This is a genomic window from Pseudonocardia nigra (assembly GCF_019396355.1).
GTDB classification, from domain to species: domain Bacteria; phylum Actinomycetota; class Actinomycetes; order Mycobacteriales; family Pseudonocardiaceae; genus Pseudonocardia; species Pseudonocardia nigra.
Window position 1 is genome coordinate 1 of sequence record NZ_JAHKRK010000003.1, and the last position, 55,037, is coordinate 55,037.

58 protein-coding genes, 1 tRNA gene and 4 pseudogenes (1 of these 63 running past the window's edge) are annotated in these 55,037 nt (G+C 74.1%); 28 read left to right on the forward strand and 35 right to left on the reverse strand.

Annotated elements, in window-relative coordinates; translation table 11 throughout:
- The first annotated feature begins 150 nt into the window (after positions 1 to 150).
- The 4 genes from selA to KME75_RS01320 all read left to right on the forward strand — a co-directional run bounded on the left by selA (position 151) and on the right by KME75_RS01320 (position 4,387).
- A complete protein-coding gene (gene selA, locus KME75_RS01305; RefSeq protein WP_308282489.1) occupies positions 151 to 1,506 on the forward strand; it encodes an L-seryl-tRNA(Sec) selenium transferase in 1,356 nt (451 codons plus the stop codon).
- On the forward strand, positions 1,496 to 3,340 hold the full coding sequence (gene selB / locus KME75_RS01310) for a selenocysteine-specific translation elongation factor (protein ID WP_219412645.1): 1,845 nt from the start codon (positions 1,496 to 1,498) through the stop codon (positions 3,338 to 3,340). The genes selA and selB overlap by 11 nt, the downstream gene beginning before the upstream one ends.
- Positions 3,341 to 3,408: 68 nt before the next feature.
- Positions 3,409 to 3,816, forward strand: a complete 408-nt coding sequence (locus tag KME75_RS01315) for an STAS domain-containing protein (protein ID WP_219412646.1) — start codon at positions 3,409 to 3,411, stop codon at positions 3,814 to 3,816.
- Positions 3,817 to 4,093: 277 nt separating this feature from the next.
- Positions 4,094 to 4,387 carry a WhiB family transcriptional regulator gene (locus tag KME75_RS01320; RefSeq protein ID WP_281424370.1) on the forward strand — a complete coding sequence of 98 codons (294 nt, stop codon included), beginning with the start codon at positions 4,094 to 4,096 and terminating at the stop codon, positions 4,385 to 4,387.
- Positions 4,388 to 4,463: 76 nt separating this feature from the next.
- Here KME75_RS01320 and KME75_RS01325 read toward each other — a convergent pair whose 3' ends face one another.
- Positions 4,464 to 4,967, reverse strand: coding sequence for a hypothetical protein (locus KME75_RS01325; protein WP_219412647.1), 504 nt, complete (start codon positions 4,965 to 4,967; stop codon positions 4,464 to 4,466).
- 285 nt (positions 4,968 to 5,252) lie between these two features.
- Positions 5,253 to 7,379, reverse strand: a complete 2,127-nt coding sequence (locus KME75_RS01330) for a SpoIIE family protein phosphatase (protein ID WP_219412648.1) — start codon at positions 7,377 to 7,379, stop codon at positions 5,253 to 5,255.
- A gap of 328 nt (positions 7,380 to 7,707) precedes the next feature.
- Here KME75_RS01330 and KME75_RS01335 point away from each other — a divergent pair, with 328 nt between their 5' ends.
- From KME75_RS01335 to KME75_RS01350, 4 genes are all read left to right on the forward strand, one after another.
- Positions 7,708 to 8,097 carry an STAS domain-containing protein gene (locus tag KME75_RS01335; RefSeq protein WP_219412649.1) on the forward strand — a complete coding sequence of 130 codons (390 nt, stop codon included), beginning with the start codon at positions 7,708 to 7,710 and terminating at the stop codon, positions 8,095 to 8,097.
- 99 nt (positions 8,098 to 8,196) lie between these two features.
- On the forward strand, positions 8,197 to 8,634 hold the full coding sequence (locus KME75_RS01340; RefSeq protein ID WP_308282490.1) for an ATP-binding protein: 438 nt from the start codon (positions 8,197 to 8,199) through the stop codon (positions 8,632 to 8,634).
- A complete protein-coding gene (locus tag KME75_RS01345; protein WP_219412651.1) occupies positions 8,631 to 9,410 on the forward strand; it encodes a SigB/SigF/SigG family RNA polymerase sigma factor in 780 nt (259 codons plus the stop codon). Before KME75_RS01340 ends, KME75_RS01345 begins: the two co-directional genes overlap by 4 nt.
- A 19-nt stretch (positions 9,411 to 9,429) precedes the next feature.
- The gene (locus KME75_RS01350; protein WP_219412652.1) at positions 9,430 to 10,662 is read left to right on the forward strand and encodes an NAD(P)/FAD-dependent oxidoreductase; all 1,233 of its coding nucleotides are present in this window, start codon (positions 9,430 to 9,432) and stop codon (positions 10,660 to 10,662) included.
- 134 nt (positions 10,663 to 10,796) lie between these two features.
- Here KME75_RS01350 and KME75_RS01355 read toward each other — a convergent pair whose 3' ends face one another.
- The gene (locus KME75_RS01355; protein ID WP_219412653.1) at positions 10,797 to 11,018 is read right to left on the reverse strand and encodes a DUF3618 domain-containing protein; all 222 of its coding nucleotides are present in this window, start codon (positions 11,016 to 11,018) and stop codon (positions 10,797 to 10,799) included.
- 99 nt (positions 11,019 to 11,117) lie between these two features.
- Here KME75_RS01355 and bcp point away from each other — a divergent pair, with 99 nt between their 5' ends.
- Complete coding sequence (gene bcp / locus KME75_RS01360) at positions 11,118 to 11,585, forward strand: thioredoxin-dependent thiol peroxidase (RefSeq protein ID WP_219412654.1); 468 nt, start codon at positions 11,118 to 11,120, stop codon at positions 11,583 to 11,585.
- Here the strand turns inward: bcp and KME75_RS01365 are convergent.
- The 4 genes from KME75_RS01365 to KME75_RS01380 are packed head-to-tail and all read right to left on the reverse strand — an operon-like array spanning position 11,582 to position 14,355.
- On the reverse strand, positions 11,582 to 11,986 hold the full coding sequence (locus KME75_RS01365; protein WP_219412655.1) for a PIN domain-containing protein: 405 nt from the start codon (positions 11,984 to 11,986) through the stop codon (positions 11,582 to 11,584). The genes bcp and KME75_RS01365 overlap by 4 nt on opposite strands.
- Positions 11,974 to 12,231, reverse strand: coding sequence for a type II toxin-antitoxin system Phd/YefM family antitoxin (locus KME75_RS01370; RefSeq protein ID WP_219412656.1), 258 nt, complete (start codon positions 12,229 to 12,231; stop codon positions 11,974 to 11,976). Before KME75_RS01370 ends, KME75_RS01365 begins: the two co-directional genes overlap by 13 nt.
- Before the next feature lie 13 nt (positions 12,232 to 12,244).
- Complete coding sequence (locus KME75_RS01375) at positions 12,245 to 13,603, reverse strand: 6-phospho-beta-glucosidase (RefSeq protein WP_219412657.1); 1,359 nt, start codon at positions 13,601 to 13,603, stop codon at positions 12,245 to 12,247.
- Positions 13,600 to 14,355, reverse strand: a complete 756-nt coding sequence (locus KME75_RS01380) for a DeoR/GlpR family DNA-binding transcription regulator (protein WP_219412658.1) — start codon at positions 14,353 to 14,355, stop codon at positions 13,600 to 13,602. Before KME75_RS01380 ends, KME75_RS01375 begins: the two co-directional genes overlap by 4 nt.
- Before the next feature lie 156 nt (positions 14,356 to 14,511).
- Between KME75_RS01380 and KME75_RS01385 the strand changes: the two genes are divergently transcribed.
- The 7 genes from KME75_RS01385 (at position 14,512) to KME75_RS01415 (ending at position 22,239) form a co-directional block, all read left to right on the forward strand.
- Positions 14,512 to 15,708, forward strand: a complete 1,197-nt coding sequence (locus tag KME75_RS01385; protein WP_372452544.1) for a carbohydrate kinase family protein — start codon at positions 14,512 to 14,514, stop codon at positions 15,706 to 15,708.
- Between the two features lie 20 nt (positions 15,709 to 15,728).
- Complete coding sequence (locus tag KME75_RS01390; RefSeq protein WP_219412659.1) at positions 15,729 to 17,105, forward strand: extracellular solute-binding protein; 1,377 nt, start codon at positions 15,729 to 15,731, stop codon at positions 17,103 to 17,105.
- Positions 17,098 to 18,048 (forward strand): carbohydrate ABC transporter permease, encoded by a 951-nt coding sequence (locus KME75_RS01395; protein ID WP_219412660.1) that lies wholly within the window; start codon positions 17,098 to 17,100, stop codon positions 18,046 to 18,048. The genes KME75_RS01390 and KME75_RS01395 overlap by 8 nt, the downstream gene beginning before the upstream one ends.
- The gene (locus tag KME75_RS01400; protein ID WP_219412661.1) at positions 18,045 to 18,848 is read left to right on the forward strand and encodes a carbohydrate ABC transporter permease; all 804 of its coding nucleotides are present in this window, start codon (positions 18,045 to 18,047) and stop codon (positions 18,846 to 18,848) included. Before KME75_RS01395 ends, KME75_RS01400 begins: the two co-directional genes overlap by 4 nt.
- Before the next feature lie 21 nt (positions 18,849 to 18,869).
- Positions 18,870 to 21,464, forward strand: a complete 2,595-nt coding sequence (locus KME75_RS01405) for a sugar-binding protein (protein WP_219412662.1) — start codon at positions 18,870 to 18,872, stop codon at positions 21,462 to 21,464.
- 283 nt (positions 21,465 to 21,747) lie between these two features.
- On the forward strand, positions 21,748 to 22,173 hold the full coding sequence (locus tag KME75_RS01410; protein ID WP_219412663.1) for an HNH endonuclease: 426 nt from the start codon (positions 21,748 to 21,750) through the stop codon (positions 22,171 to 22,173).
- Positions 22,164 to 22,239 (forward strand) — tRNA-Leu (locus KME75_RS01415). The genes KME75_RS01410 and KME75_RS01415 overlap by 10 nt, the downstream gene beginning before the upstream one ends.
- Before the next feature lie 8 nt (positions 22,240 to 22,247).
- On the opposite strand, the gene KME75_RS01420 is transcribed toward KME75_RS01415, so the two are convergent.
- The gene (locus KME75_RS01420; protein WP_219412664.1) at positions 22,248 to 22,937 is read right to left on the reverse strand and encodes a TVP38/TMEM64 family protein; all 690 of its coding nucleotides are present in this window, start codon (positions 22,935 to 22,937) and stop codon (positions 22,248 to 22,250) included.
- A gap of 117 nt (positions 22,938 to 23,054) precedes the next feature.
- Here KME75_RS01420 and KME75_RS01425 point away from each other — a divergent pair, with 117 nt between their 5' ends.
- Positions 23,055 to 23,468 carry a carboxymuconolactone decarboxylase family protein gene (locus tag KME75_RS01425; protein WP_219412665.1) on the forward strand — a complete coding sequence of 138 codons (414 nt, stop codon included), beginning with the start codon at positions 23,055 to 23,057 and terminating at the stop codon, positions 23,466 to 23,468.
- Between the two features lie 99 nt (positions 23,469 to 23,567).
- Here the strand turns inward: KME75_RS01425 and rdgB are convergent, their stop codons facing one another.
- Complete coding sequence (rdgB, locus tag KME75_RS01430) at positions 23,568 to 24,161, reverse strand: RdgB/HAM1 family non-canonical purine NTP pyrophosphatase (RefSeq protein ID WP_219412666.1); 594 nt, start codon at positions 24,159 to 24,161, stop codon at positions 23,568 to 23,570.
- Positions 24,158 to 24,910, reverse strand: coding sequence for a ribonuclease PH (gene rph, locus KME75_RS01435; protein WP_219412667.1), 753 nt, complete (start codon positions 24,908 to 24,910; stop codon positions 24,158 to 24,160). The genes rdgB and rph overlap by 4 nt, the downstream gene beginning before the upstream one ends.
- Positions 24,911 to 25,097: 187 nt before the next feature.
- On the opposite strand from rph, the pseudogene KME75_RS46545 reads away from it, so the two are divergent.
- A pseudogene (locus KME75_RS46545) lies at positions 25,098 to 25,325 on the forward strand (DUF2231 domain-containing protein); the annotation flags it as partial.
- 329 nt (positions 25,326 to 25,654) lie between these two features.
- Here the strand turns inward: KME75_RS46545 and KME75_RS01440 are convergent.
- The 4 genes from KME75_RS01440 to KME75_RS01455 are packed head-to-tail and all read right to left on the reverse strand — an operon-like array spanning position 25,655 to position 28,466.
- Positions 25,655 to 26,443, reverse strand: coding sequence for an MBL fold metallo-hydrolase (locus tag KME75_RS01440; RefSeq protein ID WP_219412668.1), 789 nt, complete (start codon positions 26,441 to 26,443; stop codon positions 25,655 to 25,657).
- Between the two features lie 53 nt (positions 26,444 to 26,496).
- Complete coding sequence (locus KME75_RS01445; RefSeq protein WP_219412669.1) at positions 26,497 to 26,916, reverse strand: hypothetical protein; 420 nt, start codon at positions 26,914 to 26,916, stop codon at positions 26,497 to 26,499.
- Entirely contained in the window at positions 26,909 to 27,271 is a 363-nt protein-coding gene (locus KME75_RS01450) for a hypothetical protein (RefSeq protein WP_219412670.1), read from the reverse strand. Before KME75_RS01450 ends, KME75_RS01445 begins: the two co-directional genes overlap by 8 nt.
- Positions 27,272 to 27,287: 16 nt before the next feature.
- Positions 27,288 to 28,466 (reverse strand): MFS transporter, encoded by a 1,179-nt coding sequence (locus tag KME75_RS01455; RefSeq protein WP_219412671.1) that lies wholly within the window; start codon positions 28,464 to 28,466, stop codon positions 27,288 to 27,290.
- A gap of 84 nt (positions 28,467 to 28,550) precedes the next feature.
- Between KME75_RS01455 and KME75_RS01460 the strand changes: the two genes are divergently transcribed.
- On the forward strand, positions 28,551 to 28,886 hold the full coding sequence (locus tag KME75_RS01460) for an ArsR/SmtB family transcription factor (protein WP_219412672.1): 336 nt from the start codon (positions 28,551 to 28,553) through the stop codon (positions 28,884 to 28,886).
- 143 nt (positions 28,887 to 29,029) lie between these two features.
- Here the strand turns inward: KME75_RS01460 and murI are convergent, their stop codons facing one another.
- The 6 genes and pseudogenes from murI to KME75_RS01485 form a co-directional block, all read right to left on the reverse strand.
- Entirely contained in the window at positions 29,030 to 29,845 is an 816-nt protein-coding gene (murI, locus tag KME75_RS01465; protein ID WP_372452545.1) for a glutamate racemase, read from the reverse strand.
- A gap of 10 nt (positions 29,846 to 29,855) precedes the next feature.
- Positions 29,856 to 30,479: a rhomboid family intramembrane serine protease gene (locus KME75_RS01470; RefSeq protein ID WP_219412673.1), complete on the reverse strand. Its 624-nt coding sequence runs from the start codon at positions 30,477 to 30,479 to the stop codon at positions 29,856 to 29,858.
- 41 nt (positions 30,480 to 30,520) lie between these two features.
- Positions 30,521 to 31,759: a hypothetical protein gene (locus tag KME75_RS01475; protein ID WP_219412674.1), complete on the reverse strand. Its 1,239-nt coding sequence runs from the start codon at positions 31,757 to 31,759 to the stop codon at positions 30,521 to 30,523.
- A complete protein-coding gene (locus KME75_RS45545) occupies positions 31,756 to 32,052 on the reverse strand; it encodes an ATP-binding cassette domain-containing protein (protein ID WP_308282491.1) in 297 nt (98 codons plus the stop codon). The genes KME75_RS01475 and KME75_RS45545 overlap by 4 nt, the downstream gene beginning before the upstream one ends.
- A gap of 98 nt (positions 32,053 to 32,150) precedes the next feature.
- Positions 32,151 to 32,438: pseudogene (locus KME75_RS45550) on the reverse strand (ATP-binding cassette domain-containing protein); the annotation flags it as partial.
- Positions 32,435 to 32,992 carry a PadR family transcriptional regulator gene (locus KME75_RS01485; RefSeq protein ID WP_219412675.1) on the reverse strand — a complete coding sequence of 186 codons (558 nt, stop codon included), beginning with the start codon at positions 32,990 to 32,992 and terminating at the stop codon, positions 32,435 to 32,437. The gene KME75_RS01485 and the pseudogene KME75_RS45550, both read right to left, overlap by 4 nt.
- 59 nt (positions 32,993 to 33,051) lie before the next feature.
- Between KME75_RS01485 and KME75_RS01490 the strand changes: the two genes are divergently transcribed.
- Positions 33,052 to 33,498 (forward strand): hypothetical protein, encoded by a 447-nt coding sequence (locus KME75_RS01490; RefSeq protein WP_219412676.1) that lies wholly within the window; start codon positions 33,052 to 33,054, stop codon positions 33,496 to 33,498.
- A gap of 31 nt (positions 33,499 to 33,529) precedes the next feature.
- On the forward strand, positions 33,530 to 34,174 hold the full coding sequence (locus KME75_RS01495; protein WP_219412677.1) for a hypothetical protein: 645 nt from the start codon (positions 33,530 to 33,532) through the stop codon (positions 34,172 to 34,174).
- A 591-nt stretch (positions 34,175 to 34,765) separates the two neighbouring features.
- Here the strand turns inward: KME75_RS01495 and KME75_RS01500 are convergent.
- The 7 genes and pseudogenes from KME75_RS01500 to clpS all read right to left on the reverse strand — a co-directional run bounded on the left by KME75_RS01500 (position 34,766) and on the right by clpS (position 38,278).
- Positions 34,766 to 35,716 carry a PLP-dependent cysteine synthase family protein gene (locus KME75_RS01500; protein ID WP_219412678.1) on the reverse strand — a complete coding sequence of 317 codons (951 nt, stop codon included), beginning with the start codon at positions 35,714 to 35,716 and terminating at the stop codon, positions 34,766 to 34,768.
- 57 nt (positions 35,717 to 35,773) lie between these two features.
- A complete protein-coding gene (locus KME75_RS01505) occupies positions 35,774 to 36,052 on the reverse strand; it encodes a MoaD/ThiS family protein (protein WP_219412679.1) in 279 nt (92 codons plus the stop codon).
- A 43-nt stretch (positions 36,053 to 36,095) separates the two neighbouring features.
- Positions 36,096 to 36,551 carry a M67 family metallopeptidase gene (locus KME75_RS01510; protein ID WP_372452546.1) on the reverse strand — a complete coding sequence of 152 codons (456 nt, stop codon included), beginning with the start codon at positions 36,549 to 36,551 and terminating at the stop codon, positions 36,096 to 36,098.
- A gap of 52 nt (positions 36,552 to 36,603) precedes the next feature.
- Positions 36,604 to 37,065 carry a GNAT family N-acetyltransferase gene (locus KME75_RS01515; protein WP_219412735.1) on the reverse strand — a complete coding sequence of 154 codons (462 nt, stop codon included), beginning with the start codon at positions 37,063 to 37,065 and terminating at the stop codon, positions 36,604 to 36,606.
- A pseudogene (locus KME75_RS01520) lies at positions 37,063 to 37,425 on the reverse strand (ACT domain-containing protein); the annotation flags it as partial. The gene KME75_RS01515 and the pseudogene KME75_RS01520, both read right to left, overlap by 3 nt.
- Positions 37,422 to 37,973: a DUF2017 domain-containing protein gene (locus KME75_RS01525; protein ID WP_219412680.1), complete on the reverse strand. Its 552-nt coding sequence runs from the start codon at positions 37,971 to 37,973 to the stop codon at positions 37,422 to 37,424. The gene KME75_RS01525 and the pseudogene KME75_RS01520, both read right to left, overlap by 4 nt.
- Before the next feature lie 5 nt (positions 37,974 to 37,978).
- Positions 37,979 to 38,278 (reverse strand): ATP-dependent Clp protease adapter ClpS, encoded by a 300-nt coding sequence (gene clpS / locus KME75_RS01530; protein ID WP_219412681.1) that lies wholly within the window; start codon positions 38,276 to 38,278, stop codon positions 37,979 to 37,981.
- 57 nt (positions 38,279 to 38,335) lie between these two features.
- Between clpS and KME75_RS01535 the strand changes: the two genes are divergently transcribed.
- Genes KME75_RS01535 through KME75_RS01545 form a run of 3 tightly spaced genes read left to right on the forward strand, consistent with a single transcriptional unit; the run spans position 38,336 to position 40,386 of the window.
- Positions 38,336 to 39,637, forward strand: coding sequence for a nicotinate phosphoribosyltransferase (locus KME75_RS01535; RefSeq protein ID WP_219412682.1), 1,302 nt, complete (start codon positions 38,336 to 38,338; stop codon positions 39,635 to 39,637).
- A 2-nt stretch (positions 39,638 to 39,639) separates the two neighbouring features.
- Positions 39,640 to 40,188 carry an isochorismatase family protein gene (locus KME75_RS01540; RefSeq protein ID WP_219412683.1) on the forward strand — a complete coding sequence of 183 codons (549 nt, stop codon included), beginning with the start codon at positions 39,640 to 39,642 and terminating at the stop codon, positions 40,186 to 40,188.
- A 9-nt stretch (positions 40,189 to 40,197) separates the two neighbouring features.
- Positions 40,198 to 40,386: a type II toxin-antitoxin system Phd/YefM family antitoxin gene (locus tag KME75_RS01545; RefSeq protein WP_219412684.1), complete on the forward strand. Its 189-nt coding sequence runs from the start codon at positions 40,198 to 40,200 to the stop codon at positions 40,384 to 40,386.
- Positions 40,387 to 40,487: 101 nt separating this feature from the next.
- Here the strand turns inward: KME75_RS01545 and KME75_RS01550 are convergent, their stop codons facing one another.
- Positions 40,488 to 41,360 (reverse strand): thioesterase family protein, encoded by an 873-nt coding sequence (locus tag KME75_RS01550; RefSeq protein ID WP_219412685.1) that lies wholly within the window; start codon positions 41,358 to 41,360, stop codon positions 40,488 to 40,490.
- A 68-nt stretch (positions 41,361 to 41,428) separates the two neighbouring features.
- Positions 41,429 to 42,238, reverse strand: a complete 810-nt coding sequence (locus KME75_RS01555; protein WP_219412686.1) for a hypothetical protein — start codon at positions 42,236 to 42,238, stop codon at positions 41,429 to 41,431.
- A 116-nt stretch (positions 42,239 to 42,354) separates the two neighbouring features.
- Between KME75_RS01555 and KME75_RS01560 the strand changes: the two genes are divergently transcribed.
- The gene (locus KME75_RS01560) at positions 42,355 to 44,370 is read left to right on the forward strand and encodes an ATP-dependent DNA helicase (RefSeq protein WP_308282492.1); all 2,016 of its coding nucleotides are present in this window, start codon (positions 42,355 to 42,357) and stop codon (positions 44,368 to 44,370) included.
- Positions 44,371 to 44,476: 106 nt separating this feature from the next.
- On the opposite strand, the gene KME75_RS01565 is transcribed toward KME75_RS01560, so the two are convergent.
- The 3 genes from KME75_RS01565 to ctaD form a co-directional block, all read right to left on the reverse strand.
- Positions 44,477 to 45,166 (reverse strand): aminoacyl-tRNA hydrolase, encoded by a 690-nt coding sequence (locus KME75_RS01565; RefSeq protein ID WP_219412687.1) that lies wholly within the window; start codon positions 45,164 to 45,166, stop codon positions 44,477 to 44,479.
- Between the two features lie 83 nt (positions 45,167 to 45,249).
- The gene (gene serB / locus KME75_RS01570; protein ID WP_219412688.1) at positions 45,250 to 46,500 is read right to left on the reverse strand and encodes a phosphoserine phosphatase SerB; all 1,251 of its coding nucleotides are present in this window, start codon (positions 46,498 to 46,500) and stop codon (positions 45,250 to 45,252) included.
- 14 nt (positions 46,501 to 46,514) lie between these two features.
- Positions 46,515 to 48,269, reverse strand: a complete 1,755-nt coding sequence (ctaD, locus tag KME75_RS01575) for an aa3-type cytochrome oxidase subunit I (protein ID WP_219412689.1) — start codon at positions 48,267 to 48,269, stop codon at positions 46,515 to 46,517.
- Positions 48,270 to 48,448: 179 nt separating this feature from the next.
- Here ctaD and KME75_RS01580 point away from each other — a divergent pair, with 179 nt between their 5' ends.
- Positions 48,449 to 49,309 carry an ABC transporter permease gene (locus KME75_RS01580; protein WP_246631265.1) on the forward strand — a complete coding sequence of 287 codons (861 nt, stop codon included), beginning with the start codon at positions 48,449 to 48,451 and terminating at the stop codon, positions 49,307 to 49,309.
- Between the two features lie 18 nt (positions 49,310 to 49,327).
- Here the strand turns inward: KME75_RS01580 and KME75_RS01585 are convergent, their stop codons facing one another.
- Complete coding sequence (locus KME75_RS01585; RefSeq protein WP_219412690.1) at positions 49,328 to 50,137, reverse strand: PIG-L family deacetylase; 810 nt, start codon at positions 50,135 to 50,137, stop codon at positions 49,328 to 49,330.
- A 516-nt stretch (positions 50,138 to 50,653) separates the two neighbouring features.
- Between KME75_RS01585 and KME75_RS46550 the strand changes: the two are divergent.
- Positions 50,654 to 51,112 (forward strand): annotated as a pseudogene (locus KME75_RS46550) (NAD(P)-dependent oxidoreductase); the annotation flags it as partial.
- A gap of 176 nt (positions 51,113 to 51,288) precedes the next feature.
- Here the strand turns inward: KME75_RS46550 and KME75_RS01595 are convergent.
- Positions 51,289 to 53,127, reverse strand: coding sequence for an AAA family ATPase (locus KME75_RS01595; protein WP_308282493.1), 1,839 nt, complete (start codon positions 53,125 to 53,127; stop codon positions 51,289 to 51,291).
- Between the two features lie 64 nt (positions 53,128 to 53,191).
- Positions 53,192 to 54,316, reverse strand: coding sequence for an NDMA-dependent alcohol dehydrogenase (locus KME75_RS01600; RefSeq protein ID WP_219412692.1), 1,125 nt, complete (start codon positions 54,314 to 54,316; stop codon positions 53,192 to 53,194).
- Between the two features lie 137 nt (positions 54,317 to 54,453).
- On the opposite strand from KME75_RS01600, the gene KME75_RS01605 reads away from it, so the two are divergent.
- Positions 54,454 to 55,037 carry the beginning of a benzoate-CoA ligase family protein gene (locus KME75_RS01605; RefSeq protein WP_219412693.1) on the forward strand. The gene runs 1,021 nt beyond the window's last position, so 584 of the gene's 1,605 nt are visible here — the first part of the coding sequence; it begins with the start codon at positions 54,454 to 54,456; its stop codon lies beyond the right edge, outside the window.

Sequence of the window (55,037 nt, forward strand, 5' to 3'; positions counted from 1 at the left end):
CCGGGGCGCGTCCAGCAGCTGACGGCCCCGGCACACACCCGGTCGGGACGGCACACAGCGCCGGCGGTGGGTGCCGTCCCGACGCGCTGTGTGCCGTCGGTGATCCACCGCGCCGGGCGGGCCGAGGGGCGCGATCGTAGGGTGGTGGCCGTGAGCGTCGTCGATCCCCGACGGCGGGTGCCGCGCACCGACGCCGTGCTGGCCGAGCCGCAGGTGGCCGCCGCGAGCGCGCGGCTCGGGCGCGGGCTGGTCAAGGCCGCCGTCGCCGCTGCACAGGAGCGGGCCCGGCGGGGGGAGCTGCCCGCCGAGCACGACGCCGTCGTCGAGGCGGTGCTGGACGCGCTGCCGTCCGCCGCCACCGGGCTGCGCCCGGTCCTCAACGCCACCGGCGTGCTCCTGCACACGAACCTGGGCCGCGCGCCGCTGTCACAGGCGGCCCGGGCCGCGCTCGACCTCGCCGCCGGCACCTGCGACGTCGAGCTCGACCTCGCCACCGGCGGCCGCGGCAGCCGTGGCGCCTCTGCGATCGAGGCGTTGCTCGCCGCCGTCCCCGGCGCGGCCGCCGCGCACCTCGTCAACAACGGCGCCGCAGCACTCGCCATGGCCGCGATGGCGCTGGCCACGGGCACCGTTGACGGGCGCTCCCCTGACGCTGTGCGCCGGGAGATCGTCATCGCCCGCGGCGAGCTCGTCGAGATCGGCGACGGCTTCCGCATCCCCGAGCTGTTGACGGCCACCGGTGCGCGGCTGCGCGAGGTCGGCACGACGAACCGGGTACGCCGCGACGACTACGCGGCCGCGATCGGCGAGCAGACCGCGTTCGTTCTCAAGGTCCACCCGTCGAACTTCCGGATCACCGGCTTCACCCGCTCGGCGGGCATCGAGGAGCTCACCGGCCTCGGGGTGCCGGTGGTGGAGGACATCGGGTCCGGCCTGCTCGCCCCGCACCCGCTGCTGCCCGACGAGCCCGACGCCGCCACCGCGCTCGCCCAGGGCGCCACCCTCGTCACCGCATCCGGCGACAAGCTCCTCGGCGGACCGCAGGCCGGGCTGCTGCTCGGCGCACCGGGTGAGGGCGCCGAGCTGGTGCAGCGGATCCGGCGCCACCCGCTGGCCCGCGCGATGCGGGTGGACAAGCTCACCCTCGCCGCGTTCGAGGCGACCCTCCGCGGCCCGGTCCCGCCCACCCGGGTCGCCCTCGACGCGGATGCCGGGGCCCTGCGCGCCCGGGCGCAGCGCCTGGCCGCCCGGCTCGTCGCGCATGGAGTCGACGCCACCGCCGTCGACTCCGTGGCGACCGTCGGCGGCGGCGGGGCGCCCGGCGTCACGCTGCCCAGCGCCGCTGTCGCCCTGCCCGAACGGTTCGCCGCCGCGCTGCGGGCGGGCGACCCGGCCGTGCTCGGGCGCCTCGAACACGGCCGTTGCCTGCTCGACCTGCGCGCGCTCACCCCCGAGGCCGACGAGGAGCTCGCGGCCGCCGTACTGAAGGCGCACCATGCCGACTGACGGCCGTCGGCACGCCGTGGTCGCGACGGCGGGGCACGTCGACCACGGCAAGTCCACGCTGGTCCGGGCGCTCACCGGGATGGAGCCCGACCGGTGGGCCGAGGAACGGCGCCGCGGCATGACCATCGACCTGGGCTTCGCCTGGACGGAGCTGCCGTCGGGCGGCACGGTCGCGTTCGTCGACGTCCCCGGCCACGAGCGGTTCGTCACGACCATGCTCGCCGGCGTCGGCCCGGTCCCGGCCGCACTGCTCGTCGTGGCCGCCGACGAGGGCTGGATGCCGCAGTCCGCCGAGCACGTCGACGCGCTCGCGGCGCTCGGCGTCCGCGACGGCCTGCTGGTGATCACCCGCAGCGATCTGATGGAGCCGGAGCTCGCCCGCGACGAGGCCCGCGCGCACCTCGCCGGTACCCCGCTCGCCGACGTGCCCGCGGTGTGCGTCTCGGCCACCACGGGCACCGGGATGGACGCTCTGCGCGCCGCGCTGGACGACCTCGTCGCCCGCCTCCCCGGCCCGGACGCGGGCGCGGACGTGCGGCTGTGGGTCGACCGCGCCTTCACCATCCGGGGAGCGGGCACCGTCGTCACCGGCACGCTCGGGGCGGGGCGGATCCGGGTGGACGACGAGCTCGAGCTGGCCTCGGCCGAGGGCACCCGGCGGGTGGCGGTGCGCGGGCTGCAGAGCCTCGGCGCGCCGGTCGACGAGGCGCGCGGGGTGGCCAGGGTGGCGGTGAACCTGCGCGGCCTGCCCAAGGACGCGGTGGCCAGGGGTGACGTCCTGCTCGGTCCGGGCGCGTGGCTCACCACGGACCTGGTCGACGTGCGTTGCCACGGCCTGCGCACGGACACGGGCGCCGAACCGGCCGCGTTCCCGGAGGAGCTGACCCTGCACATCGGCGCGGCGGCCGTCGTCGCACGCGTGCGGCCGCTGGGCGGCGACACGGCCCGGCTGCGGCTGCGACACCCGCTGCCGCTGCGCATCGGCGACCGCGCGGTGCTGCGCGACCCGGGACGGCGCGAGGTCGCCGCGGGCGTCACCGTCCTCGACGTCCGGCCGCCCCCGCTTCGCAGGAGGGGCGCTGCGGCGCGGCGGGCCGCCGAGCTGACGGAGATGGCGAGCGTCGCGTCGGCGGTGGGCGAGCTCGCCCGGCGCGGGATCGCCCGCCGCGCCGACCTCGTCGCGATGGGTGTGCCCCTCGAGGAGCTCGACGCCCTCGCGCACGCCGGCACCCCGGCCGCGGCGGGCTGGCTGGTCGACCCGGCGCTGGCGGTGCAGCTCACGGCCCGGCTGGCCGCCGCCGTCGCCGAGCACGACGCCGCCGACCCGCTCGACCCCGGGCTGCCCACGGAGGCGGCGCGGCGGGCGGTCGGGCTCCCGGAGCCGCGGCTGGTCGAGGCCGTGCTGCGCCACGCCGCCCGCGTTGGTCCGGATCCGGGGCTGGCCCTTCGCGACGGCCGCGTCACGCGCTCGGCCGGGGCCGGGCTGCCGGCAGCGGTCCGGGCCGGCCTGGACGTCCTGCGTGCCGACCTCGAGCGCGCCCCGTTCGCCGCGCCGGAGGCCGGCAGGCTCGCCGAGCTCGGCCTCGGGCCGCGCCAGCTCGGGTCCCTGGTCAAGGCAGGTGAGCTGCTGCGGGTCGCCGACGGCGTCGTGCTGCTCCCCGGGGCGGACGCGCGCGCCGTCGAGGTGCTCTCCGGTCTCGGCCCCGAGTTCACCCTCAGCGCGGCCCGGCAGGCGCTGGGCACGAGCAGGCGCGTCGCCGTGCCACTGCTCGAGCTGCTCGCCCGCACCGGTCGCACCGTCCGAACCGCGGAGGGGACGCATCGGCTGGCATAGGGCGCGAGTTCCCGGGTACCGATGCTTGAAGTGGCAGATCGCGGCGCGGAGCCCTACCGTGAGCCCCGATGTCCGAGACCCGTGAGAACCTGCCGTCCGGCCCCTCGTCGATCCCACGCGGGGGGGACGTCGACGACCAGATCGGGCTCGTCACGTCCCACCCTGATGAGGGCCAGGTCGTGATCGAGGTCGCCGGTGAGGTCGACATGCTCACCTCGCCGCAGCTGCGTGGCGCCGTGCTGGAGCAGTTCGAGGCGGGTGCCGGGCTCGTGGTCCTCGGCCTGGACGGGGTCACGTTCCTGGGCACGAGCGGTCTGGCCGTCCTCATCGAGGTCCGGGAGGCGGCGCAGAACACCGGGGTCACCCTGCGGTTGGCCTGCACGGCACGGCGGGTGCTGCGGCCGCTGACGATCGCCGGGCTCATCCCACTCTTCGACATCCACGACACGGTCGACCAGGCGTTGACCGCCGCCTGATCGCCCCACCGCGGATGTGACCTGCGTCACATCCGAGGGCCGGCCCGCTCCGCCTCGGACGTCGGTCCGCACCGGGCGTCGCGCGCCGATGCCTGTCGTGAGCTGCCCGAACGCCGCGGGTTCTGCAGGGGGGTACCGCTGCATCGTCCGCACCCCCGCGGCGCGTCCGCACCGCCGCGCGACCCCTGCGTCCGCGGCGGCGTTTGGCGGCGCAACGAGCAGGGAACGAGCACCTCGATCGCCCGGTGCGCCGGGCACGAGCGGACAAGAGGTGACGATGAGCGACGTTTCCCGGCTTCCCGGCCCCATGGACCACGCATGGCAGTGGCAGCGCCTCGGGTCCTGCCGTGGAATGGACAGCGCGGTGTTCTTCCACCCGGACGGCGAGCGCAACCCTTCCCGGGCCAGGCGGACCGCGCAGGCCAAGGAGGTCTGCCACCGCTGCCCGGTGATCGAGCAGTGCCGCGAGTTCGCCCTGCAGACCCGGGAGCCGTTCGGGGTGTGGGGTGGCCTCGCCGAGGCGGAGCGCCGGGTGATCCTCGAGCAGCGCGGGATCGCGATCGCCAGCTGACCGGGAAACCGAGCGGACGAACGGAAGGGGCAGGTCCCGCGGGGACCGGCCCCTTCGTCGTGCCGGGCGGGAACGGTCAGGCGGGCTCGTCGCCGACCACGGACAGCTCGAGGCAGCGGTAGCGCAACAGCGGGATGCCGTAGACCTGCGCGATGCGCTGGGCGGCCCGGTGGACGACCGCCCGGCTCGGGTCGGCCGGGCCGGGGGCGGGCGCCACCCCGTACAGGCCGGGCTCCGGGTCGAAGCCGACGAGCTCGCTGAGCGCGGCGATCACGTCGCCCTCCGCGGAGCCGTCGAGGGGCTGGCGCAGGCCGAGCCGGTGCAGGTGCAGGCCGGGCAGCTCGAGCCGGGCGACGTCCTCGCGCACGTGGTCGACATCGTCGTCGTCGACGTCGTCCGCGTCGTCGTCCAGGTCGTCGTCCCACGCATCGGCCGCCGGCAGGACGCTCACCGTGCCGGGCGCGGCCACCGGTGGGTCCTCGGCGGTGACCAGCAGGTCGACGTGCGGGAAGCCCTCGACGAGCCGGGCGAGATCCGATTCCGGGCGCAACAGCTCCATCGGGCTGACGGCGACGGCCACCGCGCGCCGTCCGTGCGTGGGAACGGCAGACCGGCGGGATGCGGCCGGTACCGCAGGCGCGGAGATACCCATCTCCGGAACCGCGACCATCGACAAGGCCTCCTTCGATGCCCTCGCCCCACCCCGAGGCGCTGGTCCTGACGCTGAGTGAACCGTCCGGACCGGGTCGGGTATTCGCCCGGTGGCCGATGGAACGGTGAGCGGGCAACGGCGAGCCGTGAATGACCGCTACCGCCCGGTAGCCCCGTCGCCGGGTCCGCTGTCCGCTCGTTGACCGTTCGTCGTTCAGGAACGCAGGCGCACCGCGAGCAACGCGACGTCGTCGCGCAGCGGCGCGGGGACGCAGACCTCGAGGATGCGGTCCACCACGGTGTCGGCGGCCGCGTCCGGCGGCAGCTCGACCAGCGTCTGCTCGAGCAGCTGGGTGCGCTCGTCGGCGTCGTCGCCCGCCACGTCGGTGAGCCCGTCGGTGTAGAGCAGCAGCAGCGACCCCGGCGGGCAGCGCAGCGTGGCCTCCGTGCGGCCGAGGCCCGCCCGCCGTCCCAACCCGCGGACCGCCCCGATCATGGGTGAGCGGTACTCCTCCAGCCGCCGCAGCGCGCCGTCGGGGCGCAGCAGCAGCGGGGCGGGGTGCCCCGCGTTCGCGTACCGCAGCAGCCGCTCCCCCGTCGCGTCGGGCGGCTCGAGTCGGGCGTAGACGGCGGTGGCCATCGCAGCGGTCTCCAGGCCCTGCACCAGCTGATCGCACCGGTCGAGCACCGAGCCGGGCGCCCCGCCGTCCCACGCGAAGGACCGGACGACGGCGCGCAGCTGGCCCATCGCCGCCGCCGCGCGCAGGTCGTGGCCGACCACGTCGCCGACCGTGAGCCCGATGGCTCCGTCGGGCAGGTCCAGCACGTCGTACCAGTCCCCGCCCACCTGGTTGCCGTCGACGCCCACCAGGTAGCGGGCCGCGGTCTGCACCCCGTCGACGTCGGGCACGGCGGGCAACAGGCTGCGCTGCAGCGTGACGGCCGCGGCGTGCTCGGCCTCGTAGAGCCGCGCGTTGTCGACGGCGAGCGCGGCCCGGCCGGCGAGGTCGGTGGCCAGGTGCAGGTCACGCGGCCCGTACCGGCGCCCGTACGGGTGCTGGGTGACCAGCGTGAGCGCGCCGAGCACCCGCCCGCGGGCCCGCATCGGCACCACCATCGCCGAGCGCAGCCGCAGCTCGTCGTACACCGCGGCCGCGGCGGGCTCGCCCGGGTAGCGGTCGGTGCCGCGCTCGGGCAGCTCGGGGTCCAGCAGCGCCTGCTCGCCGCCGAGCACGTCCCCGGTGCGGCTGCCGTCGCCCACCTGGTAGCCGCGCACCGCGCCGAGCTCGCGCAGCAGCACCTCGTCATCCGGGTCCCGGCCGGCCACCGCCACCCGCTGCGCGAGCGCGGACCCGGGGCGGTCCAGCAGGTCGACGGCGCACAGGTCGGCCAGCTGCGGCACCACACTGCGCGCGAGCCGCTCACAGGCGTCGGTGACGTCGAGGGCGCCGGTCATGCGGGTGGTGGCCTCCGCGAGCAGCCGCAGCCGGGACCGCGCCTCCTCGGCCTCGGCGAGTGCGGCCGTGCGCTCCTGCTCGACGCTCACCCGCTCGGTGACGTCGTTCTGCACGCCCAGGAAGTTGACGAGATCGCCGGCGCCGTCGAACACCGGCGAGATCGACAGCTGGTTCCAGAAGGCCCGCCCGTCGCGACGGTAGTTGAGCAGCACCTCGGTGACGGGCTCGCGCCGCCGCAGCGCCTCCGCGATCCGCCGCACCGCCGCCCGGTTCGTGTTCGGGCCCTGCAGCAGCCGGCAGTTGCGCCCGACCACCTCGCCATACGGATAGCCGGTGAGGGCCTCGAACGAGGGATTGACCCAGATCAGCGGGTCGTCGGGCTGCCGGGGATCGGAGATGCTGAACGCGGTGTCGGTGGCGACGATCGCCCGCTCGCGCAGCGCCGCCAGCCGCCGCCGGTCGCCGTGCTCGGTGCCCCGCAGCGAGAGCAGCACCACCAGCGACCGCCCCTCGTCGGCCGGCCCAGTGGGCGAGAGCGGGAACCCCGTGACCCACAGCAGCTCAGGGGCACGGTCGGCCGCGTCGCGCACCGCCACCGGCTCCCCCGCCACCGGCAACCCGCGCGCCACCAGCGCGATCGGCGAGCTGCCCGGCACCGGCAGCCCACCCAGGCCGGTGAGCCGGGCCGCCTCGCTCCAGGCGTCCACGTCGAGCGGGAGCCGGACGTCATCACCGGTGAGCGCGACGGCCGCCGCGTTGGCCGAGACGACCCGCCGCCCCTCCAGCACGAGCACGGCGGCCGGGCCGGGCCCCAGGACGTGCAGGAGGTCACCGGCGGCCACGGTCGCGGCGCCGGCGTCCGCCGCGTTCCCGCCGTCCGCCACTTGACCAGCCTAGGGCGTGTCCGGTGGATCCGGGGTCGATGAACTCGGTGATCCAGGGCGTTCCTGGCAAGGCGGAGGCCCGAGCCGTCGTACCTGGCGACCACGCCGCCAGGGGCGTCCTGGGCGCCGAGGGCGCGGCCAGGGGTCCGCCGGACACGCCCTGGGGGGACCGCAGGCGGTGCGCGCCCCCACGATCGGTCGGCCTCCGGCGGGAGTAGGGTCACAGGTGATGCGGTTGAGACCCCAGCCGCCCGACCCGGGCCCGTCCGGAGATCCGGAGGGGTCTGCCGCGATCCGGCCCGGCCCCGTCCGACCGGAGGTGGAGAAGATGCCCGATCCCGCCCGGCACACTGCCGGCCCGGACGCGACGGACGAGCTGCTCGACACGCGGATCGACCGTCCCCGACCGGGCGTCGCCGTGCTCGCCGTGCACGGCGAGGTCGACACGCTCACCGCCTCGGCGTTCACGGGGGCCCTCGAGGAGCTCACCACCGCGGACGAGCCCGTCCTCGTCGTCGACCTGACGGGTGTGACGTTCCTCGCCTCCACCGGTCTCGCCGCCCTCATCCAGGCCGCCCGCCGGGCCGAGGAACGCGCGCTGAGGCTGCGGCTGGTCGCCCCGGCACGCGCGGTCCGGCGCCCGCTGGAGATCACCGGCACCGACCAGCTGTTCGAGATCCACGCCGACGTGATCGGCGCGACCGCGGGCAGCGATTGATCCCCACCCACCGGGGGTAGCAAGATGACCGATCACGTGCCCAGTGCTGATGTGCCCGATACTGGTGTGCCCAGTACCACCGGAAGGAGACCCGGCAGCGTGCCCGACCTGGACTCCCCCTCGTCCCAGACTCTGGACGGGGCGTCGACCGTGGAGGTCCGGACGTCGGCCACCGCGTCGCTGATCCCGACGATCCGCGCCGTGGCCTCCGACCTGGCCGCGCGGGCGGACTTCGACCTCGACGCCATCTCCGACCTCCGGATGGCCGTGGACGAGGCCTGCGCCACCCTCGTGGACGTAGCCGCCCCGTCGTCCATGCTGCAGTGCACCTTCCTGGTGCGCCCGGAGCGGATCGAGGTGACCGCTGAGGTGCAGGCCGAACAGGCCGACGCCACGGTCTCCACCGAGACGTTCGGCTGGCGGGTCCTGCAGACCCTCGCCGACGAGGTCGCCGTCCACCACGTGCCGGGGGCCAACGGTTCAGCACCGACCGTGGGGATCCGCTTGGACAAGCGCTCCGGCGACCTACTGCGGTGACCCGGGCCGATCCGGAGTACGGCCACCTCGTCCCCCTCCTCGAGCGCTATGCCGCCCTGGGACCCGACGACCCGGGCCGTGAGGCCCTCCGCGAAGAGCTCGTGCGGGGCTTCCTCCCGGTGGCCCAGCACATCGCGCGTCGCTTCTCCAACCGCGGCGAGCCCCTCGACGACCTCGTCCAGGTGGCGACCGTCGGGCTGATCAACGCGGTCGACCGGTACTCGCCCGAACGCGGCACCGACTTCTTCTCGTTCGCCGTGCCGACGATCAGCGGCGAGGTGCGCAGGCACTTCCGCGACCTCGGCTGGTCGATGCGGGTGCCGCGGCGCCTCAAGGACCTGCACGTCTCGATCAACGGGGCGGTGTCGGAGCTGTCGCAGAGCCTCGGCCGGGCGCCGAAGCCCAGTGAGATCGCCGATCGGCTGGGCGTCCCGGTCGCGGACGTGCTCGAGGGCCTCGAGGCGTCGGAGGCCTACCGCAGCTCCTCGTTGGACGAGATGCTGTCGTCGGAGCAGGGCAGCGCCACCGTCGGCGAGCTCGTCGGGGAGGCCGACGCCGAGCTCGACCGCGTCGACTTCCGGCAGGCCCTGCGGCCGGTGCTGTCCGAGCTGGCCGAGCGCGAGCGCACGATCGTGCTGCTGCGGTTCTTCGGCAACATGACCCAGACGCAGATCGCCGACCGCGTGGGCATCTCGCAGATGCACGTGTCCCGGCTGCTCGCCCAGACCCTCGACCGGTTGCGCACGCGCCTCGACCCCGAGACCCGCGTCGGCTGACCTGCCTCGAGGGGAGACCATGACCGGGCAGCCGGAGCACGTCGTCGTCGTCGGGGCAGGCCTGGGCGGGCTGCGCACCGCCGAACAGCTGCGCTCGGCCGGGTTCCAGGGACGGATCAGCCTCGTCGGCGCGGAGCCGCACCCGCCGTACGACCGGCCGCCGCTGTCCAAACAGGTCCTCACCGGCGAGTGGGCGCCCGAGCGGGCCCGGCTCGCCGCACCCGATGCGCTCGAGGACCTCGGGGTGCGCACCCACCTCGGCCTGCGGGCGGTGGCCCTGCGGTCGCACGAGGCGGGCCCGGGCCACGAGGTGGAGCTGTCCGACGGCGCCACGCTGCACAGCGACGCGCTCGTCGTCGCGACGGGGTTCGTCCCGCGGACCCTGCCCGGACAGCTCGCGCAGGTGCACACCCTGCGCACCCTCGAGGACGCCGTCGCACTCCGCGGCACCCTGGAACGGGTCGGATCGCTGCTCGTCGTGGGCGGCGGGTTCATCGGCGCCGAGGTGGCGAGCGCCGCCCGGGCCCGCGACATCGCTGTGACCGTGCTGGAGGCGCTGCCCGTGCCGTCGGTGCACGCGCTCGGGCCGGAGGTCGGCGCGCTCGCCGCACGGCTGCTCACCGAGGGTGGGGTCGCGCTGCACACCGGGGCGCTCGTCGCGGGCTTCGTGGAGGCCGGGGACGGCGTGTGCGTCGAGCTGGCCGACGGGACGCAGCACGCCGCCGACGCCGCCGTCGTGGGAATCGGGGGGGTGCCGGACCTGGGCTGGCTCGACGGCACCGGACTGGACGTGCGGACCGGCATGGGCTGCGGGCCCACCGGCCGGGTGCACGGGCTGGCCGCGGCGTGGGCCGTCGGCGACGTGGCCGTATGGGACGACCCGGTGCACGGCGACCGGCATCGCAACGAGCACTGGACGAGCGCGGGCGATCAGGCCGCCGTGGTGGCCCGCGACATCCTGGGGGCGCAGCCCCCGCCCCCCGCGGTGCCCTACTTCTGGTCCGACCAGTTCGGGCTGAAGATCCAGCTCATCGGCCGGCCGGACGTGGCGGGCGAGGTCGTCGCCCTGCACGGGGCCGGACTCGACGGCGGACCGGTGCGCGGCACCGTCGTCGGCTACCTCGACGGCGAGCACCTGGCGGCCGTGGCCGGTTTCGGGGCGGCCCGGTTCGTGGCCCGCTACCGCCCCCTGGTGGCGGCGCGCGCGACACGCACCGAGACCGAGGCCCTGGCGGCGACCCTGAACCGGTAGCCGCGGCCCCCGTCGCCCGCCCCGAACGCCAGCAAGGTGGCAATACTGTCACTGGGCGGCAGTAAGGCCACCATGCTGGCACGTGGACGCGGGGATCGGCGGGGTCCGGCGCGCCGACGGCGTCGCCGCTCCGGTCAGCGGAACAGCTTGCGCAGCAGCGCCAGCCCCAGGATCGCGCCGACCGCGATCAGCGCGTACCGGACCCGCGGGTCGTCGAGCCGCGCCTGCACGCTCTCCTTGCCGGAGTCGACGAGGCGCTTGGGGTTGGCCCGCTCGCTCAGAGCGTCCAAGTTCTCCGCAAGGGCGTCCCTGGCCCGCTCGATCTCGCGCTCGATGGTCTCCGGGTCGCGCGCCACGACGCCTCCTGAGGGTTCCGGTGCACCTGGAGGTGTCACCGTAGATCACGCCCGCCCCACCGGTCGGGGCGGCCGGGCCGTGGTGCCAGGATCGGGCGCATGACCACCCGCCTGTCGCCCGGTGACCCGGCCCCCGACTTCACCCTCCCCGACGCCGACGGCAAGCCCGTGTCGCTGTCGGACTACCGCGGCCGCCGCGTCGTCGTCTACTTCTACCCGGCCGCGAGCACGCCCGGATGCACCAAGCAGGCCTGCGACTTCCGCGACAACCTCACGGAGCTGGGCGGGGCCGGGCTCGACGTCGTCGGGATCTCGCCCGACAAGCCGGCGAAGCTCGCGAAGTTCCGCGACGCCGAGGGGCTCACGTTCCCGCTGCTGTCCGACCCCGACAAGGAAGTCCTCACCGCATGGGGAGCCTTCGGGGAGAAGCAGATGTACGGCAAGACGGTGACCGGGGTGATCCGCTCGACGTTCGTGGTCGACCCCGAGGGGAGGATCGAGGTCGCCCAGTACAACGTGCGCGCCACCGGGCACGTGGCGAAGCTGCGCAAGGATCTCAAGGTCTAACCGCGGACGAGACGGGCGCTCACGCCCGGGAGCTCGCCGAACCGGGCCCGCTCGTCCGTGGTGAGCACCGTGCGGTCGGCGCTGCGGGCGGTGGCGGCGATGAGGAGGTCGTGGACGCCGCGGCTGCCGCCGGCGCGCCCGACGTGGGCGAGCAGCGCCGCGTGGTGCCCGGCCACGTCCTCGTCGTAGCCGAGCACCGGGACCACGCTCAGCACCTCGTCGAGGAACGCCCGCTGCGCGTCGGCCCGGCGGGGATCCGGATCGAGCAGCACGCCGGCCAGGTACTCGGCGATGACGACCGCAGGGAGCGCGACGTCGTCGGTGTCGGCCAGCCCCGCCATGTCCACCCGTCCGCGCACCGCGGCGATCAGCACACCGGTGTCGAGGATCAGTCGCGCCACGGGTCGGTGTCCAGCTCCTCGGACGCCGCCTCGCGGACCGCGCCCACCTGCGCGGCGAAGGTGTCGTCCAGCGCCGGGTGCCCGCGCCACCGGCCGAGCACCTCCCGCAGGGCCCCGCCGTTGGCCCGCGGGGCCGGCGCGATCAGCGCCACCCGCCGGCCGGAGCGCGTGACCACGATCGTCTCGCCGTGCTCGGCGGAGTCGAGCACGGCCGAGAAGTTCCGAGAGGCCTCGGAGGCAGTCATCTCGCGCACCGGTTCAGATTATCTGATTGATGAGGTCGCCGTCGAGCACCGCTGCCACGCCCGGCAGCTGCGCGCGGTACCCCGCCAGCAGCTGCTTCGCCACCTGCACGGAGTCGACGAGCGGGTGCTGGGCGAACGCACGCAGCGCGAGCGCCGACGACCCCGTCCGGGCGGCCGCGATCGTGTCCTGCTCCACGGCCTTGACCTGCTGCAGCAGGCCGAGCATCGACCCGGGCAACGGCGCGGTGGCCAGCGGCGTGACGCCGTGCGCCCCCACCAGGCAGGGCACCTCCACCACAGCCTCGGCGGGCAGGCCGGGCACCGCGGAGCCGTTGCGCACGTTCAGGATCATCGTGCGCGATGTGCCCCCGGACAGCGCACCCATAAGCTCCAGCGCCACCTGCTGGTACCCCCCGGCGGCCACGTCGGCCGCCTCGCGCTCCCCGGCCCCGCTGGCCTCTCGGCTCTCGGCCATGTAGCTGGCGTCGCGCTCGTCGCGCACCTGCCGCCAGCGTCGCCACGCGCCCTGCGGATCGCCCGCCACGTCGGCGTAGAACTGCTCCTGCTGGCCGAGCAGGAACTCCCCGCGGGTGCTCGGGGCCGACGTGATGGCGGCGATCGCCTCCCGCGTGCAGTAGTAGTAGTAGAGGTACTCGTTGGGGAGCGCGCCGATGCTGCGCACCCAGTCGGCGCCGATGAGCCGCGCCTCCTCGATGCCGGCCAGCGCGGCGTCGTCGGCGAGCAGCTCCGGGAGCCGGTCGACGCCGTCCACCCGCAGCCGGCGCAGCCAGCCGAGGTGGTTCAGCCCCACGTAGTCGACGGCCAGGTCGCCGCTCGCGCCCAGCGCCCGCGCGGCGCGGTGCACCAGCCCGACCGGCGAGTCGCAGATGCCGACCACCCGCTCGCCCAGCACCTCCTGCATGGCCTCGGTGATCATCCCGGCCGGGTTGGTGAAGTTGATGACCCACGCCCCCGGCGCCACCGCGGCGACCCGCTCGGCCACGTGCACGGCCACCGGGACGGTGCGCAGCCCGTAGGCGATCCCGCCGGGGCCGGTGGTCTCCTGGCCGAGCACGCCGCACGACAGCGCCACCCGCTCGTCGACCGTGCGGCCGTCGAGCCCGTCGACGCGGATCGCGGAGAACACGAACCGGGCGCCGGCCAGAGCTTCGTCCACGTCGGTCGTGACGCGCACCGCGGGAGCGCCGGGGCGCTCGGCGGCCATCTGCTCGAGCACCGCGCGGATCGCCGCCAGCCGGGACGCCGACACGTCGTGCAGCACGACCTCCGTGACCGGCGATGCGCCGTCGGCGAGCGCCTGGAACACCAGCGGCACCCGGAACCCGCCGCCACCGAGGATCGTGAGCCTCACGCGAGCCGGATCTCCGTGCCGACGCGGGCGCAGGCGTCCAGTGTCTCCTGGTCCGCCCCCTCGTTCGTGACGATGACGTCCACCTCCTCCGGTCCGCACACCGGCAGCAGGCCGGTGCCGGGGAACTTGCCGCGGTCGGCCAGCACCACCGTCTGCCCGGCCGCGTCGATCATGGCACGCTTGACCGGCACCTCCACCAGGGTGGAGTCCATGACCCGGCCGTCGCGGCCGATGCCGCTCGTGCCGAGGAACAGCCGGTGGGCGCGCAGTTCGCGCAGCGCCTGCTCGGTGAGCATCCCGACCAGCGACAGGTAGTTGCGCCGCAGCACCCCGCCGAGCACGAGCAGCTCCACCGCGGGGTCGTCGCGCAGCTCGTCGACCACCGCCAGACTGCTGGTGATCACCGTGACCCGCCTGCCGCGCAGCCGGCGCGCCAGCCGGGCGGTGGTGGTGCCGATGTCGAGGAGCACGACCTCGCCGTCGGCCACCAGCTCGGCGGCGGCCCGGGCCACCCGCTCCTTGTCGTCGACGGCCACGGTCGCGACCTCGGCGAACGGCACCGGGTCGTCGTCCGGGACGCACCCCGCGCCGCCCCGGACGCGCCGGAGGATGCCCTCGGCGTCGAGCGACTGCAGGTCACGCCGGATCGTCGACGGGCTGACCCCGAGGTTGGCGGCCAGCGCCTCCACCGACACCACGCCCGAGGACCGCACCAGGCGGACGATCTCGCCGTGACGACTGACCGGAAGCACGTCGTCACGGTAGCCGAGACCTGCGTGCTGCGACCAGCCGATGGCGCAAGTTCGCGCATGAACACGTCAATCACACGCAGAAATGCGCATGAACGGTTGCCATCCGCCCGTCGAACGCGGCACTATCCCGGCATCCGTGAGATTCGGGGGGACGAGGTGGCCAGCGGAGTCCGGCAAGCGGGCCAGGGCACGAACGGGGCGGGTGGACTCGCCCTGGGCCCGGTCGACACGCCGCACGATACGGTCTGGTGGGACCCGCTCGCCGACGTCCGCGACCCCGACTGGCCGGCCGTCGACGTGTTCATGTCCGGCACCGTCTTCCTCGACATCGTGTTCACCGGCCTGTCCGACCCACCGTCCCCGGGCACCGAGGTGTGGGCGGCCGGGATGGCCTCGTGCCCTGGCGGGATCGCGAACCTCGCGATCGCCGCGTCCCGCCTCGGCCTGCGCACCAGCCTGACCGCGGGCTTCGGCGACGACGTCTACGCCGACTTCTGCTGGCAGACCCTCGCCGAGCAGGAGCGCGTGGACCTGTCGCGGTCGCGGCAGTTCGGGCAGTGGCACTCCCCGGTGACCGTGTCGATGTCGGTGCAGCGCGACCGCAGCATGGTCACCCACGGCCACGACATCCCGATCAGCGCCGACGAGCTGATCGGCACCCCGCCGCGGTCCCGCGCGGTCATCACCAGCATCGGCGAGGGTGCGGCCGACCGCCTCCTGCCCGCGTGGGCCACCCGCGCCCGACGGGACGGCGCCCTGATCTTCGCCGACGCCGGCTGGGACCCCACCGGCGCCTGGGACCCCGCCGTGCTCGCCACGCTGTCGGGTTGTGACGCGTTCATGCCGAACGCGGTCGAGGCGATGAGCTACACGCGCACCGACAACCCGCGCGCCGCCCTGCGCACGCTCGCCGACCGCGTCCCGCTGGCCGTCGTCACCTGCGGCGGCGACGGGGCGATGGCGATCGACGGCGTCACGGGGGAGGAGGCCGAGGTGCCCGCGCTGCCGGTGGACGCGCTCGACCCCACCGGGGCGGGCGACGTGTTCGGCGCGGCCCTGGTGCTCGGCACCATCGCCGGCTGGCCGCTGCGGCACCGGCTGCTGTTCGCCGGGGTCTCCGCCGCGCTCGCCGTCCACGAGTTCGGCGGCTCGCTCGCAGCGCCCGGCTGGGGCGACATCGGCGACTGGTGGCGGCGCCTCGGCGCGCGGGCCGCCGCAGGTCACCAGGGCGCGGCCGAGCTGCGCAGCCGCTACGCGTTCCTCGACGACCTCGTGCCCCGCACGCACGTGTGCGGCGTCCGGAGGGCGGCAGCGACAATTGCTCGCCACTCGGACCTGACCCGACCGACCTGATCGATCCTCGGAGGACACCGATGCCCAGCCGATCCAGCCGGGCCCGCCGCGCGCCGGGCGTCGTCGCCCTCGTGGCCGCGCTCGGGCTCCTCGCAGCGGCCTGCACCCCCGGTTCGGAGAACGCGGGCGCTCCCCCGGCCGACGCCGACCGCGCCGTGCAGACCGACGTCGCCGCGCTCGGCGAGGTCACGCTGACGGTGTGGGACCAGGAGGTCCGCGGCGGCCAGAACGAGCAGATGGAACGGCTCAACAGGGCCTTCCAGGAGCAGTACCCGAACATCACGATCGAACGGGTTTCGCGGTCGTTCGACGACCTCGCCACCACGTTGCGGCTGGCGATCAGCGGCAACGAGGCGCCCGACGTCGTGCAGGCCAACAACGGCCGCGCCGACATGGGCGCGTTCGTCGCGGCGAACCAGCTGCTGTCGCTGGAGCCGTGGGCGGAGGCCTACGGCTGGCACGATCGCTTCCCCGACTCCGTCGAGCGGTACGTCAGCTACACCCCGGACGGGCGTGTCTTCGGCGAGGGCAACCTGTACGGGCTGCCGCAGGTCGGCGAGGTCGTCGGCATCTACTACAACCAGGCCGAGCTGGACCGGCTCGGCATCGCCGCGCCGCAGACGTGGGACGACTTCGAGGCCGCGCTGGCCGCCGCCGCAGCCGCCGGGGCCACCCCGATGCAGCTGGGCAACCTCGAGGGCTGGCCCGCGCTGCACGTGTACGGCACCGTGCAGAACCAGTTCGTGGCGCCCGAGCAGGTGCGCGACCTGGCGTTCGGCCGCGAGGGCGCGTCCTGGACCACACCGGAGAACACCCAGGTCGCGCAGAAGATCGTCGACTGGGTGCAGGCCGGGTACTTCAACGAGGGCGTCAACGGCATCGACAACGACCAGGCCTGGCAGGCGTTCTCGCGCGGTGAGTCGGTGTTCCTGATCGGCGGCACGTGGCTCGCGGCCGACCTGCAGTCGGCGATGGGCGACGCCGTCGGCTTCATGGCACCGCCCCCGCGTGCCGACCGTCCGGTCTCGGCCACCGGCGGCACCGGCCTGCCGTTCGCGATCACCAGCGGCAGCGACGCACCGGACGCGGCCGCCGCCTACCTCGACTTCATCACCAACGACCAGGCGATGACGGTGCTCACCGAGACCGGGAACCTGCCGGTCGTCGACCCGGCGTCCCAGACGCCGCCGCCCGGGCTGTCGGAGGACGTGTTCGCCGCGTTCGCCACGGTGTCGCAGGACGGCGAGCTGCTGCCGTACCTCGACTACGCCACCCCGACGATGGCCGACACGATGGGCGCGGCCCTGCAGGACCTCCTGGCCGGCGAGACGACGCCCGAGCAGTTCCTGCAGACCATCCAGGCCGACTACGCCGAGTTCGTCGAGCAGAATGGCTGACCAGCGGGTGGCCGCGCCCGCGGCCGTCCGCACGGACCCGCCGTCCCGTCCGCGCCCGGCGCGGCGGCGGGGTTCGCTCGGCCCGTCCCGCTGGGTGGCGCTGGGCTACGTCCTGCCCGGGCTCGCCGTGTACGCGGCGTTCGTGCTCTACCCGCTCGGCCGGTCGGTGCACCTGTCGCTGTTCGACTGGGACGGGCTGACGCTCGCCACGTTCGTCGGCATCGGCAACTACCTGGAGGTCGTCACCGACGAGGAACTGCGGGCGGCGTTCGGCCACGCGCTGGTGCTCATCGTGTTCTTCGCGCTGCTGCCCACCGCGATCGGGCTGGTGCTCGCCGCCGTGCTGACCAGGGCGAAGGTCCGCGGCCTGCCGTTCTTCCGCACGGTCGTGTTCCTGCCGCAGGTGGTGGCGATGGTCGTGGTCGGCGTCGCCTGGCGGCAGCTCTACGCCCCCGACGGCTCGGTGAACGACCTGCTCGACCTCGTCGGCCTCGACGGGCTCGCGAGGGCGTGGCTCGGCGACACCACGTTCGCGCTGCCCGCCGTCGGCGTGATCGGCACCTGGGTGCAGACCGGGCTGGTCACGGTGCTGCTGATGGCCGGGATGAGCCGCATCCCCGACCAGCTCTACGAGGCCGCGCGGCTGGACGGGGCCGGCCCGGTGCGGGAGTTCTTCGCGATCACGCTGCCGTCGGTGCGCGGGGAGCTCGCCGTCGCGCTCACCCTCACGGTGATCGCCGCCCTCAAGACGTTCGACCTGATCTACATCACGACGGGCGGCGGGCCGGGCAACCGCACGTCCGTGCCGTCGTTCGAGGTCTACAACCGCGCGTTCCGGCTGGGCGAGGTGGGCTCGGCGGCCGCCGTGGGCGTCACGCTCACCGTGATCATCTTCGCGATCAACCTCGCGGTCGCCCGGATCGGCGAGCGGGAGGCGCGATGATCTCCCGCACCGAGCGCACCGCCAACTACGCGGTCCTGCTGCTGTTCGCGACGTTCGCACTGTGGCCGATCGGGTCCATCCTGCTCAGCTCGGTGGGCCCGCCCGACGCGCTCGGCGTCGGCGGCGGGCTCGCGAACTTCCCCGCCGCGTGGGAGCAGGGCCGCTTCGGACCGTCGATGCTCACCAGCGTGGCCGTCTCCGGATTCGTGGTGGTGGTCGCGGGCGTGCTGTCGCTGTTCACCGGCTACGCGTTCGGCACCATGCGGGTGCCCGGGGCCGCCGTGCTGTTCCCGCTGTTCCTCCTCGGGCTGATGGTGCCGACCGAGGTGATCGTGGTGCCGCTGTACTTCGACCTGCGGACGTTCGGCCTCACCAACACGTTCTGGGCCATCGTGCTCCCCCAGGTGGCCCAGTCGCTCGCGTTCGGGACGTTCTGGATGCGCGCCTACTTCCGCGCCCGGCCCGTCTCGCTGATCGAGGCCGCCCGGCTGGACGGCGCCGGCTCGTGGCGGATCCTCTGGCAGGTGCTCGTGCCGCCGGGACGGCCCGCGATCGTCACGATGGTCGTGCTCACGTTCATGTGGACCTGGAACGAGTTCCTCATCCCCCTGGTCATGGCCACCGACCCCGCCTTGCGCACGGCGCCGCTGGGCCTGGCCTTCTTCCAGGGGCAGTACACATCCGGCTTCACGCTGCTGGCCGCGGGCGCGGTGATCGTCGCCGCGCCGGTGGTGGTCGTCTACCTGTTCCTCCAGAGGCACTTCATCCGGGGAATGCTCGAGGGCGCCGTCCGCGAGTGAACATCGATACGGGGAGGCACAATGCGTTCGGCACTGCTGGTGGCTGGTGTGCTCGCAGCCGGCTTGGTGGTGGGGTCCCCCGGCGGACCGCCGACCGACTCCACCTCGGCCGGCCCGCCCGTCGACCTCGACGTCCTGTTCATCGGCGCGCACCCCGATGACGAGGCGAGCACGCTGTCCACCCTCGGGCAGTGGAAGCAGACCCTCGGCGCCCGCTCGGGCGTCGTCACGATCACCCGGGGTGAGGGCGGCGGCAACGCCGTCGGCCCGGAGGAAGGGCCGGCGCTCGGCCTGCTGCGTGAGGACGAAGAACGCCGGGCGGTCGGGACGGCCGGCGTCACCGACGTGTACAACCTCGACGAAGTCGACTTCTACTACACCGTCTCCGCGCCGCTCACCCAGCAGGTGTGGGGCGACGACGTGCTCGAGCGGGTCGTGCGGATCGTGCGCCAGACCCGCCCCGAAGTGCTGCTCACGATGAACCCGGCGCCGTCGCCGGGCAACCACGGCCACCACCAGGAAGCCGCCCGCCTGGCGATCGCCGCGTACTACGCGGCCGCGGACCCGAAGGCGTTCCCGTCTCAGATCACACAGGAGGGGCTCGAGCCGTTCGCCGCCGCCAAGATCCTCCGCAATGGCGCGGCCGGCGAGGGGCCGACCGGGCCCGACTGCGCCGCCACGCTCGTCCCCGCCGACCCGACGCAGGACGTGTTCGGCGTCTGGAGCGGCGCGCAGGCGCCGGACGGGCGCAGCTGGGCGGCCGTGGAGCGGGACGCGCAGCGCGTCTACGCCTCGCAGGGCTGGGCGGTCTTCCCCGACGTGCCGACGGACCCGGCCGAGCTGGGCTGCGACCGGTTCACCCAGATCGACTCGCGGGTGCCCTACCCGGCACCCGGCACCCCGGAGGCCGCGTCCCCCACCGCGATCCTCACCGGTGCGGACGGCCCGCGGCTGGAGATCGAGGCGCCGTTCGACGTGTCGGCGGGCGAGCCGTTCCCCGTCACGGTCCGAGCGGACGGGGCCGACGCGGGAGGCACGACCCTGACCGCCCCGGACGGCTGGGCCGTCAGCGCGACCGACGCGGCCGGCGGGACGTTCACCGTGACCCCGCCGGCGGATGCCGCCCCGGGCACGCGCGTGCGGCTGGAGGCGACGACGGCGGCCGGATACACGGCCGAGCAGGTCGAGGTCGCCCCGCCGGTGCGGGTGGCCCAGGAACCGCTCCCCCAGGTCGCCGAGTTCACCGCCTGGGCCGACGAGCTCGAGGTGGCCCAGCTGCGCGGCGTGGTCACACCCGTGCTCACGCTGCCGTCCGGCGGCTCGCGGGAGATCCCGATGACCGTGACGAACCTGTCGGACGCGCCGCAGTCGGGCACCGTCGCGGTCGAGCTGCCCGCGGGGTTCACCACGGACGCCGCGAGCAAGCCGTTCGCCGACCTCGCGCCGGGCGCGTCCACGACCGTCCCGTTCGTGATCACGAACACCGACCCGGCGCTGCCGACATCGACCCAGGGCGGCGACCACGCGTACACCCTGAGCGTCGCCACGGCGGCCGGGACGACTTCGGTGCAGCCGGCCCTGGAACTGGTGCCCGCCACTGAGGTGCCCGCCGTCGACGCGGCCCCGGTGATCGACGGTGTGGGCGCGGCGGCGGAGTACCCGGGTCCGGTGCTGGACCTGTCCCGGCGCTGGGAGGGCGACGACTGCGAGTCGGCGGAGGACTGCTCGGCGACCGCCCGCCTCTCGCGGTCCGGGGACGTGCTGAACGTCCTCGTCGAGGTGACCGACTCCGTCGGCGGCACCGCGCTGGCCGCGACCGACTGCAAGCGGCACTGGCGCACCGACAGCGTCGAGCTCGCCCTCGACCCGGCCGGCACCAGCGAGAACACGGCCACGACGTTCAAGCTCGCCGTGCTCCCGTGGACGGCCGATCGCGCCCCGTGCGCCTCGCGGGACGCCGACAACCACCAGGGCCCGGCCGCCGAGACCGCACCCGGCGTGCAGTACGCCACGACGGTGACCGGCACCGGCTACACCGTCGAGGCCGCGATCCCGCTGGCCGCGCTGCCCGCCCCGGTCGACCCGGAGCGCCTGGGCCTCAACCTGTTCGTCTACGACTCCGACACCCAGGACCAGACCGGCCAGACCCGCATCGGCTGGTCGACCTGGCAGGGCGTGCAGGGCGACCCCTACCGCTGGGGCCGGGCGACGCTGCCCGGGTACGAGCCGGCCGGGGGTGAGGTGAGCGAGCCGGCGATCCCGTCCGACGCGCTGCTCAGCTCGCAGTCCCCGCAGTCGATCGAGCAGGCGGTGGACATCGACGTGCCGCTCTCCGGTGGGCCGGCCGCCCCGGCGGACGCGAGCGGGTGGCTGACCGGGGCCCGGCCCGGCGACGGGGCGGTCGAGGTGACGGCGACGAGCACGAGCGCCGGCTCGCTGAGCGTGTTCGTCATGGACGCCGAGGGGATCGCCGGGTCGCTGGTCGTGCCGGTCGACGGGGCCGGGGAACACGCGCTCACGGTGCCGCTGGACCGCCCGCTCGGGGCCGACGCCCGCGCGGTGGCGGCCTGGACGGTGGAGAGCGGGAGCCTGGCGTCGCGGGTGCCGGTCGGCTGAACGCCTTCCTGTGGACAAACCCGCACGCTGTCGAACGGCAGTTCGATAGCGTGCGGGGATGCCGAGAGCCAGACGTTGGACCGATGAACAGCTCGCCGCCGCGGTCGCGGCGAGCTCGACCCTGGGCGAGGTGTGCCGAAGACTTGGGTTGCAGCCAGGCAAGTACGACGTGCTGCGGAGGCACATCGCCCGGCTAGGACTTGAGGCGTCACACATACCTAGATCGACCCTCGGAACACCCCGCAGAACGCGGCGCTGGACCGATGTGGATCTTGAGGAGGCTGTGCGAGAGAGTTCGATCTCCGAGGTCGGCCGCCGGCTCGGCTACACGCCGAACGGCGGGGTGCACCGGCTGATAGTGGGCCACATCGCGGCTGCCCGGCTGGACACCTCGCATTTCACCGGGCGGAGTTGGGCACTCGGGCAGAGGCTGGAGCGCAAGGCGACGCCTTTGGAGGAAATCCTGGTCAAGGACTCGGGGTACCGCGCGAACTCTCACCTCCGCAACCGACTTGTCGCGGCGGGGCTGCTCAAGGCGGAGTGTTCGGAATGCGGCCTTGTGTCATGGCGTGGTCGGCCACTGCCTCTACACCTGGACCACATCAACGGCGACCACACCGACAACCGCCTGGAGAACCTCCGTATCCTGTGCCCGAACTGCCACGCCCTCACCGACACCTGGTGCAGGCGGAAGCCCAAGCCGGCGTAGCCCAACGGCAGAGGCCCGGGCCTTAGGAGCCCGCCAGTGTGGGTTCGAATCCCACCGTCGGCACCATGGCGGCCCTACTCGGGCCGCGCGGCCCCCTGGCCCGCACCAATTGCGACGGGCTCCGGAGCCACCGCCACCGGCACCGGCCGCCGCGACGCGATGAACGCCCCGGTGAGCCCGACCGCCCCGGACACGAGCGACACGGCGAACATGGCCGGGTGCGGGTTGCCGCCGATGGCGGCGTCGCCGAGCACCACGATCCCGATGGTGCCGGGCAGCACGCCGAGCACGGTGCCCACCAAATACGGCGGGAACCGCACACCCGACAGCGCCGAGGCGTAGTTCATCACCGAGAACGGCATGGCCGGGATGAGCCGCAGCGAGATCACCGCGAGCAGGCCCCGGCGGTCCAGGCGCGCCCGGACCCATTGCATCGCGCGGTGCTGGGCGTGCCGTTGCACGAACCGCCCACCGGCGAGCTTGCCCAGCCAGAACGCGCCCGCCGCGGCCAGGGCCGTGCCGGCGATGGAGAGCGCCACCCCGGTGATGGCGCCGAACAGCACCCCGGCGGCCACGGTGAACACGGTGCGCGGCACCGGCGCCAACGTGACGGCGCCGTGCAGCAGCACGAACAGCATCGGCGCCCAGATTCCGGCGCTCTGCACGGCCCGGCGCACGTCCGGGATCCCCTCGCGCAGCAGGAGGACGACGATCGCGGCGACGACGAGCACTCCGACGCCCACGGCGATCCGTCCCCACTTCACGCGCCCGACGGTACCGGCGGGCACGCGGCCGGTGGGACGAAGGGCGGACTCCGTCACTTTCTGGTCACCGGAAGTCCACCCCCGGCTGGGCCATACAGGCGATTACCGTGCTCCATCGTGACGACCGAGCAGCCCTCCAGCCCCGAACCGCCCGCCCTCGACCTCGACCCGGCCGGCCTCGCCGTCCGCCGCGAGGTCCTCGGGCCGGAGCACGTCGACGCCGCCATCGCCCGCGCCGACGCCACCACGTCGGCGTTCCAGGAGATGATCACCAAGTATGCGTGGGGCCACATCTGGACCCGCCCGGGTCTCGACCGCCGGATGCGCAGCGCCATCACGCTCACGGCGCTCGTCGCCCACGGCCACCTCGCCGAGCTGGAGCTGCACCTGCGGGCCGCGCTGCGCAACGGCCTGAGCCGCGACGAGATCGTCGAGGTGCTGCTGCAGTCGGCCATCTACTGCGGCGTGCCCGCCGCCAACTCGGCGTTCGCCGTGGCCCGTCGCGTCCTGGCCGAGACGGACCCAGCCTGACGGCGAGCGCAATGGCACCGCACACAGCGCCCGTTGTCCGCACACATCGCCGGCCATGTGTGCGGGCTCCACACGGTGTGTGCGGTGCGCCGCGAGCGCTCAGGACGTCAGGCTGTGCAGGTGCGGTAGTAGGGCGCGCATCGCGCGGCCGCGGTGGGAGGCGGCGTCCTTCTCGGCCGCACTGAGCTCGGCGGACGTGCGCTCCTCCCCCTCCGGCACGAAGATCGGGTCGTAGCCGAACCCGTTCGTGCCGCGGGGCGCGCGGACGATCCGCCCGGGCCATTCGCCGTGCACCACGGTCTCCAGCCCGTCCGGCACGACGAGCGCCGCCGAACAGATGAAGGCCCCGCCGCGGCGATCGTCCGGCACGTCGGCGAGCTGGCCGAGCAGCAGCTCCAGGTTGGCGACGTCGTCGCCGTGCCGGCCCGCCCACCGGGCGGAGAGCACCCCGGGCATTCCGTTGAGGGCGTCGACGGCCAGGCCGGAGTCGTCGGCGACGGCGGGCAGGCCGGTGGCGTTCGCGGCGTCGAGGGCCTTGGCCAGTGCGTTCTCGGCGAAGGTGGCGCCCGTCTCCGGGGCCTCCGGGAACTCGGGCACGTCGGCGAGCCCGACCACCTCGAGGGGCCCGTCGGCGAGCATGCGGCGCAGCTCGCGGAGCTTGCCGGGGTTGCGGGTGGCGACCAGGAGCTTCATGCCGGTCCCGGGAGGTCGCCGGGGTAGGGCTCGGCGAGCGCGGCGGCCTGCAGGTCGGCCAGCTGCCGGATGCCGGCCAGCGCGACGTCGAGCATCGCGTCGAGCGTGGTGCGGGTGAACGTGGCGCCCTCGCCGGTGCCCTGCACCTCGATGAGGGTGCCGGTGTCGGTGGCGACGATGTTGGCGTCGACCTCCGCGCGGGAGTCCTCCTCGTAGGGCAGGTCCAGCCGCACCCGCCCGTCCACGACGCCGACGCTGATGGCCGCGACCTGGCACGACAGCGGCTTGGGGTCGGCGAGGCTGCCGTGCGCGCGCAGCCAGGTGACCGCGTCGGCCAGCGCGACGTAGGCGCCGGTGATCGCGGCGGTGCGGGTGCCGCCGTCGGCCTGCAGGACGTCGCAATCCAGGGCGATGGTGTTCTCCCCGAGAGCGGCGAGGTCGATGCACGCCCGCAGGGAGCGGCCGATGAGCCTGCTGATCTCGTGGGTGCGGCCGCCGACGCGGCCCTTCACCGACTCCCGGTCGCTGCGGGTGTTCGTCGACGACGGGAGCATCGCGTACTCGGCGGTGAGCCACCCGAGTCCGGAGCCCTTGCGCCAGCGCGGGACGCCCTCGGTGACACTGGCCGCGCACAGCACCTTGGTGTCCCCGAACTCGACGAGCACCGAGCCCGCCGGGTGCTTCTGGAAACCGCGCGTGATGGTCACCGGGCGGAGTTCGTCGTCGGATCTGCCGTCTGCTCGCGTCACCGCGCCAGCCTATGTCGCCCCCTGTGAACCGAACGCGACGGTGGAACGTTGAACGGGACGTGGTCCTGGTCGGCGGCATCCCCGCGCACCGCTCTCCCTCGCTGCGCTCGGTCGGCGCTGCGCGCAGGCGCCGTGTCGACGGTTCGCTCGCACGCTCGCTCACCCCCTGCTCGTGCACGCGGTCGTCGTGCTGCTGCCGCTCGCGGCCGTCGGCGCGATCGCCGTCGCGGCCCGGCCGGCGTGGCGGCGGCAGCTCGGCGTGCCGGCGCTGCTCGTCGCGCTCGTGGGCGTCGCCGCCGTGCCGCTGGCCGCCGAGACCGGGGAACAGCTCCAGGCGGCGCTGCCCGGCCCGAACCCGCTCATCGAGGAGCACGCCCGCCGCGCGGCGCCGCTGCTGCCGGCGGCGGCCGGGTTCCTCGCGCTGCTCGCGGCCGCCGTGTTCGTGGGCCGCTCGGCCGACCGCGGGCGCGTGAGCGCACCGGCCGCGCTCGCCGCGCCGGCCAACCGGGCGTCGCGCCAGCGCCGGACGTCCGCCGCTCGGCTCGACCGGGTCGCGACCGGGCTGGGTGTGCTCGCCGCGCTCGCCGGGATCGCGGTTCACCGGCCTCGTGGTGTGGATCGGGCACGCCGGTTCGATGGCGGTGTGGCAGGGCGTGGGCCAGTAGGGGGTGCCCCTTTGCAGCAAAGCCACTTTCACGCAAGCTCGTTGCATCAAAGTGGCTTTGCTGCAATCCAGGCCCCGGATCAGACGGTGTACGCCACGTCCGGCGCCACCAGCTCCACCGGCCCGTCGAACGCCGCCTTCGCCTCGGCGAGCAGCTGCTCCCCGTCGAACCATGCCGGGACGTGCGTGATGAGCAGCCGGCCCACGCCCGCCGCGGCCGCGTGCTCCCCGGCCTGCCGGCCCGAGAGGTGCACCCCGGGTGGCGGCTCGTCCCAAGCGCCGCCGCCGTCGTGCGGCCAGGTGGCCTCGCACAGCAGCACGTCGGCGCCCCGGGCGAGCTCGACGAGCCCGGGGCACGGGCCGGTGTCACCGCTGTAGACGAGGCTTCGCCCGCCCTGCTCGACGCGCAGCGCGTACGCCTCGCACGGGTGGTCCACCGCGGCCGAACGCAGCACCGTGCCGGCCACCTCCGCGACGGCGCCGTCGGACAGCGGCTGGAACGCGAAGACGTCGGTGAGGTCGGTCGCGGCCCGTTCGGCGGCCGACGCCGCGTACGCCGCGGCGAACCGCTCCGGCGCCTCGGCGGGCGCGTACACCGGCAGCGGCCGCGACGCGGGATCGAACGGCGGCCGCGGGTGGTAGCGCCGGTGCACCACCAGCGATGCGAAGTCGGCGGAGTGGTCCGGGTGCAGGTGGGAGAAGACGACGGCGTCGAGCTCCCACGGGTCGAGGTGGCGCTGCAGCGCGCCCAGCGTTCCGTTGCCGAGGTCGAGCACCAGGTGGGCGTCCCCCGCCTGCACGAGGTAGCCCGACGCCGGCGAGTCCGGCCCCGGGCCGCTGCCCGAGCACCCGAGCACGATCAGCCGCATGGGCCGCACGCTAACAGTCCACTGGTGCCTGTCCGCCTGCTCCGCGACGGCGTTCAGCCGCCAGACATGCTCGGGCACGCGCGGGTGTGGCGCAGCCACCACAGGCCGACGAGCGGCAGCACCAGCGGGACGAACCCGTAGCCGCGGCCGTAGACCGACCAGACGGTGTCGTCCGGGAAGTCTCCGCCGTCGAACACCGTGAGCGTGCCGACCACCAGCACGCCCACCAGCTCGAACCCCACAGCGGCCCACGCCAGCCTGCGGGCGCCCGGCCCCCGCCGGGCCAGCGCGATCGTCGCGACGATGTAGACGACACCGGCGAGCGCCGACAGCAGGTACGCCAGCGGCGCCTCGCCGAACTTCGAGGCGATCTGCACGCCCGCACGGGCGGTGGCGGACAGCGCGAAGACCCCGTAGACGGCGATCAGCACCCGCCCCGGTCCCGACGAGGTGGCCCTGGCCTGCTCAGGCACCAGCCGTCCACAACGCGTCGAGGCGCAGCACGACCACGCCCGTGGCGATCGCCGCGACGGCGATGACCGCGCCGCCCCAGCGCGTGGGCTCCGCCATCGCGAACTGCGTGGCGATCGGCAACACACACACCGACACGACGAGGTAGATGAGGAACGTCGTGGTCTCCGGGAGCGTGACGCCGCCGAACACCTGCAGCGCCGCGATCACCGCCTGGATCAGCAGCAGTGCCACGACCACACCGACGGCCAGTCGCATCCACCGGTCCGGCGGGCGGTTCGCGACCGCGCCCACCAGCCCGTAGACCGCGAGGGCGCCCGCCGCGACGAGCGTCACCACCACCAGCGCGCCGATCACGGCAACCGCCCCGAACTCACGCGTCGGACGCTACCGGAGCCGCCGCGCGCGCCGTCCGCGCACCGGTCGACCGGCGCACGGCGAGCAGCAGACCGAGCGCGAGCAGGCTGAGCACCGCCGCCACCTCCGGCAGCAGGACGACGCCGCCGGTCGCGATGACCAGTCCGCCGACGACGCCGGACAACCCGGCGCCCAGGTAGATCGCCGAGGCGTTGAGCGACAGCAGCAGGCCGCTGCCGCCGCCGAGCTCGAGGAGCATGTTCTGGATCGGCGGGTTGACCGTCCAGGTGAACAGGCTCCAGACGAACAGCGCGACGGCGGCCCCGCCCACGGTCGTCGCGGTCAGCGGCAGCGTCGCGACCAGCACCACGAATCCGCCGAACGCCACGAGCAGCGTCCGCATGCTGCCGAAGCGGTCGGTGGCACGGCCGCCGATCGCGTTGCCGAACACGGCGCCCAGCCCGTAGACGAGCAGGAGCGCACCGACGGCCGATCCGCTCACGCCGGCCGTCGTGGCCAGGAACGGGACGATGTAGGTGTAGACGCTCATCGCGCCGAGCACGCCGAGCACGGTCATCCCCAGCACCGCGACCACGCGGCGGTCGGCGGCGACGGCGAACCGCTCGCGCAGCCCGACCACGGGCGGGGCGTCCACCCGCGGCAGCACCATCCGGACGGCGACCGCCGCCGCCAGGCACACGAGCGCCACCAGCGCGAACACCCCTCGGTAGCCGATGCTGCCGCCGAGGATGCTCCCTGCTGGTACGCCGATCACCAGCGCGAACGTCAGGCCGCCGAACACCCGCGCGACGGCCCGGCCCCGCTCCTGCGGCGGGAGCAGCACGGTGGCGACGAGTGTAGCGGCCGGCGTGTACACCGCGGCGCCCAGCGCGGCGACGATCCGGCCGCCGAGCAGCAGCGGGTACGTGGTGGCGACCGCGGCGAGCGCGTTCCCGGCGGCGGCGACGAGCAGCGCGGTGAGCAGCAGGGTGCGCCGCTCCCAGCGGCCGGTGAGCGTGGCGAGCACGGGGGCGCCGACGGCGTAGGAGAGGGCGAACGCGGTGGAGAGCTGGCCCGCCGCGGTGAGCGAGACCCCGAGCTCCGCGCTGACGGCGGGCAGCACGCCCGAGACGACGTAGGCGCTCGTGCCGACGGCGAACGCGCCGGCGGCGAGCAGGTAGGTGCGTGCGGACACGGCGTCCTCTCGAAGGGCAACTTGTACGACGAGCACCGTACTACGAGCTTCGTCGAACTTCGATACCTGTCGTACGATTGCCCCATGAGCACAGCGGAGACGGCACCGGCGCTCCTCCCCCAGCCCGCACGGCACGAGATCCGCATCGCGACCGTGCTGCAGGCCCTCGGTGATCCGGTCCGGCTCCAGATCGTGCGCGCGCTGGCCGAGGACGAGCGCGCCTGCATGGGCCTGGCCTGCGGGGACGTGCCCCTGCCGGTGAGCAAGTCGACGGTCACCCACCACCTGCGCACCCTGCGCGACGCCGGCGTCGTCTCGACCCGGGTGGAAGGGACGCGGCGGCTGAGCACCCTCCGCCGGGAGGACCTCGACGCGCTCTACCCGGGACTGCTGGCCGGAGTGCTGGCCGCGGAGCGCTGAGCCGGGACCGCGGACGGAAGACGTCGGTCCGGCGGGCTCCGGCCGAGTGGCCGGCGGTGCACCGAAACAGTGATCACGGCCGCGGTCCTCGGAAGCCAGCGCCGTGATCACCAGCGGGCCGCGTACCTGGCGGCGCCTGCTCGTCAGGACCGGGAGCCGGCCCCGAGGAGCGGCGTGACCGCGCCGATCTCCGGGCCGAGGAACCGGCGGCCGAGCCTGCGGAACGGCTCGGGGTCGCCGGTGGCGAGGAACTCGTGCGGGCCGGGCGGCGGCCCGACCGGGTCGCGGGCGAGGTCCCGGTCCATCAGCACGCGCACGACGTCCTTGGCCGTCTCGTCGGCGCTGGACACGAGCGTGACATCCGTGCCCAGCACGATCTGGAGCACCCCGGCGAGCAGCGGGTAGTGGGTGCAGCCCAGCACGACCGTGTCGACGCGGGCGCGCTGCAGCGGCTCCAGGTAGCTCTGTGCGAGCCCCAGCACCTGGCGGCCGCTGGTCATCCCGCGCTCGACGAAGTCGACGAACCGGGGGCAGGCCACTGCGGTGACCTCGACGTCCCGCGCCGCGGTGAACGCGTCCTGGTAGGCGCCGGATGCGATCGTGGCGCGGGTGCCGATCACCCCGATCCGCCCGGTGCGGGTGGTGGCGACCGCGCGCCGCACGGCGGGGCGCAGCACCTCGACGACCGGGACCGGGTAGCGCTCGCGGATGTCGGGCAGGCACGCCGCCGTCGCGGTGTTGCATGCGACCACGAGCGCCTTGACGCCGCGCTCCATCAGAGCGTCGCCGATGGCGAGCGCGTGCGTGCGGATGTCGGCGATCGGGAGCGGCCCGTACGGCCCGTGGGCGGTGTCGCCGACGTAGACGACCTGTTCGGCGGGCAGCAGATCGATGATCGCGCGCGCCACGGTGAGGCCGCCGACGCCGGAGTCGAAGATGCCGATGGGCGCGTCCAGCACGGTCGACAGCCTAGGCCGTGGGCAGGACCGGTCGCGAGCGCCGGTCGGCGCGGGCGACGAGCCAGGCGGCGAACAGGCCGGCCAGGGCCCCGAACAGGTGGCTCTGCCAGGAGATCCCCTGCTGCCCGGGCAGCACCCCGAACAGGATCCCGCCCCAGATCGCGAACAGCACGACGGCAAGCCCGATCTGGCGGAGGCTGCGGGCGAAGAACCCGCGGGTGAGCAGGAAGACCAGCCAGCCGAAGATCACGCCGGAGGCGCCGATGTGGCTCCCGTCGCCGGCGGTGAGCCACACGCCGACGCCGCCGAGCAGCCAGATCGTGGCCGTGACCATGACGAACTGCCCGATGCCGCCCGCCATGGCCAGGAAGCCGAACACCAGGAACGGCACGGTGTTGGCGAGCAGATGCGGCCACCCCCCGTGCAGCAGCGGGGCCCAGAGGATCCCGTCCAGCCCGTCCACCCGGCGCGGGAGGATGCCGTCGTCGTCCAGGTTCAGAGGCGTGAACCGGTCGAGCGCCTCCGACACGTAGAGCAGTGCGGTGAACGCGAGCATCGTGACGAACGCCGGGACCGGCCGGGGCGGCAGCACGCGGGCGATCGACCGGCGGGGCGCGGGCGCAGGAGCGACCATGCGCTAGAGGCTACGCGCAGCGCACCCGGGGCGGCCGGGGTTCACGCGGCGCGCAGGTTCTCCGGGTCCGCGGCGTCAGCCAGGAGGCCGGCGAGCGACGCGACGGCGATGCGGGCGAGCAGTGCGACCAGCACCGCCGCCACGGGCACCGGGAGCAGTGCCACGACGAGTCCCGCCGCCCCCGCGGTCCCGATCCCGGCCGGCCCGAAGAGCACCGCGCCCAGCAACGCCCCGGCCGTGGCCGCCGGGACCGAAACGGCGGTGAGCTGCCGGCGCAGGACCCGGCGCTGGACGTCCGGGTCCGCGCCCAGCGCGGAAAGCGCTGCCACCGCCCGCCTGCCGTCCACGATCTGGTCGGCGGCGGCGACGAGGAGCGCGAGCACGCTCACGACGATCGCGACGAGCGTGGCCGTCGCGGCGATGCCGACGCCTGCCAGGTAGAAGCCGGCGTCCTCGCGGGTGACCGTGCCCGCGGCGAGGCCGCCCTGCACGCCGAGCGCGAACCCGCACACGGCCAGCACGCCGGCGACCCGACCGGCCGGGCGCGGGGCCGCTGCCAGCCGCGCGGCCGCGAGCAGCTCGGTGGGCGTGCCGCGTCCCGCCATCCGCCGGGCGACGCGCCGGGTCACCGGCGTACCGAGGGCCACGAGTGCGATGAGCGCCGCGGCGCCCACGGCGAAGATCACGGACAGCTGCACCGCCCACAGCACCACGAGGAGTCCCACGAGACCGACGACCACCCGCGGCACCCACGCGGCCCGCGGGCTCGCCCGCCGGGCGGTCATGGCACCCGCGACCGGCGCGGGCAGCAGCCGGGATCCTGCTGTGGGCAGCACCCCCAGGGCCGCCCACAGCAGGAGGTATGCCGGCCCGGCCAGCAGCCCGCCGAGCAGGCCGGAACGCCCGGTCTGCAGGGCGGCGATGCGCCGCAGCTCGGCGGGGGCGGCGCCGGCCAGCCGCAGCGCCGCGAGCCGGCGCTCGCGCGCGGTACTTCCCAGCCGCAGCACCTGCACCGCGAACACCGCCACGGGCACGACGACCAGCACCCCACCGAGCACCACCCCGAACCGCAACCCCGGCTGCGCCACGAACGGCGCCAGCGCCGGGAGCGCGCGGAACTCCCCGATCCGCGCGATCCGAGCGCTCGCCAGCAACAGCGCCCCCGCCACGGCAACGGCGGCCACGAGCAGCCGTTCCCTCGTGCGCTCCCGGGGCCGGTTCGGCCGCGCCAGCACGCGAACCGCGGCGAACCCCACGGTGCCCCTCCCCGTGCCGGTCACGTCAGGCTCACATCGTGCTCGACGAGTCCGTCCCGCAGCCGGACCTCGCGGTCGGCCCGCGCGGCGACGGCGTTGTCGTGGGTGACGAGCACCAGCGCCGCCCCGCGCTCCTGTACGGCGCCGACCAGCAGGTCGAGCAGGAGCCTGCCGCCGATGGTGTCGGTGCTGCCGGTCGGCTCGTCGGCCAGCACGAGCGCCGGGCCCGTGACCAGTGCGCGGGCCACGGCGCCCCGCTGGGCCTGACCCGCCGACAGCTCGGCCGGGACGGCGTCGGCCTGCTCTGCCAGCTGCACACGGTCGAGCCACTCGCGCGCGTGGCACGTGCGGCGGGCACCGGGTTCCCCTCGAGCAGCAGCGGCAGCGCGACATTGTCCACCAGCGGCAGGTCCGGGACGAGCTGACCGAACTGGAGGACGATGCCCAGCTCACGGCGCCGCAGCCGGCAGCGGGCCGTCTCGTCGAGCCCCGCGAGGTCGTGCCCGGCGGTCCGCACCCGGCCGGCTCGCGGCACCAGGATGCCCGCCGCGACGTGGAGCAGGGTGGACTTGCCACACCCGCTCGGCCCGGTGACGGCCACGACCTCACCCGGCCCGACCGACAGATCGACGCCGCGCAGGGCAATGGTGCGCCGGTAGGCGTGCTCGACACCGGACATCTCCAGCACACGGTCCACGGTCATCCGCCTCCCTCGCTCCTTCCGCCGGACGGTTGCCCCGTACGGGCCCCGCCGTCGCTACCGACCAGCTCGACGGCCAGGTCCAACCACCGCAGGTCGGCGTCGAGATGGGCGATGGTGTGCTCGCGGGCGAGCCGCGATGCGGCGTCACCGCCCGCCGCGGCCGCGGTGAGCTCCCGCATCCGCCGCAGGTGGGCGGCGCGCTGGCGGCTGAGGAACGCGGCGGCGCCCGCGCCGGTGCGGAACGCGGCCACCGCCTTGCGGATGATCTCGTCCTGCCCGGGCCCCGCCGGCGGCACCGGCTCGGCGAGCCACTCGTCGAGCCGCTGCGTGCCGAGTGCGGTGATGGCGTAGACCGTGCGCTCCGCGGCGCCCTCGGAACGCTGGTCGACGACCTCGACGAGCCCGTCCCGCTCGAGCCTGGCGAGCGTGGCGTAAACCTGCCCGAACGCGAGCGGCCGCGCGTCGGGGAACCAGGCGTCGTAGGCGTGCTTGACCTCGTAGCCGTGCCTCGGGTGGTCCCGCAGCACGGCGAGGAGCACATCGCCGACAGCCATGGCGCGAATATACACCTTGTACATACACTGAGTGAATATTGCTCCGGGGGGAGTTGAGGGTGGACGCCGTGCTGGCACTCGGGCTGCTGTTCGCCCTGGCCGCGGGATCGGCCGTGGTCCCGGTCGCGGGCGTCGAGGCGTTCCTCGTCGGGTACCTGCTCCTCAACCCGGGGGTCGTGCCGTGGTGGCTGGCCGGGCTCGTCACCGCCCTCGGTCAGCTGACCGGGAAGGCGGTGCACGTGGTGCTGGCCGGCCGGGTCGCGGCGGTCCCCGAGGTTCATCGGAGGCTCGCGGGCACGATGGCCCGGTGCCGCCGCAGGCCCCGCACCGCGGCGGGGATCGTCCTGCTCAGCGCGAGCGTGGGCCTCCCACCCTTCACGGCCGTCGTACCCGCGGCCGCGGCCAGCGGACTCGACCTGCGCCGCCTCGTGCCGGTAGCCGCCGCCGGCCGCATCGCGCGGTTCCTGGCGCTGGCCGGCATCCCGGAGCTCCTGGCCGTGCTGTGAGAGCCTGCTCGCGTTCGGGCACGGTGGGGCCATGGAGCTCAATGGGCAGGCCGAGCCCGGGCCGGCCGCGGTGTGGAATGCCCGGGCGAACCCGCCCGACAACGAGGTACCCGCCGCGCTGCCGTGGGCGGCGCTGCTGGGCAGGGGCGAGGACACGGCGGTCGCGCTCACCGGTGCCGCCGTCTACAGCACCGGCCTGCGGCTCGACATCGCCGCCCGGGCCCGGCGTCGGCCGGGCCGCGGCCGAGTCATCCTGTTCGACGCGTTCGGCGGTCGCGGCGCGGCGCAGGTCCTGCTCGGGGTCGAGTACGCGGACGGGCGTACCACCACCAACGCCTCCCCGACGTGGCCGCCCGCGCCAGGCGGCGACGACGCGCCCTGGTTGCAGCAGGGCGGCGGGTCGGGCGGCGACCGCAGCGTCGACATGAGCTTCTTCCTCAGCCCACTCCCGCCGCCCGGCCCGCTGACGTTGGTCTGCGCGTGGCCGGACGAGGGGATCGACGAGACCCAGGTGGTCTTCGACGCCCGCGAGATCGAGGCCGCCCTCCGTGACGTGGTGGAGCTGTGGCCGCCGGAGGACGACGCCCCGGAGGAGCCGGAGCCCCCGGAGCCGCCCGACGTGCCCGGCGGCGGCTGGTTCGCCCGCGCGCTGGGGACGGAGCGGGATGTCCCCTGATCGCCCCGCGGCCAACCCCCGGGCATGATCACTACGAGAAGCGCCGATCCGCAGCCGCGACCGCCCGCACGCGCATCTCACGGCGATAACCACCAGCATGATCACCGCGAGAGCGCACGTTGCGCCGTCTCAGCAACGGCCACGAGCATCTCGCAACGATCATCAGCGGGCCCGCCGCTCCGGCGGGCGGACGGCCATGATCGCCGCGAGAGCGCACTTTCCGCAGTCCCAGAAACGCACCCGCCCATCTCACGGCGATCACCACCAGCGTGATCATCGCGAGAGCGCACCTATCGCGGTTCCGACCGCGCGGATACGTATCTCGCGGCGATCTTCAGCAGCCGACACGCCCAGCGACCGCGCCTCCGGCGCGACGGCGACCCTCGCCGCCGCAGCGACCGGCGGCGGATGGGGACCTGGTCCCGGCGATGCTCGCCGCGAGGGCGCACTTCTCGCAGTTCACCCTGCGCGGATACGCATCTGACGCCGATCACCGCCCGCGAGAGCGCACCTATCGCGGTTCGGACTGCGCGGATACGTATCTCGCGGCGATCACCGCACCGCCGGCGCCGACGTCCGTGACCACCGGAATCAGGCCCAGAGGTGGCCCTCGATGCCCTCGGCCGCCTCGTCGAGGGAGCCGGAGTAGGCGCCGGTGGACAGGTACTTCCAGCCGGCGTCGGCGACGATGATGACGATGTCGGCCTCCTCCCCCGCCCCGGCGGCCTTCTCGGCCACGGCGAGCGCGGCGTGCAGGATCCCGCCGCTGGAGATGCCGGCGAAGATGCCCTCCTGCTCCACCAGCTGCCGCGTCCGCCGCAGCGCGTCGTGGGAGCCCACGGAGTAGCGGGCGGTGAGCACCTCGGGGTCGTACAGCTCGGGGACGAAGCCCTCGTCGAGGTTGCGCAGGCCGTAGACGAGCTCGCCGTAGCGCGGCTCGGCCGCGACGATCTGCACGTCGGGCTTGTGCTCGCGCAGGTACCGGCCCGTGCCCACGAGGGTGCCGGTGGTGCCCAGGCCGGCCACGAAGTGGGTGACGGTGGGCAGGTCGCGAAGGATCTCGGGGCCGGTGGTGCGGTAGTGGGCCTCGGCGTTGGCCGCGTTGCCATACTGGTAGAGCATCACCCAGTCCGGGTGCTCGGCGGCGAGCTCCTTCGCCATCGCGACGGCCTGGTTCGAGCCACCCGCGGCGGGCGAGGAGATGATCTGCGCCCCGTACATCTCGAGCAGCTGCCGCCGCTCCTGCGAGGTGTTCTCCGGCATGACGCAGATCAACCGGTAGCCCTTGAGCTTGCACGCCATGGCCAGCGAGATGCCCGTGTTGCCCGAGGTGGGCTCGAGCACCGTGCAGCCGGGCCGCAGCAGACCGTCGGCCTCGGCCTTCTCGACCATGGCCAGCGCGGGCCGGTCCTTGATCGAGCCGGTGGGGTTGCGGTCCTCGAGCTTCGCCCACAGCCGCACGTGCGGGGCCGGGGAGAGCGACGGCAGACCGACCAGCGGGGTGTCCCCGACCGCCTGCAACAACGAGTCGTACCGGGCCATGACGCCTCCTCCTGATGCGACCCGGGGTGGGCCGGGACGCGCCCGGCCCGGCCCGTGTCAGCGCATGCCGCCCGCGACGGCAGGCAGGATCGTCACGGTGGAGTTCTCGCCGACGGGGGCGTCGAGGCCACCGGCGAAGCGCACGTCCTCGTCGTCCACGTAGATGTTGACGAAGCGGTGCAGCGAGCCGTTGTTGACCAGACGGCCGGCGATGCCGCCGTGCCGCGACTCGAGGTCGTCGATCACCTCGGCGACGGTGCTGCCCTTCGCCTCGACGGACTTCTCGCCGCCGGTGTGGGTGCGCAGGATCGTGGGGATGGAGACGGTGACGGCCATACGGGTGCTCCTGAATCGATGATGACGGTGGGTGAGGAGGACGTCAGTCGTTGTCAGGGACGTCGTCCGCGCCGGTGTGCGCGAACATGTAACTCTCCACGACCTCGACGTCTTCCTCGGTGACCACACCGTCCACGATCCGGAACGACCGGAACTCGTGAGTGTCGGGCTCGCGCGTCGACACGAGCACGTAGTGCGCCTCCGGCTCCGAGGCGTAGGAGATGTCCGTGCGCGACGGGTAGGCCTCGGTGGCGGTGTGCGAGTGGTAGATCACCACGGGCACCTCGTCGCGCGAGTCCATGTCGCGGTACAGCCGCAGCAGGTCGCCGGAGTCGAACTCGTAGAACGTCGGCGACCGCGCAGCGTTCAGCATGGGGATGAAGCGCTCCGGCCGGTCCGAGCCCTCGGGTCCGGCAATGACGCCGCACGCCTCGTCGGGGTGGTCCCGGCGGGCGTGGGCGACGATCTCGTCCACGAGATCGGCTCGGATCACCAGCACGCCCACCAGCCTACGGCGCGGTGGGCGCCGGGCGCACGCGTGCGGGCGCGGCTCACACCGTTTCCCGCCGGGACAGCACGAGGCACGTCCCGTCGGGCGGGCCGAACCCGTACCGCCGGTAGAGGTCGTGGGCGTCGTCGGTGAACAGGATCCAGCGTATCCGCCCGTCGCCGACCAGCTCCGCCACCACCGCCTTGCCGAGCCCGGCGCCGCGGGCCGACGGCAGGACGAACACGTCGGCGAGGTACCCGACGGAAACCCCGTCGGACACCGCGCGGGCGAAGCCCACCATCTCCCCGGTGTCGCGCCGGTACGCGCCGAGCACCCGCCAGGCGGCGTCGATCTGGGTCTCCACGTCGGCGCGGCTGCGCGAGCGCCCCCAGTAGGCCTCGGTGGACAGGAACTCCCACACCACGTCGCGATCCACCCGTGCCGGGTCGTCGTCCAGCTCGTACTCGCCGACGGCCACCCGGCGCCCGGCGGCGCCGTCGCGCAGTCCGGTGAGCACGCGCATCGCGTCGGCCGCCCGCTCGTACGGCACGAAGAGGTGGTCGTGGTGGAACCCCGCGACCGGGTTGACGCTGATCCCGTGCGCGGCCAGCGCGGTCGTGACCCGGGCGAGCAACCCGACGGCGGCGAGCGAGGAGTGCACCCGGAGCGTGATCCGGGCGCACCGGTACTCCGCCGCGATCCCGCACTGCTGCGCGTCCTCCTCGCGCAGGACGAGCGTGCTGCCCTCGTCCTCCTCGACGACCGCGACCGGCAGCACATCGAGGTGGGCGCCCCGGGGCACGGTCGCGAACACGTGCACCTCGGGGTGCAGCTGCGGGTCCAGCCCGGCGAGCAGCACCCGCAGGTCGGTCCCGCCCGTCACCGCAGCTGCATGCGCGACTGCACCAGCGCGTCCTGCACGAACGTGAGCCAGTGGTAGACGCCCAGGTGCGACGACCGCGGGTCGTCGGGTGGCAGCTCCTCGGGCATGTCCTCGCTGACGTCGAGGGCGGTGCCGAGGGCGAGCCGCACGTCGTTGAGCGCCGTGAGCCAGGAGTCGGCCTGGTCGGGCGTGAGCTCCACCCGGCCGCCGGTCTCCGGGAGCGTGTCCAGCACGACGGAGGCGGCCGCGTCCTTCGCCTCGATCAGCGCCGGCTCGTGCAGGGACCGCAGCCCGGCGGACAGGTCGGCGTCGTCGGTGGAGAAGTCGGGGAGCAACCGGGCGAGCACACGGTCGTCGGGCCGGGTCGACGGGCCGGTACGCATGCCGGTGAGCACCGCGAGCTCGTCGGCGGGGTTGTCGTCGGCGCGGCCGGCCAGCATCTGCCGGATCTCCCCCACCAGGCCGCGCAGCACGGCGGCCTCCTGCGCGTCGAGCGACGCGACGAGCCGGGCCCTGCCGCCGCGACCCGCCTTCTTCCAGCCGTTCACCTGGCTCAGGACACCTTCTGCATCGTGGCCCACAGGCCTGCGGCGTGCAGCTTGGCCACGTCCCCCTCGATCTTGTCCTTGTCCCCGGAGGACACCGCCGCCTTCCCCTTGTGGTGCACGTCCAGCATCAGTGCCGTGGCCTTCGGCTCCGGGTAGCCGAAGAGCTTCTGCAGCACGTAGGTGACGTAGGACATGAGGTTGACGGGGTCGTTCCACACGATCGCCTGCCAGGGCACATCGCCCACCGAGTCCTCGGCGAGGTCCGGATCCACCTGGCGCGTGGGTACGGGTAGCGGCGCGGCCATGGGTTCCATGGTGGCACCCGACCCACGGGGCCCGCACGGCACATAGGCTTTCCGACCATGACTGGCAGTCCGTCGTCGGCCGGGGTGTCCACGGCCCTGTTCACCGACCGGTACGAGCTCACGATGGCGGCGGCGGGGCTGGCCGACGGCACCGCTGCACGGCAGTGCGTGTTCGAGGTCTTCGCCCGCAGGCTTCCCGACGGCCGCCGGTACGGGGTGGTGGCCGGCACCGGGCGGTTGCTCGAGTCCATCCAGCGGTTCCGGTTCGGCCGCGAGGAGCTCGACGCGCTCGCCGACGTGGTCGACGGCGACACCCTCGACTGGCTGGCGGACTACCGCTTCTCCGGCGACGTCGACGGCTACCCCGAGGGCGAGCTGTACTTCCCCGGGTCGCCGATCCTCACCGTCTCCGGCACCTTCGCCGACGCCGTGCTGCTGGAGACGCTCGCGCTGTCGATCCTCAACCACGACAGCGCCGTCGCCGCGGCCGCGGCGCGGATGGTCACGGCCGCGGCCGGCCGCCCCATCATCGAGATGGGGTCGCGGCGCACCCACGAGGCGGCTGCCGTCGCCGCGGCCCGGGCCGCCTACCTGGCCGGGTTCGCGGCCACCTCCAACCTCGAGTCCGAGCGCAGGCACGCGATCCCCACCGCGGGCACGGCGGCCCACGCCTGGGTGCTGCTGCACGACGACGAGCTCGCGGCGTTCACGAGCCAGGTGAAGGCGCTGGGCCCGGACACCACGCTGCTCGTCGACACCTACGACATCCGCCACGGGGTCGAGCTCGCCGTGGAGGCGGCCGGTACCGGGCTGGGCGCGATCCGCATCGACTCCGGTGACCTCGGGGAGCTGGCCCGGCAGGCCCGCGAGCAGCTCGACGCCCTGGGCGCCACGGAGACCCGCATCGTGCTCTCCGGCGACCTCGACGAGTACGCGATCGCCTCGCTGCGCGCCGAGCCGGTCGACTCCTACGGCGTCGGCACCTCGGTCGTCACGGGATCCGGCGCCCCCACCGCGAGCATGGTCTACAAGCTCGTCGAGGTGGACGGGCGGCCGGTCGCCAAGCGCAGCGCGTCGAAGGAGTCGCTCGGCGGGCGGAAGTCGGCGGTCCGCCGCTACAAGCCCACCGGCACCGCGATCGAGGAGGTCGTGCATCCCGTCCGGCACACGCCGGAGATCGGACCGCACGACCGCGTGGTGCCCGTGCCGCTGATGCGCGGGGGCGAGCTGGTGCCGGGGCTGCCGACGCTCGAGCAGGCGCGCGAGCACCTGCGTGCCGCACTGGTCTCGGTGCCTTGGGAGGGGCTCAAGCTCTCCCGCGGCGAACCGGCCCTGCCCACCGTGTTCGAAGGGATCTGACGATGCGCGCGCTGATCGTCGTCGACGTCCAGAACGACTTCTGCGAGGGCGGCTCGCTCGCCGTGACCGGCGGGGCCGGTGTCGCGGCGGCCATCTCGGATCGGCTGCGCACCGCGTCCTACGACCACGTCGTCGCCACCCGCGACCACCACGTCGACCCGGGCGCGCACTTCTCCGCCGCGCCCGACTTCGTCGACACCTGGCCGCCGCACTGCTGCCGCGGCACGCCGGGCGCGTCGTTCCACCCCGAGCTGGACGTGGCCCGGATCGAGGCGGTGTTCGACAAGGGCGCGCACGCGGCCGCGTACTCCGGGTTCGAGGGAACCGAGCCGGGCGGGACGGGGCTGGCCGACTGGCTGCGGGCGCACGACGTCGACGCCGTGGACGTGGTGGGCATCGCCACCGACCACTGCGTCCGCGCCACCGCGCTCGACGCCGCGGCGGCCGGCTTCGCGACCACGGTGCTGCTCGACCTGTGCGCCGGGGTGGCGCCGGAGACGACGGAGCGGGCGATCGAGCAGATGCGGAGCGCGAGCGTCACCGTGGCGTAGAGTCGTCGAGTGGCCGATGTCACGGACCGAGAACTCCGCGACGACCTGCTCGACGTGATGCGGCGGGTGGTCGACGGCGAGGAGTTCGACGTGACGGTCGACGGCCGACCCGTCGCACGGCTACTTCCGCTCCCGGGACACTCGCCGGCCGTGATCGAGGAAATCCGCGAGCTCCTCACTGAGGAGACACGCGGCTGACGCCCGCCTGACGGTCGTTGCGGCGGCGCGGAGGCCGAAACGACGTGTGGGGGCGCCCGTCGGAACGCATCCGACGAACGCCCCACGCGTGGCGGTTCAGCTCAGAGCGAGCGCATCCGGAACGGCTCCAGGCGCGCGCCCAGGTCGCCCGGGTCGCTGGGGTCGCCCAGCGCGTGCGCGCCCACGGCGTCGGCGAGCCCGATGCAGCGCGGCCCGTCGAACAGCCCGCAGCCGTAGCGCACGGTCGTGTCGTCCAGCTCGAGGACGCCGACGCGGAGCTGGTAGATGCCCGGGTAGTGCACCTCGTCCAGGTACTGCACCTGCAGCGAGCTCGGCGAGAGGCCGTCCAGCGGGCCGCCCGTCGGGTAGCCGAGGACGTCGAGGTGCAGCTCGGCGAGCCCGTCGAGGTACCAGCCGGCGAGCGCGACGTTGTTGATGTGGCGGTTGGTGTCCAGGTCGCCGAAGCGGGTGCGGACGTCGAGCCGGAAGGGGTACGTCTCGCGGACCAGCCGGGACGGGTCGCGGTCGGGACGGCCGCCGTACGCGCCGTCGACCCGCAGGCCCTCCAGCCCGGAGCGCACGGCGTCGGGGAGCGGCGCGGGCCCGTCCTCGGTGGCGTGGACGCTGACCGACTCGCCGGTGGCCACGCACTCGTCCTCCGCGAACACCGCGTAGGAGTAGGCGAACGACGAGGCGCCGATGTGGGTCACCCCGAGGCCGACCCGGTAGTGCCCGGCGACGCGCAGCGGGGCGAGCACGTCGACCCGGACCGAGGCGAGCAGCAGGCGGCGCATCCGCGACCCCAGGTCGGCGCCGAACGCGTCCCGCTCGACGGCGATGCGGGCGTCCTCGAACCAGCGCACGAGCGCGTCCCGGCCAATGCGCTTGCTCGGGTCGAGATCGCTGTACCGGGCGGAGTGCTCGATCAGCACCGGATAGGAGGTGGGGCCCAGAAGGAGTTGCGTGGACGTCACTGGGCACATGATGGACGCACCCGGACGGGTGTGGGCCATCTCGCGTTGTGGATCACGTGTGACGTGGGCTACCCTCCCGCTCCCGCGAAGCGACAGCTCCCGTAGAGCGCGGTGACGGGCGGCGGCGCGGGCTCCGCCGAGAGCGGCCCGCACCCGGAGCGCACGAACCTCCCCTCGAACTCCAGCCACGTCTCCCAGTAGGTCGGGGCGCCGGCGTAGGCGGGCTCGTACGTGCTCTGCCGGACGGCGGCGTCCGGGCGGCCGCTGGGGTCGAGGCCTGCGACAAGGGCGTCCGGGGTGCTCCCGTACACGCGGTCGGTGACCTCGATCCCCCCGTTGTAGGTCAGCAGCATCGTCGCGACGCTCGAGCCGTGCGCGCCGACGTTGAAGGTCACCGCGCAGCGCTGTGCATCGCCGTCGTAGCCGCACGCCCCGTCCAGGACGTAGGCCTCCTCCTCCGGCTCGCCCACGCCGCGCAGGTCGCCACCGGCCCAGTACGCCACCAGGCTGCGCACCACGCCGGTCTCCGGGTCGTGGGTGCGCAGGCCGGCGAACTGCACGTCGTCGGGCAGGTGCTCCAGGAACACGACCTCGCAGCCCGGCTCGCAGCCGGGAACCTCGGCGACGTCCGGTGGCGACAGCGGCCAGGGTGCCGGTGCGGGCGATCCCGGCGCGGGCACCGCAGGCGGAGGTGCCGACGGCTCCGGTGCCGGCGCCGGGGACGGCAGCGATTCGGGCGGGGGCGGCACGTGCGGGACGGACTGCGGCACGGGCGGCTCGGGCGACGGCACGGCGGGCGCGGGCGGATCCGCCACGGCCGAGCCGGTCATCAGCAGGAGTGCCGCGGCCCCCGCCGCGGCGATGTTCGCGATCCTCATCACGCCCTCCCCCAAGGGTCGTCGGTTCGGACACGGAGAGGACGCACGACGTGGGGCCGGGGTTGCACCCGCCCGATCGGCCACGGGCCGTCGGGGCCGCCCGGTAGCCTCTGCTCGTGCCCATCGCGACCGACCTGCCCGGTGTGGCGGAACTGCTGGAGGCGGCCGTCACCGCGGTCGGCGGGCAGCGCCGCGAGGGCCAGGACGCGATGGTGCAGGCCGTCCGCAAGGCCATCATCAGCGGCGAGCACGTGGCCGTGCAAGCCGGCACCGGCACCGGCAAGTCGCTGGCCTACCTGGTTCCCGCCATCCACCACGCGATCGCCAAGGACACCACGGTCGTCGTCTCCACGGCCACGATCGCGCTGCAGCGCCAGCTCGTCGACCGCGACCTCCCACGGGTGGCCAAGGCGCTCAAGCCGCTGCTCGGCCGCGCACCCACGTTCGCGATCCTCAAAGGCAGGCGCAACTACCTGTGCCTCAACAAGCTCCACGGCGGCAATGACACCGACCCCGCCGACGAGCTGTTCGACCCGTTCGCGATCTCGACGATGGGGCGGCAGATCAAGCGGCTGCACGAGTGGGCCGACACCACCGACACCGGCGATCGCGACGAGCTCGTGCCCGGTGTCCCCGACGCCACGTGGCGGCAGGTCTCGGTCACCGCGCGGGAGTGCCTGGGCGTGGCGAAGTGCCCGGTAGGCGAGGAGTGCTTCGCGGAGCGGGCCCGCGCCGAGGCCGGCAAGGCCGACATCGTCGTCACCAACCACGCCCTGCTCGCGATCGACGCCCTCGAAGGCCGCCCGGTGTTGCCCGAGCACGACGTCGTCGTGGTCGACGAGGCGCACGAGCTGGTCGACCGCGTCACCGGAGTGGCCACGGCGGAGCTGACCTCCGGCACGGTCGGCATCGCCGCGCGCCGGCTGGGCAAGCTCGTCGACCAGGCCGTCGCCGACCGGCTCGCCGAGGCGGGCGAGGGCCTCGCCCTCGTGCTGGAGGACCTCCCGCCCGGCCGGTGGGAGGCCCTGCCGCGGTCCGCGGCGGGAGTGCTGTCGGCCATCCGCGACGCCGCAGCCTCGTGCCGCACCTCCCTGGGCTCCGACCGCCGGGAGGACCCCGAGGCCGCGGCCGGCCGCAAGGTCGCGCAGGCAGCGCTCGACGAGGTGGCCGACACGGCCGTCCGACTCCTCGGCGCGTTCGACGAGCCCGATCCGGCCAAGCGGCACGACGTCGTCTGGCTCGCCGAGCAGGGCCCGGACGGCGCGCGGCACAAGGTGCTGCGCGCCGCCCCGCTGTGGGTGGGAGGGCTGCTGCGGGAACGGCTCTTCGGCCGGTCCACCGTAGTGCTCACCTCGGCCACCCTCGCCCTGGGCGGCAACTTCGACGCCCTGGCCCGGCAGTGGGGCCTCCCGCCTGCGGAGCGGGCCGCCGAGAGCACCGATCCCGTGCCCGACCCGGATGCGCCCAAGTGGTCGGGCCTCGACGTCGGCTCCCCGTTCGCCCATGCCCGCAGCGGCATCCTCTACGTCGCGAAGCGGCTGCCCCCGCCCGGCCGTGACGGGCTCCCGCCTGCGTACCTCGACGAGATCGCCGGGCTGGTCGAGGCGGCGGGCGGCCGCACGCTCGGGCTGTTCTCCTCGATGCGGGCGGCGAAGCAGGCCACCGAGGCTCTGCGCGGCCGGCTCGACACTCCCCTGCTGTGCCAGGGCGAGGACTCCACGATGCAGCTGGTCAAGCAGTTCGCCGAGGACGAGGCCACGTCGCTGTTCGGCACGCTGTCGCTGTGGCAGGGCGTCGACGTGCCCGGCCCGTCGCTGTCGTGCGTGATCATCGACCGGATCCCGTTCCCCCGCCCGGACGACCCGCTGGTCGCCGCGCGGCAGCGCGCCACCGACGCCCGCGGCGGCAACGGCTTCCTCACCGTCTCGGCCACCCACGCCGCCCTGCTGCTCGCCCAGGGCGCGGGTCGGCTCCTGCGCGGGATGGACGACCGCGGCGTCGTCGCGATCCTGGACCCGCGGCTGGCCACCGCCCGCTACGGCGGGTTCCTGCGCGCGAGCCTGCCGCCGTTCTGGGCCACCGACGACCGGGAGAAGGTGCACGGCGCCCTGCGCCGCCTCCGCGGAGCCTGATCGATCCGGCGCCCGTGAGCCCGATCGACGGTGCACACCCCGCCGCCACCGTGCACATGGTGGGACGTGTGCACGGCCACCCGCAGGTGTGCACGGCCGGCGAAGGTCAGGGGGCGACGGCGATGCAGGTCATCGTGCCCGGCGCGACCTCGGTGAAGCCCGCGTCCTGCACACCCACGGCGGCGCCGCGCTCCACCGCCGCGCAGGCCTGCTCCCATCGGTCGACGCCTGCGGAGCGCACCGCGAAGCGCGGCACCTCGGTGAGCCCGAACGCGGCCGCGAACAGCATCGACGCGTGGCCGACCTGGGCCGCGGCCTTGCCGACGGTCAGCTCCAGTGCGGCGTTCACCCAGATCACCGGCGTTCCCGGCGGCGGGTCGCCCGGCTCGTCCGGCTCGAGGTCGGTGCCGCCGATCTGCAGCCGCGACACCACCTTCGGCACTTCGTCCACCGGCCCGGGCAGCAGCGCCCTCGCCTCGGCCCCGTCGACCGCGCACGTCACGCCCGGCAGGTCCTGCACCGCGTCCCAATGCGCGCCGCGAGCGCGGCGGGCGATCTTGCGGATCCGGGCGGCGACCCACGTCTGCACGGCCTCGTGCCACTCCCCGCCGGGTTGCGCCCTCGGATCGAGGCAGACGGCGAGCGCCGCGGCGGCGGCCGCCTCCAGCACCGGCGTGCGCGGTGCGGGCGGACGTTCCAGGCGGAGCACCACCGGCATGGCGCGCACGACACCGTCCGGCTCCGGCGGGATCACCACCCGCCGCCCGCCGTACCGGGCCGCAAGCGGCGCCAGCACGCCCGCCCCTGCGTCAGGAAAGCCACGTTCCTGTCGCTGAACGTCAGGAACGTGGCTTTCCTGACATTCGGAGGCGGGCTCGGTCACGCGATCGGCACGCGGCGCAGCAGCCCTTCCGCCGCGTCGGCGCGCTCCACCTCGTCCCGGGTGATGCCGAGCACGAACAGCACGACGTCGAGGTACGGCAGGGACAGCGCCGTGTCGGCCACCTCGCGGAGCGCGGGCTTGGCGTTGAACGCGATCCCGAGCCCCGCGGTGGTGAGCATGTCGATGTCGTTGGCGCCGTCCCCGACCGCCACGCACTGCTCCAGCAGCACGCCGAACGTGTCGGCGAACCGGCGCAGCGCCACGGCCTTGCCCGGGCGGTCCACGATCTCGCCGAGCACGCGGCCGGTCAGCCGCCCGTCGACGATCTCCAGCTCGTTGGCGGCGCAGAAGTCCAGGCCCAGCTCCTCCGCCAGCCCGGAGATGACGCGCGTGAAGCCGCCCGACACGACGCCACAGCGGAAGCCGAGCCGCTTGAGCGTGCGGATGGTGGTGCGCGCGCCCGGCGTGAGCTCCAGCTCCGCGGCGACGTCCGCCAGCACCGACTCCGGCAGCCCCTCCAGCACCGCGACGCGCCTCCGCAGCGACTCGGCGAAGTCGAGCTCGCCGCGCATCGCGGCCTCGGTTACGGCGCGGACCTCGGCCTCGGCGCCCGCGCGGGCCGCGAGCATCTCGATGACCTCGCCCTGCACGAGCGTCGAGTCGACGTCGAAGACGATCAGCCGCTTGCTGCGGCGGGCCAGGCCCGCCCGCTCCACGGCGACGTCGACGCCGGCAGTGCGCGCGACCTCGACCAGGCGAGCCCGAAGCGTGCCGGGTGGGTGGTGCTCGCTGCCGCGCCCCGGGTCGGGGGAGACCATCAGCTCCAGTCCGGTGACCGGGTAGTCGGCGACCCGGCGGATGGAGTCGATGTTGGCGCCGACGTCGGCGAGCGCCTGCGCGACCGACCCGAACGCGCGGGCCGTGATCGGGCGCCCGATCACCACGACCACGTGCGTGGAGTGCCGCCGGGCCGCCGGGTCGTCACGCGCCTCGAGCGACGTGTGCACCTGCATCCCGATGCTCGCCATCGCCTGCTCGACGGCCTCCTGCAGCGCCTCCGGGTCGTGGTGGGCCGCCACCAGCGCGCCGAGGGTGAGCCTGCCGCGGATCACCACCTGCTCGACGTCGAGCAGGTCGACGCCGTGCCGGGTGAATGCGGCGAACAACACGGAGCTGACGCCGGGCCGGTCCGGTCCGGTCACCGTGATCAGGACACTGGTGCCCGGCCGGGCCGGCTCCTCGGTCATCGCCATCGACCCCGTCAGCGCGAGCGCGGGTCGTCATTCGGCTGCTCCTCGCGGCCCGTGACCTGCGCCGCCGCCTCGTACGGCGAGGGCTTGCCACCAATGTGCGCCTCGCTGCGGAACCGCTCCACCAGGTGCGGGTAGTGCAGCTCGAACGCCGGCCGCTCCGAGCGGATGCGGGGCAGTTCGGTGAAGTTGTGCCGCGGCGGCGGGCAGGACGTGGCCCACTCGAGCGAGTTGCCGAAGCCCCACGGGTCGTCGACCGTGACGATCTTGCCGTAGCGGTAGCTGCGGAAGACGTTCCAGATGAACGGCAGCGTGGACGCGCCGAGCACGAACGCCCCGACCGAGGAGATCGCGTTGAGGACGGTGAACCCGTCGATCGGCAGGTAGTCGACGTAGCGGCGGGGGAAGCCCTCGTTACCCAGCCAGTGCTGCACCAGGAACGTCAGGTGGAACCCGATGAACGTGGTCCAGAAGTGGAACTTGCCGATCGTCTCGTCCATCATCCGGCCGGTCCACTTCGGGAACCAGAAGTAGATGCCGGAGTAGGTGGCGAACACGATCGTGCCGAACAGCACGTAGTGGAAGTGCGCCACCACGAAGTAGGTGTCCGAGACGTGGAAGTCCAGCGGCGGGGACGCCAGCAGGATGCCGGTGAGGCCACCGAAGAGGAACGTCACGAGGAAGCCGAGGGCGAACAGCATCGGCGTCTCGAACGTCAGCTTGCCCTTCCACAGCGTGCCGATCCAGTTCACGAACTTGACGCCCGTGGGCACCGCGATGAGGAACGTGGTGAAGGAGAAGAAGGCGAGCAGCACGGCGCCCGTGGCGTACATGTGGTGCGCCCACACGGCGACCGACAGGGCCGCGATCGCGATCGTCGCGTAGATCAGGCCCTTGTAGCCGAAGAGCGGCTTGCGGGCGAAGACCGGGAAGACCTCGGAGACGATGCCGAAGAACGGCAGCGCGACGATGTAGACCTCGGGGTGGCCGAAGAACCAGAACAGGTGCTGCCACAGCAGCACGCCGCCGTTGGCCGGGTCGAACACGTGCGCACCGAAGGTGCGGTCGGCCAGCAGGCCCAGCAGCGCGGCGGTGAGCACCGGGAACGCGATGAGGATCAGGATCGCCGTCACGAGGATGTTCCACGTGAAGATCGGCATCCGGAACATCGTCATGCCGGGCGCGCGCATGCAGACGATCGTGGTGATGAAGTTGACGCCACCGAGGATCGTGCCGAGACCGGAGACCACCAGGCCGACGATCCACAGGTCGGCACCGGCACCCGGGGAGCGGACGGCGTCGGACAGCGGCGTGTAGGCGAACCAGCCGAAGTCGGCGGCCCCGCCCGGGGTGAGGAAGCCGGAGATGACCGTGAGCCCGCCGAACAGGAACAGCCAGTAGGAGAAGGCGTTCAGCCGCGGGAACGCGACGTCGGGGGCACCGATCTGCAGCGGAACGATGTAGTTCGCGAAGCCGAAGAGGATTGGCGTCGCGTACAGCAGCAGCATGATCGTGCCGTGCATGGTGAACAGCTGGTTGTACTGCTCGTTCGACAGGAACTGCATGCCCGGCACGGCCAGCTCGCCACGCATCAGCAGCGCCATGGCGCCACCGATCATGAAGAACCCGAACGACGTGACCGTGTACATGATCCCGATGTCCTTGGGATCCGTGGTCCGCAGCAACTTCAGCAGCGTGGATCCCTTCGCCGACGTGCGCGCCGGATGCGGGCGCGTCGAGATCGGCTTGGGGGCGACGGCTGTCACTCTGCCTCCTGAACTGCTTGGCCGACTGGAACCGCTTGGCCAACTGGTTTTCCGGGCCGGTGGTGGAGCGCGGGCGTTCGAGCCCAGCGGGGATCGTAGCTCTACCCGACGTCGAAGGACCCCGGGGGTTCGCCACACTTGCCGTCCGTCGCCCGCGCCGGAGTGGCAGCAAGGTGGCGATGCTGTCACTGGACGGCAGCATGGCCACCTTTGCTGACCTGCGCGGACGGGCCCGTGGCGAGCGCCTCCACATGATCGGCGGCAGGATCTTCGGCGTGGGTGGGGCGAATGTCGTCATCGGGCCGGCACTGGCCGTCGCCGCGGTGGTCGCCGTGGCGATCGCGGCGGCCGTCGGGCGGTGGGCCGGGCTCGGGACGGCCCGCGGCGCGTCGCTGGCCGCCGTCCGCGCCGTCGTGCAGCTCGGGGCGGTGTCGCTCCTGCTCGGCGCGATCATCGGTTCGATCCCGGCGAGCGCCGCCTTCGTCGCACTGATGGTCGGGGTCGCGGCCTGGACGTCCGCCCGCCGGGTCACCGGGCAGCCGGTGACCCGGGAGCGCAGCGGCGCCTGGGTGCTCCTGCCGATCGCGCTGGCCCCGCTCCCCGTCGTGGGCGCGCTCGTGGCGGGCGGGGTGGTGCCCCCGCTCGGCGTCGCGATCATCCCGATGGCCGGGATCCTCATCGGCGGCACGATGACGGCGACGTCGCTGGCGGGCAGGCGGGCGCTGGACGAGCTCAGCTCGCGCCGCGGCGAGGTCGAGGCCGCGCTGTCGCTGGGCTTCCTCGATCGGGACGCCGCGATTGAGATCGCCCGTCCGACGGCGGCGCAGGCGCTCGTACCCCCGCTCGACCAGACCCGCACGGTCGGGCTCGTCACGCTCCCCGGCGCGTTCGTCGGGATGCTGCTGGGCGGCGCGACGCCCATCGAGGCGGGAGCGGTCCAGCTGCTCGTGCTGCTCCTGCTGCTCGCCGTGGAGACGGTCGCGGTCGCCGTCACCGTGGAGCTGGTGTGCCGGGGCCGGATCCGACGGCCGGCCGAGTAGCCACCGCCGTGGCGGGGATCACCGCAGCGGCGTGAACAGCTCCTCGAACAGCTCCGGCGTGGCGGCCGGGCTCGGTACCGGGTCGACGATGTAGAACTCCACGCCCATGCCCATCGCGAACATCGGGCCGGGCATCGCGAGCAGGAAGTGGTCGGGCCCCATCTGGCTGGCGTGCGCCCGCATCGACGCCTTCTTCTGCTCGACGAAGTCGACGGCGTCGACGCGGTGGGTGATCTCGGACTCCGGCTTGCCGAACGCGGGCGCCTCGGCCGCGGGCGGGGTCCACCCCTCGGGCAGCTGGCCCGACTCGGCCAGCCCACGGACGCCGCGGATCATCCAGTCGCGGTTGATCGTGCCCTGCGCCACCACGGGCACGGCCGACAGCTCGGCGGCGCGGCGGCCCACGCGGTGCACCTGGATGTGGTCGGGGTGCCCGTACCCGCCGTTGTCGTCGTAGATCGTGAGGACGTCCGGCTCCTCCTCGTCGAGGATCACCGCGAGCCGGCGCGCGGCGTGCTCGATGTCGCCCTGCCAGAAGCAGTAGGGCGCGTCGTTGGTGGGCTCGCCCATCATCCCGGAGTCGGTGTAGCCGAGGAACTCCACGCGCTTGGCGCCGATGGCGGCGGCCGACGCGTAGCACTCGGCGCTGCGCCGCATCGCGAGCGGCTCGCCCGGCGCGAGGACCCCCGGCACAGGCTCACCCAGCTCGCCGCGGGTGGCGAAGACGAGCACGACCCGGTGCCCGGCCGCCGCGGCGCGCGCGAGTGTGCCCGCGCTGCCGATCGACTCGTCGTCGGGATGCGCGTGGAAGGAGACGATGGTGCCCACGGGGGCGAGGGTATCGGCGGCAAGCCCGGAACGGCGTCGGGCGCCGGGTGGGTAGGTCGCACGGGCCCCTGATCGCAAGACACGGAGGGCTCGCGGGCACCAGCGAGCCCCGCCTCCGGCGGATCTTGTGAGAGCGACGCGCCGCATGACAGCCTCACACCGACCGCGAGGGAGGCGATCCGCATGACCACGCTCGTCCTGCTCCCGCCGCAGGCCGAGGCCACCGCCGGATGGCCGCAGCGGCTGGAGACGGAGGTGCCGGGGCTGCGCGTGCTCCGCCCGGAGTCGGCGGAGGACGCCGCCGACGCGCTGCGCACGGCGGACGCCGCGTTCGGCCCGCTGCCGCCCGAACTGCTCGAGCACGCCGGGCCGCTGCGCTGGCTGCAGGCCCCGCAGGCCGGACCGCCCGCGGACTTCTACCACCCCGCGCTGGTCGAGCACCCCGTCCAGGTCACGAACATGCGCGACACCTACACCGACCACGTCGCCACGCACGCGGTGGCGCTAGTGCTCGCGATGGCGCGCGGGCTCCCCCGCTACGTGCGCGACCAGGAACGCGCGCGGTGGGCGCCGGACCGGGAGCCGGAGGCGGTGCTGCCGATGGCGGAGGCCACCGCGCTGGTCGTCGGGGCCGGGGCCGTCGGGGCCGAGGTGGGCCGGATGCTGGCCGCGTTCGGCACCCGGGTGGTCGGCGTCGACGCCCGGCGGACCGACCTGCCCCCCGGGTTCGCCGAGATCCACCCCGCCGATGCGCTGGACGAGCAGCTTCCCGGCGCCGACGTCGTGGTGGTCACCGTCCCGCAGACCCCGCAGACCGAGGGCCTGTTCGACGCCGCCCGGCTGGGCAGGTGCGCGCCGTCGGCGTTCTTCGTCAACGTCGGCCGCGGCGCCACCGTCGACCTCGACGCGCTCGTGACGACGCTGGAGGCGGGCGGGCTCGCCGGCGCGGCGCTCGACGTGTTCGAGACCGAGCCGCTGCCCGCCGACCACCCGCTGTGGGCACGCCGGGACGTGCTGATCACCCCGCACGTCGCGGCCGTCGGGCCACACGCCGACGAGCGTCGCTTCGCGGTCCTGCTCGAGAACGCCCGCCGCTTCGTCGACGGCCGGGAGCTGATCAACGTCGTGGAACAAGGCGCACTGGTTCTGACTCAGGTCAGGACCCTGGTCAGCGCCGGGCCCACCTCGGCGAGCCGCCGCACCGTCTGCGCCGATCCGCCGCCGCGGGCGGCCAGTGCGGCCGCCGCCGTCTCCGCCTCCGTCCCGCCCAGCGGCACGAGGACGTGCAGCCGGTCGATCCCGCCCAGCGCGGCGGCCGGGTCATCGCCCGTGGTGTGCAGGCAGTCCGACAGCAGCACCACCAGCCGCTCGTCGGCGACCGCGCCCGCGAGCTGCCGGGACGCCTCCCGCAGCCCGGCGGCCAAGTCGGTGACGCCGTGCCCGCGGAGGGCGACGAGCTCGGAGAGCAGCTCCTCCGGCGGCCGGCGCACCCCCTGGGCCTGGAGCACCCGCACGCCCGTCCCGAAGGCGAGGACGGCCGGTTCGGTCTTCCCCTCCCCCGCCAGCACGACGCCGGCCGCCGCCACGGCGGCGAGAGCGACGGCGTGGCCCTGCATCGAGCCCGAGATGTCGACGACGAGGCAGACCGCCTGGCGGTGCGCCGTCCAGGTGCGCGTGACGATGTCGGCTGCCGCGGGCCGGCGCGACGGCGTCGGCGTCCACCCGTCGAGGGTGCGGTCCAGGTCGAGGTCGCCGTCCAGGCTGCGGGACGGCCCGAGGCGACGCGCGCCCCGGGCGCGGGCCGGCCCGACGTGCCCGAGCCGCAGGAACACCCGCCCGGCCAGCCGCCGCGCGGCAGCGCGCAGCCCGGCGTCGGTGGCGACGGCCATGTCGGCGAGCAGCGCGGCCGCGCCCTCCTGGTCGCGGCCGAGCACCGCGTCGAACGCGGCGGCGTCCAACTCGCCGAGCTCCGGGGAGACCTCGTCGAACGCCTCGTGCCGGGCGGCGAGCTCGCGCCTGCCGACGGTGCGGCCCGCCTGCTCGCGCCCGGGGCGCGACCGGGGCTGGAAGCCTGCCGCGGGGTCCGGCAGGCCGTCAGCTTTTCCCGGGCCGTCCGCGGGGTCCTCGGTCGCCTCCGGGTCGGCGGGGTCCGGATCGGCGGGCCACAGCTCGTCGAGGAGCTCGTCGATCACCGACTCCGGCGTGCGGTCCACGCCGTCGGCGATCCGGATGCGGCCGGACAGGGCGGCGTACGCGGCGTCGCGGCCCGTCCCCCGGTCCGGCACCGGCTGCGCCCGCAGCTCGGCGAGCCCCGTGAGCAGCAGCGCGAGGTCGATGGCGCCGCGCACCGACGACCCCATCCGGACGTCCCGGTGGTCCCGCGTGGCCCGGGTGAGCGCCACCGACAGCTCCACCACCTGCCCGTTCAAGCCGGTGACCGAGGTGGTGATGGCGCGTTCCGCCGAGGCGTCCTGGTAGCCCAGCACCACCCGGCACATCCGGTCGGCGATCGCCTGGCTGACCCGCGCGGTGCCCACGGCGTCGAACGGGTTCATCGCCGCGATCAACCGGAACTCCCGCCCGGCCTGCACCGTGCCCAGCCGCGGGACCGCGATCTCGCCCTCGGTGAGCACGGTGATGAGGACGTTGAGCGTTTCCTCGGGGACGCGGTTGAGCTCCTCGAGGTAGAGGAGCCCGCCCTCGCGCATGGCGGTGAGCAGCGGGCCGTCCACGAAGGACGCCGGGTGGTAGCCCTCGGCGAGCACCTGCGCCGGGTCGAACTGGCCGACGAGCCGCGCGGGCGTCAGCTCGGCGTTGCCCTCGACGAACACCACGGTGCGGCCGGCGTCGCGGGCGATCGAGCGCAGCAGCGTCGACTTGCCGGTGCCGGGCGGGCCCTCGAGCACGATGTGCCTGCCGGTCGCGAGCGCGACCGTGAGCACCTCGCGCTCGCGCCGCAGCCCGACGACCGGGGTGGGGACAGTGGTCACGGCGGCTCCTGACGACAGCGGTCGGCGGGGTGGACCGGTCCGGTCCACCCCGCCCCCAGTGTGCTCAGCTGTAGACGATGACGCCGCGGATGTTCTTGCCGTCGTGCATGTCCCGGTAGCCCTGCTGGACCCCGTCGAGCGTGTAGGTCTTGGTGACCAGCTCGTCGAGCTTCAGCACGCCGTCGCGGTAGAGCTGCAGCTGGCGCAGGATGTCCCAGTTCGGGTTCGACATGCCGAACATCGCACCCTGCAGGCGCTTCTGGAAGAGCGTGAGCTCGGAGATCGCGATCGGCAGACCGACCTCCTGGATGTTGCCCAGGCCGGTGACGACGCACGTGCCGGCCTTGCGGATCGCGGAGAACGCCTGCGCGACGTGCTCGGGCTTGGTGACGCCCACCGTGACGATCGCGGAGTCGGCGCCCTGCCCGTTGGTGAACTGCCGCGCGAGCTCGGCAGCCTCCTCCATCGACTCGACCGCGTGCGTGGCGCCGAGCTCCTGCGCCTTCTCGCGCTTGAAGGCGACCGGGTCGACCGCGATGACGTTGGACGCCCCGGCGTGCGCCGCACCCTGTACGGCGTTGATGCCGATGCCGCCGATGCCCATGACGATCACGGTGTGGCCGGGCTGGACCTCGGCGGAGTTGACCGCGGAGCCCCACCCCGTGCCGACGCCGCAGCCGACGAGGCAGGCCTTGTCCAGCGGGATGTCGTCGGGCACCTTGACGGCCGAGTCGGCGGAGACCGTGGTCGTCTCCAGGAACGTCGAGATGCCGCACATCTGGCCCACCGGCGCGCCGCCGTCGGACAGGTGCAGCCGGTAGTCGGTGGGGTCGCCCCAGCGGGAGCCCGCCAGCAACCCCGCCCCGAGGTCGCAGAGGTTCTGCATACCGGACGCGCACCAGCGGCAGTGCCCACAGGCCGGCAGGAACGAGAAGACGACGTGGTCGCCCTCCTTCAGCCCCTTCCTGTTGTACCCGGCCTTCGTGACGATGCCCGCGCCCTCGTGGCCGCCGGCGAACGGGTACACGCCGACCGGGATGTCGCCGGTCGCCACGTGGTCGTCGGAGTGGCACATCCCCGACGCCACCATCTTGACCTGGATCTCGCCCTCGCGCGGGTCGTCGACCTCGAGGTCGACCACCTCGTACTTGCCCGGTGCCTGCCGGACGATCGCTCCGCGGGTCTGCATGCTGTTCTCCCTTGAACATTGGCTGCGGTCGTTCATAGCAGTGTGCGCATGGAAGGGAAAGCCACCTTCTACGAAATGTTGACGGAGCGTGAGTAACCAGTAGAGTTCGCCCCACCGACTTGGACCGGAGCAGCTCCATGACGGAACCGTTCAACGCCGCCGCCTACCTGACCGAGCGCCGGCTTGAAGCCGGGAACGGCGACCGGGTGGCGCTGCGCCACCCCCGCGGCGCACACACCTACACCGAGCTGACCGCGGAGGTACGCCGCGTCGCCGCAGGCCTCGCCGCGATCGGCGTGCACCCCGAGGAGCGGGTGCTGCTGTGCATGGCCGACGACGTCGAGCTCGCCACCGGCATCCTGGCGGCGATGTACCTCGGCGCCGTCGCCGTGCCTGCCTCCACGATGCTCACCGGAGGTGAACTGACCAAACTGGTAGTGGACTCGCGGGCCCGCGTCCTGCTCGGCAGCCCGCAGTTCGCCGACGCCGTGACGACGGCCGCGGCCGCGGCGCCCGATCTGCACCACGTCGTGCTCACCGGCGACACCGCTCCGGACGTCGCCGGCCGCACCGGCCGCACCTGGGACGAGCTGCTCGCCGCGGGCGCGGATGCCCCGGTCACGGCCCCGTACGCGACGTGGGACGAGTCCCCCGCCCTGTGGCTCTACACCTCGGGGACCACCGGCACCCCGAAGGGGGCGATGCACCGGCACGTCGACAT

Excerpts from the sequence above, each read along its gene's own strand:
- KME75_RS01390 (WP_219412659.1), top strand. The coding sequence starts at position 15,729 with ATGCCCAGCCGATCCAGCCGGGCCCGCCGCGCGCCGGGCGTCGTCGCC.
- KME75_RS01460 (WP_219412672.1), top strand. The coding sequence starts at position 28,551 with ATGAGCACAGCGGAGACGGCACCGGCGCTCCTCCCCCAGCCCGCACGG.
- KME75_RS01495 (WP_219412677.1), top strand. The coding sequence starts at position 33,530 with ATGGAGCTCAATGGGCAGGCCGAGCCCGGGCCGGCCGCGGTGTGGAAT.
- KME75_RS01350 (WP_219412652.1), top strand. The coding sequence starts at position 9,430 with ATGACCGGGCAGCCGGAGCACGTCGTCGTCGTCGGGGCAGGCCTGGGC.
- KME75_RS01555 (WP_219412686.1), bottom strand. The coding sequence starts at position 42,238 with ATGAGGATCGCGAACATCGCCGCGGCGGGGGCCGCGGCACTCCTGCTG.
- KME75_RS01405 (WP_219412662.1), top strand. The coding sequence starts at position 18,870 with ATGCGTTCGGCACTGCTGGTGGCTGGTGTGCTCGCAGCCGGCTTGGTG.
- KME75_RS01600 (WP_219412692.1), bottom strand. The coding sequence starts at position 54,316 with ATGCAGACCCGCGGAGCGATCGTCCGGCAGGCACCGGGCAAGTACGAG.
- rdgB (WP_219412666.1), bottom strand. The coding sequence starts at position 24,161 with ATGAAGCTCCTGGTCGCCACCCGCAACCCCGGCAAGCTCCGCGAGCTG.
- bcp (WP_219412654.1), top strand. The coding sequence starts at position 11,118 with ATGACCACCCGCCTGTCGCCCGGTGACCCGGCCCCCGACTTCACCCTC.
- KME75_RS01505 (WP_219412679.1), bottom strand. The coding sequence starts at position 36,052 with ATGGCCGTCACCGTCTCCATCCCCACGATCCTGCGCACCCACACCGGC.
- KME75_RS01440 (WP_219412668.1), bottom strand. The coding sequence starts at position 26,443 with ATGCGGCTGATCGTGCTCGGGTGCTCGGGCAGCGGCCCGGGGCCGGAC.
- KME75_RS01315 (WP_219412646.1), top strand. The coding sequence starts at position 3,409 with ATGTCCGAGACCCGTGAGAACCTGCCGTCCGGCCCCTCGTCGATCCCA.
- KME75_RS01485 (WP_219412675.1), bottom strand. The coding sequence starts at position 32,992 with ATGGCTGTCGGCGATGTGCTCCTCGCCGTGCTGCGGGACCACCCGAGG.
- KME75_RS01395 (WP_219412660.1), top strand. The coding sequence starts at position 17,098 with ATGGCTGACCAGCGGGTGGCCGCGCCCGCGGCCGTCCGCACGGACCCG.
- KME75_RS01500 (WP_219412678.1), bottom strand. The coding sequence starts at position 35,716 with ATGGCCCGGTACGACTCGTTGTTGCAGGCGGTCGGGGACACCCCGCTG.
- KME75_RS01320 (WP_281424370.1), top strand. The coding sequence starts at position 4,094 with ATGAGCGACGTTTCCCGGCTTCCCGGCCCCATGGACCACGCATGGCAG.
- clpS (WP_219412681.1), bottom strand. The coding sequence starts at position 38,278 with ATGGCCGCGCCGCTACCCGTACCCACGCGCCAGGTGGATCCGGACCTC.
- serB (WP_219412688.1), bottom strand. The coding sequence starts at position 46,500 with ATGACCGAGGAGCCGGCCCGGCCGGGCACCAGTGTCCTGATCACGGTG.
- KME75_RS01370 (WP_219412656.1), bottom strand. The coding sequence starts at position 12,231 with ATGACTGCCTCCGAGGCCTCTCGGAACTTCTCGGCCGTGCTCGACTCC.
- KME75_RS01470 (WP_219412673.1), bottom strand. The coding sequence starts at position 30,479 with ATGGTCGCTCCTGCGCCCGCGCCCCGCCGGTCGATCGCCCGCGTGCTG.
- KME75_RS01540 (WP_219412683.1), top strand. The coding sequence starts at position 39,640 with ATGCGCGCGCTGATCGTCGTCGACGTCCAGAACGACTTCTGCGAGGGC.
- KME75_RS01400 (WP_219412661.1), top strand. The coding sequence starts at position 18,045 with ATGATCTCCCGCACCGAGCGCACCGCCAACTACGCGGTCCTGCTGCTG.
- KME75_RS01580 (WP_246631265.1), top strand. The coding sequence starts at position 48,449 with ATGCTGTCACTGGACGGCAGCATGGCCACCTTTGCTGACCTGCGCGGA.
- KME75_RS01335 (WP_219412649.1), top strand. The coding sequence starts at position 7,708 with ATGCCCGATCCCGCCCGGCACACTGCCGGCCCGGACGCGACGGACGAG.
- KME75_RS01515 (WP_219412735.1), bottom strand. The coding sequence starts at position 37,065 with ATGCGCGTGCTCACCGGACTGCGCGACGGCGCCGCCGGGCGCCGGGTG.
- KME75_RS01535 (WP_219412682.1), top strand. The coding sequence starts at position 38,336 with ATGACTGGCAGTCCGTCGTCGGCCGGGGTGTCCACGGCCCTGTTCACC.
- selB (WP_219412645.1), top strand. The coding sequence starts at position 1,496 with ATGCCGACTGACGGCCGTCGGCACGCCGTGGTCGCGACGGCGGGGCAC.